This is a genomic window from Adhaeribacter soli, from assembly GCF_008727925.1.
Lineage (GTDB): Bacteria > Bacteroidota > Bacteroidia > Cytophagales > Hymenobacteraceae > Adhaeribacter_A > Adhaeribacter_A soli.
Genome location: NZ_VTWT01000003.1, coordinates 57,672 through 115,342 on the forward strand (window position 1 = coordinate 57,672; position 57,671 = coordinate 115,342).

Annotated in this window: 50 protein-coding genes (1 of these 50 only partly in view); 10 read left to right on the forward strand and 40 right to left on the reverse strand. The window is 46.3% G+C overall.

What is annotated here, in order from left to right; translation table 11 throughout:
• The 14 genes from F0P94_RS06490 to chrA form a co-directional block, all read right to left on the reverse strand.
• Positions 1-17 carry the beginning of a hypothetical protein gene (locus F0P94_RS06490; protein ID WP_150903023.1) on the reverse strand. 469 nt of this gene lie to the left of the window's left edge, so only the first 17 of its 486 coding nucleotides appear in the window; it begins with the start codon at positions 15-17; the stop codon falls past the left edge of the window.
• A 195-nt stretch (positions 18-212) separates the two neighbouring features.
• Positions 213-950 (reverse strand): hypothetical protein, encoded by a 738-nt coding sequence (locus F0P94_RS06495; RefSeq protein ID WP_150903024.1) that lies wholly within the window; start codon positions 948-950, stop codon positions 213-215.
• A 140-nt stretch (positions 951-1,090) separates the two neighbouring features.
• A complete protein-coding gene (locus tag F0P94_RS06500; protein WP_150903026.1) occupies positions 1,091-1,534 on the reverse strand; it encodes a VOC family protein in 444 nt (147 codons plus the stop codon).
• Between the two features lie 68 nt (positions 1,535-1,602).
• Positions 1,603-1,749 (reverse strand): hypothetical protein, encoded by a 147-nt coding sequence (locus F0P94_RS19615; RefSeq protein WP_191906945.1) that lies wholly within the window; start codon positions 1,747-1,749, stop codon positions 1,603-1,605.
• Positions 1,736-2,320: a zeta toxin family protein gene (locus F0P94_RS06505; RefSeq protein WP_150903028.1), complete on the reverse strand. Its 585-nt coding sequence runs from the start codon at positions 2,318-2,320 to the stop codon at positions 1,736-1,738. The genes F0P94_RS19615 and F0P94_RS06505 overlap by 14 nt, the downstream gene beginning before the upstream one ends.
• A 197-nt stretch (positions 2,321-2,517) precedes the next feature.
• Positions 2,518-3,456 (reverse strand): TerC family protein, encoded by a 939-nt coding sequence (locus tag F0P94_RS06510; RefSeq protein ID WP_150903030.1) that lies wholly within the window; start codon positions 3,454-3,456, stop codon positions 2,518-2,520.
• Between the two features lie 200 nt (positions 3,457-3,656).
• The gene (locus tag F0P94_RS06515) at positions 3,657-3,857 is read right to left on the reverse strand and encodes a hypothetical protein (RefSeq protein ID WP_150903031.1); all 201 of its coding nucleotides are present in this window, start codon (positions 3,855-3,857) and stop codon (positions 3,657-3,659) included.
• A gap of 85 nt (positions 3,858-3,942) precedes the next feature.
• A complete protein-coding gene (locus F0P94_RS06520) occupies positions 3,943-5,739 on the reverse strand; it encodes an ABC transporter ATP-binding protein (protein WP_150903033.1) in 1,797 nt (598 codons plus the stop codon).
• A 117-nt stretch (positions 5,740-5,856) separates the two neighbouring features.
• Entirely contained in the window at positions 5,857-6,267 is a 411-nt protein-coding gene (locus tag F0P94_RS06525) for a hypothetical protein (protein ID WP_150903035.1), read from the reverse strand.
• Between the two features lie 418 nt (positions 6,268-6,685).
• Positions 6,686-7,303, reverse strand: a complete 618-nt coding sequence (locus F0P94_RS06530; protein ID WP_150903036.1) for a lipoprotein signal peptidase — start codon at positions 7,301-7,303, stop codon at positions 6,686-6,688.
• A gap of 156 nt (positions 7,304-7,459) precedes the next feature.
• A complete protein-coding gene (gene ileS / locus F0P94_RS06535) occupies positions 7,460-10,807 on the reverse strand; it encodes an isoleucine--tRNA ligase (RefSeq protein ID WP_150903038.1) in 3,348 nt (1,115 codons plus the stop codon).
• Positions 10,797-13,289, reverse strand: a complete 2,493-nt coding sequence (locus F0P94_RS06540) for an efflux RND transporter permease subunit (RefSeq protein ID WP_150903040.1) — start codon at positions 13,287-13,289, stop codon at positions 10,797-10,799. The genes ileS and F0P94_RS06540 overlap by 11 nt, the downstream gene beginning before the upstream one ends.
• Positions 13,290-14,074: 785 nt before the next feature.
• A complete protein-coding gene (locus F0P94_RS06545) occupies positions 14,075-15,574 on the reverse strand; it encodes a glycine--tRNA ligase (protein WP_150903042.1) in 1,500 nt (499 codons plus the stop codon).
• Between the two features lie 286 nt (positions 15,575-15,860).
• A complete protein-coding gene (chrA, locus tag F0P94_RS06550; RefSeq protein ID WP_225307137.1) occupies positions 15,861-17,051 on the reverse strand; it encodes a chromate efflux transporter in 1,191 nt (396 codons plus the stop codon).
• Between the two features lie 170 nt (positions 17,052-17,221).
• Here chrA and F0P94_RS06555 point away from each other — a divergent pair, with 170 nt between their 5' ends.
• Positions 17,222-18,625, forward strand: coding sequence for an inorganic phosphate transporter (locus tag F0P94_RS06555; RefSeq protein WP_150903046.1), 1,404 nt, complete (start codon positions 17,222-17,224; stop codon positions 18,623-18,625).
• Between the two features lie 713 nt (positions 18,626-19,338).
• Here the strand turns inward: F0P94_RS06555 and F0P94_RS06560 are convergent.
• The 11 genes from F0P94_RS06560 to F0P94_RS06610 all read right to left on the reverse strand — a co-directional run bounded on the left by F0P94_RS06560 (position 19,339) and on the right by F0P94_RS06610 (position 30,905).
• Entirely contained in the window at positions 19,339-19,794 is a 456-nt protein-coding gene (locus F0P94_RS06560) for a hypothetical protein (protein ID WP_150903047.1), read from the reverse strand.
• Between the two features lie 530 nt (positions 19,795-20,324).
• Positions 20,325-21,929, reverse strand: a complete 1,605-nt coding sequence (locus F0P94_RS06565) for an Ig-like domain-containing domain (protein ID WP_150903049.1) — start codon at positions 21,927-21,929, stop codon at positions 20,325-20,327.
• Positions 21,913-22,158, reverse strand: a complete 246-nt coding sequence (locus tag F0P94_RS06570) for a hypothetical protein (protein WP_150903051.1) — start codon at positions 22,156-22,158, stop codon at positions 21,913-21,915. The genes F0P94_RS06565 and F0P94_RS06570 overlap by 17 nt, the downstream gene beginning before the upstream one ends.
• A gap of 3 nt (positions 22,159-22,161) precedes the next feature.
• Complete coding sequence (locus F0P94_RS06575; protein ID WP_150903052.1) at positions 22,162-23,049, reverse strand: class I SAM-dependent methyltransferase; 888 nt, start codon at positions 23,047-23,049, stop codon at positions 22,162-22,164.
• Positions 23,050-24,912 (reverse strand): tRNA uridine-5-carboxymethylaminomethyl(34) synthesis enzyme MnmG, encoded by a 1,863-nt coding sequence (gene mnmG, locus F0P94_RS06580; RefSeq protein ID WP_150903054.1) that lies wholly within the window; start codon positions 24,910-24,912, stop codon positions 23,050-23,052.
• Between the two features lie 47 nt (positions 24,913-24,959).
• Entirely contained in the window at positions 24,960-25,391 is a 432-nt protein-coding gene (gene ybeY / locus F0P94_RS06585) for an rRNA maturation RNase YbeY (RefSeq protein WP_150903056.1), read from the reverse strand.
• Entirely contained in the window at positions 25,384-25,791 is a 408-nt protein-coding gene (locus tag F0P94_RS06590) for an ATP-binding protein (protein ID WP_150903058.1), read from the reverse strand. Before F0P94_RS06590 ends, ybeY begins: the two co-directional genes overlap by 8 nt.
• 43 nt (positions 25,792-25,834) lie before the next feature.
• A complete protein-coding gene (locus F0P94_RS06595; RefSeq protein ID WP_150903059.1) occupies positions 25,835-29,155 on the reverse strand; it encodes a DUF4175 family protein in 3,321 nt (1,106 codons plus the stop codon).
• Positions 29,156-29,298: 143 nt separating this feature from the next.
• Positions 29,299-30,063, reverse strand: coding sequence for an exodeoxyribonuclease III (locus F0P94_RS06600; protein WP_150903061.1), 765 nt, complete (start codon positions 30,061-30,063; stop codon positions 29,299-29,301).
• Complete coding sequence (locus F0P94_RS06605) at positions 30,064-30,417, reverse strand: hypothetical protein (protein ID WP_150903063.1); 354 nt, start codon at positions 30,415-30,417, stop codon at positions 30,064-30,066.
• Between the two features lie 137 nt (positions 30,418-30,554).
• Positions 30,555-30,905: a carboxymuconolactone decarboxylase family protein gene (locus tag F0P94_RS06610; protein WP_150903065.1), complete on the reverse strand. Its 351-nt coding sequence runs from the start codon at positions 30,903-30,905 to the stop codon at positions 30,555-30,557.
• A 103-nt stretch (positions 30,906-31,008) separates the two neighbouring features.
• Here F0P94_RS06610 and F0P94_RS06615 point away from each other — a divergent pair, with 103 nt between their 5' ends.
• Positions 31,009-31,698, forward strand: a complete 690-nt coding sequence (locus tag F0P94_RS06615; RefSeq protein WP_225307138.1) for a ComF family protein — start codon at positions 31,009-31,011, stop codon at positions 31,696-31,698.
• A gap of 68 nt (positions 31,699-31,766) precedes the next feature.
• Here the strand turns inward: F0P94_RS06615 and gldJ are convergent, their stop codons facing one another.
• Positions 31,767-32,948, reverse strand: a complete 1,182-nt coding sequence (gldJ, locus tag F0P94_RS06620) for a gliding motility lipoprotein GldJ (protein WP_150903067.1) — start codon at positions 32,946-32,948, stop codon at positions 31,767-31,769.
• A 66-nt stretch (positions 32,949-33,014) separates the two neighbouring features.
• Positions 33,015-34,001 (reverse strand): PorP/SprF family type IX secretion system membrane protein, encoded by a 987-nt coding sequence (locus F0P94_RS06625; protein ID WP_191906946.1) that lies wholly within the window; start codon positions 33,999-34,001, stop codon positions 33,015-33,017.
• A 261-nt stretch (positions 34,002-34,262) separates the two neighbouring features.
• Here F0P94_RS06625 and F0P94_RS06630 point away from each other — a divergent pair, with 261 nt between their 5' ends.
• Together F0P94_RS06630 and F0P94_RS06635 are read left to right on the forward strand one after the other, a co-directional pair.
• A complete protein-coding gene (locus F0P94_RS06630; RefSeq protein ID WP_150903071.1) occupies positions 34,263-37,241 on the forward strand; it encodes an AsmA family protein in 2,979 nt (992 codons plus the stop codon).
• A 799-nt stretch (positions 37,242-38,040) separates the two neighbouring features.
• Positions 38,041-38,856, forward strand: coding sequence for a DUF4382 domain-containing protein (locus F0P94_RS06635; RefSeq protein WP_150903072.1), 816 nt, complete (start codon positions 38,041-38,043; stop codon positions 38,854-38,856).
• A 115-nt stretch (positions 38,857-38,971) separates the two neighbouring features.
• On the opposite strand, the gene F0P94_RS06640 is transcribed toward F0P94_RS06635, so the two are convergent.
• The 4 genes from F0P94_RS06640 to F0P94_RS06655 all read right to left on the reverse strand — a co-directional run bounded on the left by F0P94_RS06640 (position 38,972) and on the right by F0P94_RS06655 (position 40,930).
• The gene (locus tag F0P94_RS06640) at positions 38,972-39,445 is read right to left on the reverse strand and encodes a DinB family protein (protein ID WP_150903074.1); all 474 of its coding nucleotides are present in this window, start codon (positions 39,443-39,445) and stop codon (positions 38,972-38,974) included.
• A gap of 5 nt (positions 39,446-39,450) precedes the next feature.
• Positions 39,451-39,840 (reverse strand): DUF6970 domain-containing protein, encoded by a 390-nt coding sequence (locus F0P94_RS06645; RefSeq protein ID WP_225307139.1) that lies wholly within the window; start codon positions 39,838-39,840, stop codon positions 39,451-39,453.
• Between the two features lie 43 nt (positions 39,841-39,883).
• Positions 39,884-40,285, reverse strand: a complete 402-nt coding sequence (locus F0P94_RS06650) for a diacylglycerol kinase family protein (RefSeq protein ID WP_150903076.1) — start codon at positions 40,283-40,285, stop codon at positions 39,884-39,886.
• A gap of 72 nt (positions 40,286-40,357) precedes the next feature.
• The gene (locus tag F0P94_RS06655) at positions 40,358-40,930 is read right to left on the reverse strand and encodes a CDP-alcohol phosphatidyltransferase family protein (protein ID WP_150903078.1); all 573 of its coding nucleotides are present in this window, start codon (positions 40,928-40,930) and stop codon (positions 40,358-40,360) included.
• Positions 40,931-41,225: 295 nt separating this feature from the next.
• Here F0P94_RS06655 and F0P94_RS06660 point away from each other — a divergent pair, with 295 nt between their 5' ends.
• Entirely contained in the window at positions 41,226-41,543 is a 318-nt protein-coding gene (locus tag F0P94_RS06660) for a hypothetical protein (RefSeq protein WP_150903080.1), read from the forward strand.
• A 106-nt stretch (positions 41,544-41,649) separates the two neighbouring features.
• On the opposite strand, the gene F0P94_RS06665 is transcribed toward F0P94_RS06660, so the two are convergent.
• From F0P94_RS06665 to F0P94_RS06695, 7 genes are all read right to left on the reverse strand, one after another.
• On the reverse strand, positions 41,650-43,452 hold the full coding sequence (locus F0P94_RS06665; protein ID WP_150903082.1) for an ELWxxDGT repeat protein: 1,803 nt from the start codon (positions 43,450-43,452) through the stop codon (positions 41,650-41,652).
• A 156-nt stretch (positions 43,453-43,608) separates the two neighbouring features.
• Positions 43,609-45,003, reverse strand: a complete 1,395-nt coding sequence (fumC, locus tag F0P94_RS06670; RefSeq protein WP_150903084.1) for a class II fumarate hydratase — start codon at positions 45,001-45,003, stop codon at positions 43,609-43,611.
• 202 nt (positions 45,004-45,205) lie between these two features.
• Positions 45,206-46,054 (reverse strand): outer membrane beta-barrel protein, encoded by an 849-nt coding sequence (locus F0P94_RS06675; protein ID WP_150903085.1) that lies wholly within the window; start codon positions 46,052-46,054, stop codon positions 45,206-45,208.
• Positions 46,055-46,197: 143 nt separating this feature from the next.
• Complete coding sequence (locus F0P94_RS06680; protein ID WP_150903087.1) at positions 46,198-47,124, reverse strand: hypothetical protein; 927 nt, start codon at positions 47,122-47,124, stop codon at positions 46,198-46,200.
• Positions 47,121-47,477 carry a carboxypeptidase-like regulatory domain-containing protein gene (locus F0P94_RS06685; protein ID WP_150903089.1) on the reverse strand — a complete coding sequence of 119 codons (357 nt, stop codon included), beginning with the start codon at positions 47,475-47,477 and terminating at the stop codon, positions 47,121-47,123. The genes F0P94_RS06680 and F0P94_RS06685 overlap by 4 nt, the downstream gene beginning before the upstream one ends.
• 158 nt (positions 47,478-47,635) lie before the next feature.
• Complete coding sequence (locus F0P94_RS06690; protein ID WP_150903091.1) at positions 47,636-48,172, reverse strand: hypothetical protein; 537 nt, start codon at positions 48,170-48,172, stop codon at positions 47,636-47,638.
• A 567-nt stretch (positions 48,173-48,739) separates the two neighbouring features.
• Entirely contained in the window at positions 48,740-49,831 is a 1,092-nt protein-coding gene (locus tag F0P94_RS06695; protein WP_150903093.1) for a hypothetical protein, read from the reverse strand.
• A 617-nt stretch (positions 49,832-50,448) separates the two neighbouring features.
• On the opposite strand from F0P94_RS06695, the gene radA reads away from it, so the two are divergent.
• From radA to F0P94_RS06720, 5 genes are all read left to right on the forward strand, one after another.
• A complete protein-coding gene (gene radA / locus F0P94_RS06700) occupies positions 50,449-51,828 on the forward strand; it encodes a DNA repair protein RadA (protein ID WP_150903095.1) in 1,380 nt (459 codons plus the stop codon).
• 250 nt (positions 51,829-52,078) lie between these two features.
• Complete coding sequence (locus F0P94_RS06705) at positions 52,079-53,509, forward strand: TlpA family protein disulfide reductase (RefSeq protein WP_150903097.1); 1,431 nt, start codon at positions 52,079-52,081, stop codon at positions 53,507-53,509.
• 539 nt (positions 53,510-54,048) lie between these two features.
• Complete coding sequence (locus tag F0P94_RS06710; protein WP_150903099.1) at positions 54,049-55,071, forward strand: SPASM domain-containing protein; 1,023 nt, start codon at positions 54,049-54,051, stop codon at positions 55,069-55,071.
• Between the two features lie 183 nt (positions 55,072-55,254).
• Positions 55,255-55,491, forward strand: a complete 237-nt coding sequence (locus F0P94_RS06715) for a putative signal transducing protein (protein ID WP_150903100.1) — start codon at positions 55,255-55,257, stop codon at positions 55,489-55,491.
• A 134-nt stretch (positions 55,492-55,625) separates the two neighbouring features.
• A complete protein-coding gene (locus tag F0P94_RS06720) occupies positions 55,626-56,627 on the forward strand; it encodes a mechanosensitive ion channel family protein (protein WP_150903102.1) in 1,002 nt (333 codons plus the stop codon).
• Positions 56,628-56,809: 182 nt separating this feature from the next.
• Here the strand turns inward: F0P94_RS06720 and F0P94_RS06725 are convergent, their stop codons facing one another.
• Both F0P94_RS06725 and F0P94_RS06730 read right to left on the reverse strand, forming a co-directional pair.
• Positions 56,810-57,145, reverse strand: a complete 336-nt coding sequence (locus F0P94_RS06725) for a hypothetical protein (protein ID WP_150903104.1) — start codon at positions 57,143-57,145, stop codon at positions 56,810-56,812.
• 171 nt (positions 57,146-57,316) lie between these two features.
• A complete protein-coding gene (locus tag F0P94_RS06730) occupies positions 57,317-57,490 on the reverse strand; it encodes a FeoB-associated Cys-rich membrane protein (protein WP_150903106.1) in 174 nt (57 codons plus the stop codon).
• Positions 57,491-57,671: the final 181 nt, after the last annotated feature.

Here is a 57,671-nt window from a genome sequence, read left to right on the forward strand (position 1 = left end):
AGGAATATTTTCTTCATTTTCTTTTATGCTTGTTGCCAACTATGTACAACAATAAAAACGCTACCCTTTCAGGACCAAAAACTGCAGAAGCATTCTGCTCTCACAGAAACTGGCAACTTCTTTCCTCCGAGCTGGCTTTTGAAATGCTATGATTTTGGAGGGAAAAAGTGGTTTATGACCCTGATATAATCAAGAGGTATAAAGGAATTTATCTATTCTCTTGTTAAGATTTCTTGCTTTATCCCATTTATGTAAGGACAGCTATAATTTATTAAAAGGTTATCCCCATTTCTCCATTTTATCCAACCAGTCTTTATTTTATGTTTTGGTTTTTCTGGATCTTCATTTAAATAAACTATTAGAAAAATTTCAACCCAATCTCCACTCACCGACCTTATTCGGAAACATTCTGGTCCTGAGTATTTTATTGATTTTGACTGTTCAGTAGGTTGACGCCTAATGGGTTGATTTGAAGCAGGAAGCCTGGAAATTGAGCGTTGTCGTTTTAGATGATCTTCCCAACTTAAATATTTAGTAAACTTGCTTTTTCTAAGCCAATAAGTTTGGCCATTTTGATTATTAACTATTACTTCATACCATCCCTTTGTCTGTTGCTTGAAACGAAGTTCCAAGGAAAAACCAGATTGTTCTGGCTTTAGCCATTGAGATTCATTCCATTCCCCTTGTTCATTTAGGGACAATATGCCCCACCAAATCCTTTTTGGCTCCTGGTGGTTGGTTACTCCTACTGTTGTCGGCAATATATCTCCAAGAATTTTAATTGTTTTCGTTGCCTTTATATCGGTTGTGTCAGGATAAAATTCTAAAATACGTCCATTTTCGCAATCAATAGAAACAAGCCCCTTACCTAAAGGTGTTTGTCCAAATAAATCCAGAGTGGCTAAGAAGAATAAGTTCGCTAGTAATAGTTTCAAATGACTTTTGCTCATAGCTGCTTTAGATATGTACTGCTATTTATTCAAATACAACAAGACGGACATACACAATTTAACAAAAGTAAATTGAAAAAGCATTAAAAACGCTATCCTTTCAGCCCCAAAAACTCCCAATTAAGCTTTTTCTGTATCCTTCAAAGTTGTTGCGCCAAACCGATCAGAATTCCTTCGTTGCTGCGAATGTAGCAGAGCCGGTAGGTGTTTTCGTACTGCACAATTTCGCCAACGAGCTGCGCGCCGTGTTTCAGGAGCCTGGCAACCAGCTCGTCGAGGTCCTGAACGGTAAACATAACCCGCAGATAACCCAAGGCATTTACCGGCGCCGTGCGGTGGTCGGCAATAACAGCCGGGTTTACAAACCGCGAAAGCTCCAGGCGGCTGTGGCCATCGGGCGTAACCATCATCGCAATTTCAACTTTCTGGTCGCCAAGCCCGGTAACCCGGCCCGCCCATTCGCCTTCTATGGTGGCGCGCCCTTGCAGCGTCAGGCCTATTTCCGTGAAAAATGCGATAGCGTTATCTAAGGATTCTACCACGATGCCCACATTGTCCATCCGAAGTAATTTATTTTCAGGCATTGCTTTGTATGGTTTGGTTTAGTTGAAAACGCTATGGTTTTGGAGGGGAAAAGTGGTTTTAATGGCCTTTACGGCTTTATTTTAACGATCTTGTCTTCTTTTAGAATAACAAGCTCGCTGTTCATTTTCCTTTTAAACTCGATAAGCTTCTCATAAACCTTGTCCATTCCTTCCAGGATCTTGGTCTGGTTAGAGGTTCTTTTATTTTTCGCCATTGTTGTAGCTTTTTAATTTGCTGAATTTGATTTCATTTAAGATGCTTATCTCGGTCGCCAGTGTCTTTTCGGCAATGAGGTCAGGTTTGCCTTCGGAATTATCAAAAATCATCACCTCGTCTGCAATTGCTATATAGATCTCAAATAAGTTTTTAATACCGTTTAAGTATCTACGTTTAATTACGTGCGTTTCGATATTGTGCCCGCCTTCTAAAACCCGGGTTCTTACGCGTTCAATGGCTAGGTCAACATTTTGCAGCCAGAAGAACAATAAAGTAACAGTATACCCTTGCTGCTGTGCCTGAAGGACTTTATGCTTGTAGCTTTTGGTGGCTAAAGTAGTTTCGAAAGCGAAGTTTACATTATTATCAAGCAGTTTATTTATCCGGTGAAGCATAATTCGCCCTGCTTCAAATGAAACCGTTTCTGGCTGGAAAGGCGATAAACCTTTGGCAATTTCGTCGGCGTTTACAAATTCTTTACAATTCAGAATTTCAGGCAAAATGGTAAAAGAGGCCGTAGTTTTCCCGGCTCCATTACAACCTGCTATTATGTAAAGATTCTTCTCCATTTCTTAAAGATACGCAATTACAGAATTTTACTCATTAGAAAACGCTATCCTTTCCGCCCCAAAACTCACTTCTATTAAAACAATCTAACCCCTCAACCGCTTCCGGGTATTCTTCAAATCGCCTTCGGGAATGGTCTGAATTAGGGCGCGGGTGTAATCGTTTTGGGGTTGGTTGAAAGACTTAAAGGAAATTATGATTATCCCTCCCGTTCACCGGCTTTATTTTCTCTTCTGGTTTTAATAAAAGATAATACCACGCTAACAATCAAAATCAACGCGATGACAAGCAGGGAAATAAAGGTAGGAATCTTGAAAACATCAACTAAGGTCATTTTTAAGCCTACAAATATGAGTATGACGGCAAGTCCGTAAGATAGATAAACAAAGCGATCTACTACATGGGCAAGGGCAAAATACATAGAACGAAGCCCCAGAATGGCAAAAACGTTCGACGTATATACGATGAATTGATCCTGGGTGATGGCAAGTATAGCCGGAATACTATCTACTGCAAAGATCAGGTCGGTGGTTTCGATCAGAATAAGCACCAGGAACAGCGGGGTTGCGTATTTCTTGCCGCCCAGCTTTACAAAGAATTTATCCCCGTGCAATTGGTCTGTAACTGGCATTATTTTTCGGAAGAACTTTATAACCGGGTTTTTCTCCGGCTCTATCTTGGCATCCTTCTCGGTAAACATTTTATAACCGGTATAGATCAGGAAAATGCCGAAAATGTAAATGCTCCAGTGAAATTTCTGGATCAGGGCAACGCCAGCAAAAATAAAGATCACGCGCATTACCAGCGCCCCGAGAATACCCCAGAACAGGATTTTATGCTGGTAGATAGCCGGTATCTGGAAGTAGCCGAAAACCAACACAAACACGAATATATTGTCTATACTTAGTGATTTCTCGATCAGGTAACCCGTTAGAAATTCTATTGCTTTGGGTTCACCAAACCAGTAATAAATAAGGCAGTTAAAAACCAGGGCAAGGCTGATCCAGACGCCAGTCCAGGTAAGTGCTTCTTTCACAGATACCACATGCGCCTTCCGGTTAAATACGCCCAGGTCAAGAGCAAGCATCAGCAGTACAAATACATTAAACCCTATCCAGAATGTAGCATTAACTTCCATAAGTATTCTCTTTTAGTAATTAACAAACCAAAGTGTGTAGCAAGCTTATTCTGAAAAAGGATATCCCAGATGCGCTAACTATAATAGGTGAATAAGTCCCTTTAGCTGGTTTCAGTATTACGGATTAACGGATTTTCTAACTATTTACCAAAGCATAGAACTAAAGCTTTAGAAAAACGCTATCCTTTCAGCTCCAAAAACTACAAATCTTGTAGATAGAGTATTTCTCCTGGCTTTGCCTCTTTTATCTTATTGATAATTCCTATACCGTGTTCCTCCGATCGACAGGGAATAATAATTTTATTGGGAGAGCTCTTAATATCATTAACCACCGCAAGATTCCCCGCCATCATTTTCATAATTTTCAGGGTTCCGATTATTTTTGGACGAATTAATCTCATGGATATTAAGATTAAGATATTGAGATTCAAAAGAAAGAAAACGCTATCCTTTTTGCACCAAAAACGCCTCTCCTTTTAAAAGAACTTAAGCCTTTAGCCGCTTCCTGATATCTTCCACATCGCCTTTGGGAATGGCCTGGATCAGAGCGCGGGTATAATCGTTCTGGGGTTGGTTGAAGATCTGCTCCGGCGTACCGCTTTCAATAATGCGGCCCTGGTTCATTACAAAAATGCGGTCGCTCATATACTTGGCCACCGAAAGGTCGTGCGTGATGAACAGGTAGGTTATGCCCATTTCGCGCTTCAGTTTGTTCAGCAAATTCAGCACCTGCGCCTGCACCGAAACATCCAGCGCCGAAACCGATTCGTCGCAGATAATGCATTTTGGGCTGAGCGCCAACGCCCGGGCAATGCTGATGCGCTGCCGCTGTCCTCCGGAAAATTCGTGTGGATAACGATCGAAATGCGCGGCGGTAAGTCCAACGGTCTCAAGCAGTTCGTTTACTTTCTCGCGCCGTTCCTTCCCGTTTTTCAGGATGTTGTGCACCTTCATCGGCTCCATAATGGTTTCGCCCACGGTCAGCATCGGGTTAAGGCTCGCGTACGGATCCTGGAAAACCATCTGGAAATTTTTCCGGCTCTTGCGCAGCGCTTCCTGACTTAAACCGGCAATATCTACGTCGTTAAAAATAATGCGGCCCGAAGTAGGTTCTACTAGGCGTAAAAGCGTGCGCCCCAAGGTAGTTTTTCCACACCCCGATTCGCCTACCAAACCCACCGTTTCGCCGGGGAATATCTCGAAATTGACGCCGTCTACGGCCCGCACGTATTCTTTTACCTTCCCAAAGAAGTTCTTTTTAATCGGAAAATGTACTCGCAGGTCATCTACTTTAACCAACGGATTGGTGCTTTGCTGCATTGCCTGTTTCCGCTTCAGCTCGGCCATTGTATCGAGGTAATTGTTTACCACGACCGGCAAAGAAGTATCTTCCACAAAGGGTTTTTCCACAATTTCACCGCTCGGCAAAACCTCCATAAAATCGGAAACGGTAGGCAAAACGGCTTGAAAAGTGTTGATTTTCGGCCGGCAAGCCAGCAGTGCTTTGGTGTACGGGTGCTGCGGTTTGGTAAAAATATCAAGCACGGTTCCCTGCTCCACCAGGTTGCCTTTGTACATCACCAGCACGCGGTCAGCGATTTCGGCCACTACGCCCAAGTCGTGGGTAATGAAAATGATGGAAGTGCCTTTGCGTTCGCGCAGTTCGTTCAGCAGTTCCAGGATGTGCTTCTGCACGGTAACGTCCAGCGCCGTAGTCGGTTCGTCGGCAATGAGTACGGAAGGTTCGCAGGCCATCGCCATGGCAATCATCACGCGCTGTTTTTGTCCGCCGGAAATTTCGTGTGGATAAGCCTTCAGCATTTTCTCCGGCCGCGGCAACTGCACCTGTTGAAAAAGCGCCAAGGTTCTGGCTTCGGCTTCTTTACGGCTCAGGTTTTCGTGTAACTGCAATACTTCCATCACCTGCCGTCCACAAGTATAAACAGGGTTCAGCGAGGTCATTGGCTCCTGAAAGATCATCGAAATTTCCGAACCGCGCAGCTTTTCCATCTGCTTTTCCGGTAGCTTCAGCAGATCCACTTCCCCAAACTTCTTCGACTGCAGTATAGCCGAACCACCCGTAATTTTCCCCGGCGGATCGTTGATCAATTGCATCAAAGAAAGCGACGTCACCGATTTCCCCGAACCAGATTCACCCACAATTGCCACTGTTTCGCCGGCCATCAGGTCGAAGGAAATATTGTTCACCGCTTTTACAAAACCGTGCTGCGATCGGAATTGGGTTTCGAGGTTTCGGACGCTTAAAAGTGGCTTAAAGGACACGGAATAAGGTATTATTGTATGTGGAAAAACTCAGGGCTAAATTATTATCTATTACTTAATCTTCTTCTATTCCAAGGTCTGTCAGGGGACAGACCTTGGAATAGAAAAACTCAGGGCTTATTCTTCTTCAAGCTTGCGCAGTAGTATTTTAAAATCCTGCCGCTCGTACAGTAATTCAATCTCATTGTTCTCCATATGCCGGAGCTTAAACGTAAGCGGTTTGTAATTACCGGCATCTATCCACACCGATTTGCCATCTTTGGCAACCTTGTAACTGGCCCAGCCATAATACGTGCTGTCGCCGGTTCCTTTGCGATTTACGGTCAGTTCGCCGCCGGTAAAATCGAGTTTATTGCCAACCGTTAAATGTGGCAGCAATTGGCTCACGCTGTCTTTATCCACATCCATTTTCGGCTTGCTTACCTCAGCAATTTCCCACCGGCCTTCTAAATTAACTTTTTCGCGGTTACAGGCAAAGGTGAAAGTGGCTATAAAAAGGATGAGGATTAGATAGGCTTGGTTGCGCATTGGCTGAGGTTTTGAAATTTAATATATCTGATCATTTTGAGCGAAGCCGAGGGAACTTATTAGGCTTATTTATAAATAACGGTTTTATAAGTTCCCTCGGCTTCGCTCAAAATGACGCAATTTTTTGTCATTTCGACCAGCGGGAGAAATCTCCGGAATAAGGTAGAAAGCCAGATTTAGAAGCTACTCCCAACTTGATGAGATTTAGCTACGATGAACCTACGGTTTCTCCTGACGTCGAGATGGCGCAAAAAAACGCTATGTTTTCCTATGGAAAAAGTCGCAAAATGCGTGCGGCCAGGTCGCGACCTGTCCCTACGTAATCCCAAAAATTAACGAATCCATAAATCTGACGAATCCGAATTCAGACAAACAATCCTGAAAATCCATTAATCGTGAAAATCGTGTTCAGACAAAATTACGCGGCTGGTTTCTCCGTATGGATGATCTCTACTTTCTTTTCATGGTCGAAGAACTTGTTCTGATTGAACAGGATCAGAAGAACCCCAATGAAAATGGCTGAATCTGCTACGTTGAAGATCGGCCATAGCGACATGGGTTTTCCACCGAGGATCGGAATCCAGTGCGGCAGGATGCCTTCCCAGATATCCACAAAGAACATATCTACTACCTGTCCATGAAACCAAGGCGAATGTGAGCCATACGGCGCATTGTCGAACCAAACCCCGTAGAAGATACTGTCAATTAAGTTACCAATGGCTCCGCCTAAAATCAACGAGATGCACCAAATAAAGCCGGAATGGGCACGGGTTTTCACCAGGTGGTACAGGTAATACCCGATCCCGAACATGGCCACCAAACGAAAAGTCGTCAGGATGATCTTGCCGTAATCGGAACCTAATTCCACGCCAAAAGCCATGCCCGGATTTAATGTGTAATGCAGTTTCAGCCAGTCGCCGATCAGTTTTATCTCGCCGGGCAAACCCATTTCCATGTTGAAATGCACAATGAACTTCACTGCTTGGTCGACAATAATAACTGCCAGGGCAGCCAGGTAATATTTCCAGTATTTCATAATTTCTATTTTTTGTCTGAACTGTGATCTTTATGATTTAATGAGTTGTGGATATATGCGGAAATTCAACGTTCTGAATTTATCCGTAGTGTGGGGTTTAAACCCTACGTACCTAGATCATCACAATCATAAAAATCACAAAAATCATAGTTCAGACTATTTCGCTACCGCTAACCCCAGTTTCAGCAACATGCCGTCGAGGTCAATTTCAGTAGCATTTTCGATTCCGGTTCTCACTTCAAAATTAACGGCCTGGGTTTCTTCGCAGATATAGTTCCTGAAGTATTCCACTGCCGCTTTTACATCAGTATTGTCCGTTTCGAGCTGTAGGTTAATTTTATCCTGCACTTCCAGACCGGCATCTTTCCGTAAGTTCTGAATCCGGTTTACCAGATCGCGGGCAATTCCTTCCTGCTTTAGTTCTTCGGTAATGGTAGTATCGAGCGCTACGGTTACTTTTCCTTCGGAAGCTACGAGCCAGCCCGGAATATCTTCGGAAGAGATCTCCACGTCTTCCGGCGAAATAATTACCGGCTGTTCTTCGCCCAGATCAAAGGCAAAACCGTTTTCACGTTCTAAGGCAGCAATGTCTTCCTGGCTCATGCCCTGAATTGCGGCTGCTACTACTTTCAATTTCGGACCAAAGATCTGGCCTAAGCGCTTAAAGTTCGGTTTGATCTTTTTCACTAGTACGCCGGAAGCATCGTCCATAAACTCGATATTCTTGATGTTTACTTCCGTCTGGATCAGGTCGGCTACAGCGGCAATTTGCTCACGCATTTTGTCGGTAAGTACCGGCATCATGATGCGGCTCAGCGGCTGGCGTACTTTAATGGTATGCTTTTTCCGAAGCGAGTGTACCAGCGAAGAAATGGTTTGCGCCAAAGCCATCCGTTCTTCCAAATCGGCATCGATCAGGTTTTCCACAACTTTCGGGTAGCGTTCCAGGTGCACCGATTGCGAGGCACTCTTACCAGAAACCTTGTTCAGATCCAGGAAAAGCTGATCCATGTAGAACGGTGCGATTGGTGAAGCAATTTTAGCCACAGTTTCCAGACAGGTGTAAAGGGTCTGGTAAGCGGCCATTTTATCTTCGTTGTATTCGCCTTTCCAGAAACGTTTGCGGTTCAGGCGCACATACCAGTTACTCAGGTCATCGGTTACGAAATCCTGAATGGCGCGGGCCGCTTTGGTAGGGTCGTAATCGTTGAAGTAGTTTTCCACAACTTTTACGAGCGAATTCAGCTTCGAAATGATCCAGCGATCGCTTTCGGTTCGGCGTTCTACCGGTACTTCGGCTTCGGCAAACGTGAAGTTATCAAGGTTGGCATACAGCGCGAAGAAGGAATACGTGTTCTGCAACGTGCCGAAGAAACGGCGCTGCACTTCGGTTACGCCATCGGTGTTGAATTTCAGGTTATCCCAAGGCGGCGCATTCACGATCATGTACCAACGCGTAGCATCCGGACCAAATTTTCCAATGGTTTCGAACGGATCTACGGCATTGCCCAAGCGTTTGCTCATCTTGTTGCCGTTCTTATCGAGCACCAGGCCGTTGGCAATTACGTTTTTGAAAGCCACGCTGTCTTCGAGCATTACGGCCAGCGCGTGCAGGGTAAAGAACCAACCACGGGTCTGATCCACGCCTTCGGCAATGAAATCGGCCGGGAAGTTCTTCTGGAATTGCTCCTTATTCTCGATCGGGTAATGCCACTGGGCATACGGCATCGCACCGGAATCGAACCACACGTCGATGAGGTCGGTTTCGCGGTACATTGGTTTGCCGTGCTTGCTTTTCAGGATGATATTATCCACAAACGGACGGTGCAGGTCGTAGGTCTCTGGCAGCGGCGCATCCATTAAACCGGCCTCTACGGCGCGGTCAATTTCTTCGGACAGTTGCTCGATGGAGCCAATGCAGATCTCTTCAGTACCATCTTCGGTACGCCAGATCGGGAGTGGCGTGCCCCAGTAGCGCGAACGCGACAAATTCCAGTCTACCAGGTTTTCGAGCCAGTTACCGAAACGGCCGGAGCCGGTACTTTCCGGTTTCCAGTTGATGGTTTCGTTCAGCTCAATTAAGCGTTGCTTAACGGCCGTTGTCTTGATAAACCAGCTATCCAGCGGGTAATACAGGATCGGCTTATCGGTGCGCCAGCAATGTGGATACGTGTGCTCGTATTTCTCTACTTTGAAAGCTTTATTTTCTTCCTTCAGTTTGATAGCGATCTGAACGTCAACGGTTTTGTAATCCGCGTGGCTTTCATCCTGACCGTCGTAGTTCTTCACGTACTTACCCGCAAAGTCGGTAACTTCCGGCACGAAACGGCCTTGTCTATCCACAAGCGGAACGGCTTTTCCCATATCATCCACTACCGTAATAGCCGGAATATTCTGCTGGGCTGCCGTTCTAAAGTCGTCGGCACCAAAGGTTGGCGCAATGTGGACAATGCCGGTACCATCTTCGGTAGTAACGAAATCACCGATGATCACGCGGAAGGCCGGGGTATCGGGTTGCACGTACGGCATGAGCTGTTCATACTCGATTCCGTTCAGATCTGCGCCGGTATATTCAGCTACTATCTCAAAAGGAATCTGCTTGTCGCCGGGCTTGTAATCTTCGAAACTTAAACCCTTACTTTTTTCGGAGAAAAACCTACCGATCAAGTCTTTCGCCAGAATTACCTGAACCGGTAAATGTGTATAAAGGTTAAAGGTTTTTACCTGCACATATTTAATTCCTTTGCCAACCGCTAAGGCAGAGTTGGAAGGAAGTGTCCAGGGCGTAGTGGTCCAGGCTAAAAAGTAAACTTCTCCCCCGTTCGCTGCTGTGAATAACTTCTCCGAAACATCGTTGCGCTTCGCTTTGAACTGAGCTACAATGGTGGTGTCTTTTACGTCTTTGTAGGTTCCAGGCTGGTTTAATTCGTGGGAGCTTAAGCCCGTGCCAGCAGCCGGGGAAAACGGCTGAATGGTGTAGCCTTTATAAAGATAACCTTTGTCGTAGAGTTTTTTGAGCAGCGCCCATACGCTTTCGATGTAGTCGTTTTCGAAGGTGATGTACGGATTATCGAGGTCCACCCAGTAACCCATTTTCTCGGTCAGGTCGTCCCACTGCGATTTAAAGCGCATTACCGTTTCGCGGCAACGAGCATTGTATTCTTCTACCGAAATTTTCTTACCGATGTCTTCCTTGGTGATTCCGAGTTCTTTTTCCACCTGAAGTTCTACCGGCAGCCCGTGCGTATCCCAGCCGCCCTTGCGGTTTACCTGGAAACCCTGCAGCGTTTTGTAGCGGCAGAAAATATCTTTCACGGCGCGGGCCATTACGTGGTGAATGCCGGGCGTGCCGTTAGCCGAAGGCGGACCTTCGTAGAACACGAAAGTCGGCTGGCCTTCGCGGGTTTCCACCGATTGTTCGAAGATCCGGTTCTCTTTCCAGTACTTCAGGATGTCTTCGCCCACGCGGGCGTAGTCGAGGTTTTTGTATTCGTTATACTTCACGGCTATTACTTACAGGCTCTAATTCTTGTTTAATTTCCAGCATATCCAGGTCCACGTCGGCATCGTTTTCTTCGCTGTATTCGTCGTAATCCTGGATCGGGGCATTCGGTTCGTAGGTGTATCGTCCTTTATCGAAGCTTACCAACAGGGCCGGCAGCACGATCAGGTTCGTAAATAAGGCAATGAGCAGAGTTAAACTCATTAATATTCCCAAAGCCTTCGTTCCGCCAAACTCCGAAAATGCGAAGATAACGAAACCAAAGAACAATGTAACGGTGGTGTAGATCATACTTGTACCGGCTTCGCCAATGGCTGAAATAATGGCTTCGCGCACGTTGAACCCATTGGCGGCCAGATCCAGGCGGTACTTAGCCAGAAAATGCACCGTATTATCTACCGTTATCCCCAGGGCAATGGTAAAAATGAGGGCGGTGCTTGGCTTGAGTGGAATTCCTAAAAAGCCCATTAAGCCGGCTACCATAATAAGCGGAATGATGTTGGGAATTAGGGTGATGATAACGGCGCTGGAGCTTCGGAACAGGAAAATGATGATGATCGTAACCATGATAAATGCCTGAATTAAGCTTTCGCCGAGGCTATCGATCAGGTATTCATTTCCTTTTATGAACAATAACGTGGTGCCTGTTAAACTTACAGACTGCTTATTATCAGCGCCTTCCCGCTGGAAATTCATGGTATTACCCTCCTCGGTTGCCTTTACGTTTTCCCCACCCCAGATCTTACGTATCTCCGGTTTTATTTTGTTGATAAGTAGCGTATCGAGTTCCCGGGAACCTACGTCAGCCACGCGCAGGGAAATGCGGGTGCGCTGGCCGGTGGAATCTACGAAGCTTCGCAACAGGCGCTTGTTTTCGCCGCCACCTTGCTTGGCCAGGTAACTGAAAATAAAATTCCGTTCGGTATTATCAGGCAGGCGAAAGGAACTTGGGTCGCCGTTATAAAAGGCTTGGGTGGCAGTTTTCACCAGGCCTGCCACGGAAATTGGCGCTGAAAGTATGGGCTGGGTCCGGAGGAAATTTTCGAGCTGGTCGATCTTTTTCAGGTTGTTCAGCTTCATCACGCCCTGCTTTACGCCGGTATCGATCACGATCTCTAATGGCATTACCCCGTTAAAATGACGTTCGAAAAATTTCAGGTCGGCGTTTACACTGCTTTCTTTCGGCAGATCGTCTACCATATACGATACGGTTTTGATCTTGAAAATTCCCCAGATCGATAAAGCCGAGATTAGGATGGTGAAAAAGTAGATCAGGTAGCGCTTTTGCAAAACAATGAATTCGAAGAACTCCAGCAGTTTGGTCAGCGGTTTCGCATCAAGGTGCCGCAACTGTTTTTCGGTTGGCGGCGGCAAATACGAGAACACCACCGGAATCAGGATCACGCACACCAGGTAGGTTACAAACGTGTTGATACCGGCCACTACCCCGAATTCAAATAGGATCGCGATGTCGGTAAACATGAAAACGATGAAGCCGATAGCGGTGGTGGCATTGTTGATAAACGTTACCAGACCGAGCTTGCTCAGTACCCGCGCCATGGCCAGCATTTTGTTGCCGTGCTTGCGGTAATCGAGGTGGTAATGCGCTAAGAGATAGGTACAATTCGGAATCCCGATAACGACAATAATAGACGGAATTAAGCCGGTTAGCAGCGAAATTTTATAGCCTAAAAGCGCAATTGTTCCCAGGGTCCAGATCACGACTACGCTGATTACCAACAGTGGAAAAATAACCGCCGACCAGCTCCGGAACGTCAGGAAAAGTGTAACTGCGGTAACCAGCATGGCCAGGGCCAGGAACAATTTCATTTCGCCGGCTACTTTGGTAGTCATTACGGCGCGCACGAACGGCAGGCCGGCGTAGTGCATTTTGATGCCGGTTTTCCGGCCGAAAGCTTCGGTGTGCTGGGTAATGTGGTCCATCACTTCCACCCTTTTGGCCGAATTGAGGAATTTCGGATCTACGGTTATAGCCAGCAGCGTGGCGCCGGTGGTTTCGTTAATAATTAAGCCTTCGTAGAATTTCTGGTCTTTAACGGTTTGCAGTAACGCGTGCAGTTCTTTCTGGCTTTGGGGAAAAGGCTCAAAAATTTTCTTCGGAGCAAAGGTCCTTTCGGTGGTATCTTTCTGAATACTCACCAGGCCCGGCAGAGAAATAACCGCTTTTACGCCTTCTACGTGGCTAACTGCATCGGAAAGTTTTTTGAGTTCGCGGAAATTCTGGAGTTGAAAAACGGCGCTGTCGTGCATGCCCACTACCAGCACATTGCCATCCTCGCCAAAGGTTTGTTTGAACCGCTGGAAGTAAACCATGTCGGTATCGTCTTTGGAAACGACGTTGGCAAAATCGTAAGACATTTCTACGTCTTTCGCTTTCCAGGCCATAAAGGCCGTGGTTACCGCCAGGGCAAGGATCAGTGCGATCCGGTTCTTAAGAATAAAAAGGGCAATGTTCTTCCACATGGGTTGCTACAATTGAGCAAAGGTAAGGGGAATGGATTAGAAATTTTTTATTCTTTTTTGGGAAATTGAGGGGATATTTTTCTCTTTTTTGAGTTTTTTGGGGTGGAAGCATAATGATTTATTTCGTCATCTCGACGCTAGGAGAGATCTCATCTGGTTGGTAGTAATGTTTGCTATAGAGTTTTTAAGTTACAAAGCTTACCGTTCTTATAGCAAGCTTTTTGCTTTAATCAATAACTTTTCACTTTCATAGTTTACTTTTCCCTCAAGCCGGGTGGCTTCGTTTCTATTCCAAAGCCGTGGATTCACCTGCCCTTCCGGGCTGCCTCCTACGTCGGCACCGGTTAATCCAAAGTCTTTGGAACAGAAACTGGGATCAGTTTGCCTCCGATTAAACTATATTTTTCTTATCGACTAACGTGGTTTCAGGGGCGCTGCGCTGGCGATATTGGGAAATCCGATAACGTGAAATCATGATAATCCTTTAATCCTTAAAATCGTGTTCAGACATAAACGTGAATCGATAATGTGAAAAGGCACCCACAAGGGATGCCCCTACATTTTAATCCTGATTTTTAATTCTGAAAATTTTATAATTCTGAAAATTCAGATTCAAACGATTGAAAATCATGCACTTCTAAAAAATCCAGAAAATCTTGTTCAGACAAAAACGCTACCTTTACCACGTGAAAAACCATCCTCTTACAAAAAAAAAGCACCGAACCAAAGACCGGTGCTACTGAAAAAGAAGTCCTCCCCTGAATTAGGGGAGGATTTAGGTGGGGTTACAGCTGCTCGAAAATCCGCTTCATGCTCACGGCATCGCCGATGTACTGGCGAAGCTCGGAAATGTTCATGCGTTTTTGTTCGCGAGAGTCGCGTTCACGGACGGTTACGGTGTTGTCTTCCATGGTCTGGTAATCTACGGCAATACAGAACGGCGTTCCGATCAGGTCCTGGCGGGTGTAGCGTTTACCGATGGCGTCGCGTTCTTCGTAGATCATGTTGAAATCGTATTTCAGGTCGTCGAAAATTTCCATGGCTTTTTCCGGCAGACCGTCTTTGCGGACGAGCGGGAAAATGGCGGCTTTTACCGGGGCAATGGCTGGGTGGAATTTCAGGAAAGTACGGGTTTTGGTTTGCTCGTTTTCCGTAATTTCTTCTTCCTGGTAAGCATTGCAGAGCGTCATCAGGAACAGACGGTCGGCGCCTACGGAGGTTTCTACTACGTAAGGAATGTAGTTGCCGTACGGTTTGCCTTCTTCGTTCAGGTCGTTGTCGAAGTACTGCATTTTTTTGCGGCTCAGTTCCTGATGTTGTTTCAGGTCGAAATCAGTACGGGAGTGGATGCCTTCTACTTCTTTGAAACCAAACGGGAATTCGAACTCGATATCTACGGCGGCGTTGGCGTAATGGGCAAGTTTTTCGTGGTCGTGGAAACGGAGTTTTTCAGAAGGAACGCCTACCACTTCGTGCCATTTCTTGCGGCTTTCGCGCCATTTGTTGTACCATTCCATTTCGGTGCCAGGGCGCACGAAGAACTGCATTTCCATTTGTTCGAATTCGCGCATCCGGAAAATGAACTGGCGGGCTACAATTTCGTTCCGGAAGGCTTTACCAATTTGCGCAATACCGAACGGAATTTTCATGCGACCCGTTTTCTGCACGTTCAGGAAGTTCACAAAAATGCCCTGCGCGGTTTCCGGACGTAAGTAAATCGTAGTGCTGTCTTCGGCTACGGAACCAACCTGGGTAGAGAACATTAGATTGAACTGACGTACTTCTGTCCAGTTGCTGGTGCCCGAGATCGGGCATTTAATACCTTCGGCAATAATTAACTCCTGTACGCCGGTCAGGTCTTCCTTTTCCAGCAGGTGGCCCATGAGTTTTAATAACGCGTCGGCTTTTTCTTTGTCGCCGGCTTTTTCGTATTCCGCAGCTTTGTCTTCAATCAAAACGTCGGCGCGGTAGCGTTTTTTCGAATCTTTGTTGTCGATCATCGGATCGTTGAAAGAATCGATGTGGCCGGAAGCTTTCCAAGTATCGGGCTGCATGAAAATGGCCGAATCAATGCCCACAATATTCTGATGCAGCTGGGTCATGGATTTCCACCAAACCTGCTTCAGGTTATTCTTTAATTCCACGCCCATCTGGCCGTAGTCGTAAACCGCCTGCAGGCCGTCGTAGATTTCGGAGCTCGGAAACACAAAACCGTATTCCTTGGCGTGCGAAATAATATCTTTTAACTGGGTATTTTCGAGGGTATTTTTTTCTTCTTTTGCCATGGGTGCAAATATAGCTATAGCTTTGAAATTTCGGGCAAAGGGCATTTTTAGTTTTACCCGGTTTTTAGTAGCGTTTTGGGTTTTCAGCTTATCGGAAGGCTTATGATTTTACAGCATTAAAGGTCTTAATCGAAGGTGGGTATCTCCAAGTTTCTTTGGGTTCGTGCTGTGGAAAAACTTCTGCTACTTTTTAACAAAATACCTTTAGAGAAAGTACAGGAGCATTTTTTATATGCTTTCTACGTCAGTCAGGCTTCCTTTTTCAACAGTTAAACGAATTCAGATTTCAGGAAAATAAATGCCACAAAAAGCCCGCCAACCCGGAACCGAGAATTACCAGTACTACCGTTCCTTTGCCTTTAACTGTGTATAGCAAAAGCCAGGAACCGGCAAAAATCAGGACAGCCTGCCAACTGGTGATCGTGGTACGGAAAAGCTCCAGGGCTGTTACGGCTATCAGGCCTACCACGCCGGCAGTCATGCCGTCCAGGAAATGGTGGGTGCCTTTATTCTGAATAATGCGCTCCAGATAATTATGCCCGATCAGGGTAAAAGAAAAGGCCGGCAGGAAAACCCCGATCGTCATTAAGATGGCGCCGAGCCAGCCTCCGGCCAGAAAGCCCACAAACGTGGAAAAAATAATGAGCGGCGCCGGCAAAATACCGGAAAGCGCAATGCCGTCCAGAAACTGTTCGTTCGAAAGCCAGCCGTTTCGTTCTACTGCATCTTCCTGCACAAACGGAATGGCCGTGTACGCGCCGCCAAAAGTGAGCAGTCCGGCTTTCAGGCCGCTGCCTAATAATTTAGCAGCTTCGGTTTTAACCGGACGGCTGATTTGCCGGTTTGCAGGAACGTTATCCGCTTTCTTCAGACTCCGGTTAGTTTGCGAAAAGGTATAGATCGAAAATGCTATTAAAATGGCTCCCAAAAGTATGGCTAAAATTCGCTTCCCTTTCGCGGCCAAAACATACAGCAGGCTGGCCACCGGCAGCACCAGGTAAAAAGGGGCCTTTAACAAACTGGCAAAAGCCGATAGTATTGCTATTGCTAATAGCGCTTTGTTAGAGAGCGCATGTTTCCCGATCCGGTGTACGGCAAAGAAAATGAGCGCAATTACGGCCGCCTGAAATCCTTTAAATACGGCGTTAAAGGTTGGGTCTGAAATTCCGAACTGCAGGTAGATCCAGGAAAAAAGGAGCATGAGCAGGAAACCGGGAAGCATAAAGCCCAGGCCGGCCAGAAAACCTCCCCACCTGCCGCCGGCCACCATGCCAAAAAATACGCAAAGTTCGTGCGCTTCCGGTCCGGGCAAGGCCTGGTAAATGGCCAACGTACGGTTAAAGTGTTCGCCGGTAACCCATTTTTCCTGTTCTACCAGTTCTTCTCTTATCATGGCAATTTGCGCTACCGGTCCGCCCCAGGCTAAAAAACCAAATTTTAAAAAGCGTAGAAAGATCTTTAAGTAACTTTGCTTCAAATTGTTACTTTCCGGGTTATTTACCATAAACTAATTTTATAAAATACGTTTATAAACGCAATTCCGGATTTCCGTTTACTTTGCACTACTTTCTTAACAATTCCTTAACATTGACACCGGGTAATAGGCTTAATTTTGCACGATTTTTTTAATTTTTACTAAAAACTTTTATGTTTGGACTAGATCCACAACTGTTATTTCTGCTCATTCTGTGCTTGCTCGCCGCCTGTGCATTTGAGTTCGTGAACGGCTTTCACGATACCGCGAACGCCGTGGCCACGGTAATTTACACCAACACGCTCCGGCCCTGGATTGCCGTAATATGGTCGGCATTCTGGAATTTCATCGGCGTTTTTGCCGGCGGTATCGGGGTGGCTATGGGTATTGTTTACCTCTTACCTATCGAGGCTCTCATTGACCAGGACGTCTACCACGGCATTGCCATGATCGGGGCTTTGCTTTTAAGCGCCATTATCTGGAACCTGGGAACCTGGTATTATGGTTTGCCTTCTTCCAGCTCGCATACGCTTATCGGCGCCATTCTGGGCGTTGGCATCGCTTTTTCGGCCTTGCCCGAAACCGGTGGCGCGGCCGTGAACTGGGGCGAAGCCGGCAAAACCGGAATGTCGCTGATCGTTTCGCCTTTACTGGGTTTCACGCTTACCGTAATGCTTATGTTTATTCTGAAGCGTTTCGTGAAAAGCAAAACGATCTTTAAAGAGCCGCACAAACGCAAACCACCTCCCCTCTGGATCCGCTTAATTCTGATCTTTACCTGTACGGCGGTTAGCTTTTTCCACGGTTCGAACGATGGTCAGAAAGGCGTTGGTTTAATAATGCTGATCCTGATCGGAATTGTGCCGGTTTATTTTGCTTTAGACCATACCAAAGATCCTTTCGAAATTCAAAACTCACTGGCCCGCACCGAGCAGGTTATGAACCGCATAGATGTTTCCGTATTATCTAAAACCGATACTGAAACCGTAAGCCGGATCAAAGCTGAAGCGGCTGATATGCGCCGGATCTTCCAGAGCGCGGAAACGCTGCACCAGTTGGAAGACAAAAGCAAATTCCAGCTCCGGAAAGATATTCTGTTGCTTAATAAAGATACCGAAGCTTTGTTGAAAAGCCCGGATGTTTCGTTGAGCCAGAACGACCGCGACGAAATTCATTCCAGCATTGCCACGATGCGTAGCTATACCGATTATGCCCCGGACTGGGTAGTCATGATCGTAGCGCTTTCGCTGGGCGTTGGTACCATGATCGGGTGGAAAAGAATTGTAAAAACCATTGGTGAAAAGATCGGTAAAGAGCATTTAACGTACGCGCAAGGTGCTTCTGCCGAATTAATGGCTGCCGGTGTAATCGGTTTCTCCACATTCGTTTTCAAGCTTCCGGTAAGTACTACCCACATTTTATCGTCGGGTATTGCAGGTTCTATGGTAGCTAACCGCGGCATTAAAAACCTGAATGCCGGAACGATCCGAAACATTGCGCTGGCTTGGGTGCTTACCCTGCCGGTTTCCATGTTTCTATCCGGTTCACTGTTCCTGCTTTTCCGCTGGATGCTCTAAACCTTTAAATAAGCTGACTCACAAAAAAAGCCCCGTATTGCTACGGGGCTTTTTTATTGGGTTTTTAATTGTATTTAGGTTCTTTTTTTAAAATTCCGCTTTCATTTAAAGGTTTAAATCCTGATTTTACAGTAGTTTCCGCCCCTTCCCGGTCATCTCGACGCCAGGAGAGATCCCATCAAGTTGGTAGTACCTTTTATTCTGGCTTTACTACCTCATTCCGGTCATCTCTCTTGGCGTCGAGATGACCGGATTATTGTTTCGTACTAAGTTAGCCTCCAAAGGATGGACTTTTTTCCATAGCCGTACCTAAACCGTAGTTTCAGAATAGTTATGAGTCAGGTTTAGGTACAATGCCGGCAACTTAAGCATTTCTATTAATTAGTATCGCTGTTTCGGACATCTATGTCCGAAACGAAATCTGATGCTGACATCCTTGCCCGCGTGTATGGATACGGGGACAAGGATGTCCCCGGCAGTTTACTTTCAGACATAGATGTCTGAAAGAGCAATAATTCCTTAAGTTGACGGTATTGGGTTTAGGTGTCCCCTTGCGGTAGAAATTGCCCGTTCCTTTTCGGTGCGCTGTTCCTACTGTTCTGCGGGATGATCTATTCATACTCCAAATAAACTGACTCACAAAAAAGCCCCGTACTGCTACGGGGCTTTTTATTGGTTTTTAGTACTGTTTTGGCAGCGTTTTTACCATTTCATTAAGAAGGCCATTTAACTTCCAGGTCGTCGTTAATGAATACGCCGAAATTAATGCTCACCAGCGCGTTTTTATCGAAGTACATGTCGATCATCTCCTTCTCGTAAGAAACGCGCGTCTCGCCCGTCTCAAGCGTCTCCCGCTCCGGATTTACGATGCCCTTGCTCTTCATCATCTCCTCGATCTCTTTCTGGGTCATGCCGAAGATCTTCTGGCCGAAGAGTTTTACTTCCGGATCGGCGGTTTCAATGCAGCTCAGGCGGTAATCATCTTCGTGGTCGAAATAAAAGGAATAACCTTCTTCCCAGTAATTCCAGACCTTATGCTCAAATTCGTCTTCTTCGTCCGATTCTTCTATTTCTTCCGGTTCGCCCAAGGCCGCTTCTACGTCTTCCATGGTTAAACCGAACTTTATCTGTCCGATTCCTTCCCCTAATTTAATTTCGTTGTCCTGCATAGTGTTTTCGTTAGGTTTTAATCGTGTTTGTCTGAAAGCAATATTAAGCAATTATCGGCTCTTCTTTTCAGCGTCTTTTTTCTTGTCCTTCCTGAAAGCTGATTTTTTAAATTTTTTTCCGCTTCGCGGTTTTCTTCACATTTCCACACACCCTAAAAATAAAATTAAAAAAAATTTAAAGTTTAAATATTTTATTCTCTTTGTTAGGCCTGTTCATAAGTGTATAAGTCGGTTTTTTTATGCTGAAAGTTTATTTCTTGTGCATTTGTTCAGGTTTCATACACAGTTTTCCCCGACGCTGTTGATTTTTCTTTTTTGAATTTCAATTCTTTAGGTCGGTTTTCCACTTTTCTTTATAACTCGTGCTTTTTCTTCTGCACTTCGTGGATAAGCTAAATTCCGTTGTTGGTTTTGAACCGGTTCCCACAATTGGCGGTGCGTTTTTCGTGTCCGGAGCTGAAATTTCAAAAGCTGCCAAAACTTTTGAACGGGAATTCAGAATTTTCCCCCAGTTTTCCACCGTTCAAATGTTAAAAAACCAGCATCAAGTCTGAAATTTCCCAATTCGAACGCACGCTTATCGTTTTTGGATATAAATAGATCTTTTCGGGCATAGTTTTCAACTTTTTATCCCCGGTTTGCCATTTTCCGTCGTTATTTTCGTCAATTTTTACCCGGAGCTGGTAATTTCCGGGATGCTGGTTTTCCATCCGGAAGGTTTTAGGATTGGTTAACCTACGGATCACTTTTCCTTTTTCGTTCAGTACTTCGAGCCAGTAACTTTTGTAATTGGTCTTAATGCTTCCTGAGAAACCTCCTGTTGCCGCTTTATTATTTATGCCGAAGCTTAGGACCTGGCTCCGAAAATGAGTGCCATTTATGGCCGCAAACTGGGTGGTATCCGGGATCAGTTCTACCGTTTTCTTAGCCTTGGTTGTATAATACAGCTTCAGGTTGGTATTGTTTTCGGTTAAGGTGTAGTCTTTTGGATAAGCCGGTGTAATACTTCGCACGGTGTCTTCCCGAATTGTGAAAGGCTGATTACCTGTTATTGTTATAGGTACCGGAAAAATAAGCTCTATTTCGTTACGGGTATTGGTAGGAAGATCGGTGCGGGTACTGGTGAAGGTCAATACCTCCGGAATGGCCTTTTTACCCGTCAGGGCGAACTTTACCGTATCTACGCCTGCATTGTTGCTGCTATCGGTAGAAAGGGCCAGCAAACGCTGTGGCAACGTTCCGTTTTGCGGATACACCACAATTCGTTTACCGTCTTCGCTTGGCTTCACCAGTAATTTTTCCTCTCTTGGAGCAGCGCCTAAGGTCTGGAATTTCAGGATGCTTATGCCTTCGTTATACACTAGGGTATTCTGATCGAGGTTATTTTCTACCGATACTACAAACGGCTTCCGGAAATCCATGACGATCGTTTTCAGGATAACCGAATCGGTTCTTCCTTGTACCTGCAGGGATTGAGCCAGGTAACCGATCTTCTCTTTTTCCTGGTCGTAGAACTCGTTGTTGTTTCTGTCGCCTAAGGCGAAGATCTGGTAATTGCCGGCTTTGATGTTGCGTAAGGCAAAAGAGCCGTCGGCGCCGGTTTTGGTGAAATAAAACGGTTTGTGGTCTCGGATATTATTGGTATCGCTTTCCGGGTATAAACCTACGGTAATGTTGTTTTCGGGAGCGGAGGTTATGTAGTCTATTACTTTTCCGGCCACATACGCGGTATCGATGAAATTGCCGGTACTAAAAGATATCCGCACATTTTCCGCTGTGTTGCCTTCGGTAATGTCGCCTATCCCCTGCCGGAAGTCAAGTAGGTAGGTGGTATTTTCCTCCAGATCTTTGTCGAAGATCAGGTTGATGGTTTTGCGGTCGTTCCGTACGGTGTAAGTATTGCCGGTATTTGGCGAAATAATAAGCTCCTTATTCAGGTCTTTAGGTTGAACATCTTCGTTGAAAATTAGTGAAATGGTTTTGCCTTTGAAATTGGTGCTGCCATTGGCCGGACTGGTTTCTTTCAGTACGGGTTTGGTTTCGTCCCGGGGGCCTCCTTCCGGCGCGTTTACGGCGGCACAGCCGCTTATGGTAAGGATAGAAGCTACGGCAAAAAATCTATTTAGAACGGACATTGTAGATCAGGATTGTAGTTAAAACAATTAAGAGGCAGGAAACAAAAACCTTGCGTTCGGTTTTGTTTCGCTGCCTCTTTGTTTCGGGGTCTAATTTAAGTTCCGGAGTAGCGGTTGCTAATACGGCTGAATTTACTTTTTGGGTACTATCTATTTGAGCCTTAAGGGTTTGTGTTTCCAAAGCCAGCGATAAACCTACTAAAAGCACCAGCCTTTTACTCCAGGTCATACGTTATTTTTTTCGTGCAATATAAATAAGGCTGGAGTAATCTTTATTGTTTTTGCTCGCATATTTATTCGACTTGTAACCGGTTAATACGCTGCTCAGCATTTTGCTTTTGCCGGCTTTGTATTTTTCGCTCAGCATACTCACGTAATAGGCATCGTATTTCATCGGTTTCACGTCCTGCAGTTCCAGTTTATGCTTTTTCATAAAGCGTTTCATGGTTGCCTGGTTGAAGTGGTACAGGTGGCGCGGAACGTCGTAAGCTGCCCAGTTTTCCTTGTACTTTTGGGCATCAAGGGAATCGGCATTCGGAACGGCTACCACGATTACGCCGTTAGGCTTCAGCAATGAAAGCAGTTTCTGGAAGGTTTCGTTAAGCGTATGAACGTGCTCCAGAACGTGCCATAAGGTAATCACCTCAAAGCTTTGCGGCGTGAATTTATCGAGCGATACTTTTTCGACCGGTTTTCCTAACGTTTCAGCCGCTTGTTGGTTAGCCAGTCCGTTTGGCTCGAAGCCTTCTACCTCCCACCCGTCTTTCTGGCAAGCCGCCAGAAAGTAGCCGGTACCGCAACCATAATCCAGCATTTTGCCTTTCGGCGACAGGTTGTTTACCAACTCCACCTTATCTTTTACGGCAATGGACCGAACGATCTGGTAGGCTTTATTGATAATGCCTTTGTTGGTATTGCTGTGCGAAATATATTCTTCCGATTCGTAGTACTTGCCAATACTTTCCGGATCGGGCCGGGGATTGGTGAATTTAAAGCCACAGTTTTCACAGGAAACAATTACGAAGCTTTCCTGGGAAACCGATTTATCCTGGACTACTAAAAAATTCTTATGTTCTGTTTTCCCGCAAACCGGGCAATTTTCGAGGCGTTCGTAGGCCATTTATTTTCCGAGGTATACCATTAAGATCGAAATATCGGCCGGAGATACACCGCTGATGCGCGATGCCTGGCCAATAGTTTCCGGGTTTATTTTAAGTAATTTCTGACGGGCTTCGTGCGAAAGGGCCGGAATCTTATTGTAATCGAGGCGTTCCTTGATCACGTAGTTTTCCAGTTCTTTCATGCGGGCTGCTTGTTGGTTTTCTTTTTCGATGTAGCTTTCGTACTTGATCCCAATACTGGCCTGCTCGCAATATTCCTGATCGTACTGTTCCAAGAAAGCGGCAAGTTCCTGATCGGCTTTGGCTAAATATTCAAGTTCGATATTTGGCCTCCTTAATAGGTTGGTTGCTTTTGCTTTCTCAGAGATCGGGGCTGATTCCAAAGCCAGTAAAGTAGTATTCACTATCTCCGGCTCCATGCTTTTTTTGTTCAGGTAAGTCGTGATTTCGGCTGCTGCTTTTATCTTCTCCTCTACTTTTCGCAAACGGCTTTCATCAGCTAGGCCCAGGTCGTAGCCAAGTTTGGTTAGGCGGATGTCGGCGTTATCCTGACGAAGCAGGATGCGGTGCTCGGCCCGGGAGGTGAACATGCGGTAAGGTTCATCAGTACCTTTGTTTACCAAATCATCGATCAGTACGCCAATGTATGCTTCTGAACGTTTCAGAATTAAAGCTTCTTTTCCCCGGGTTTTTTGGTGGGCGTTTATACCGGCCATTAATCCCTGGCAAGCCGCTTCTTCGTAACCGGTGGTGCCGTTTATTTGTCCGGCAAAGTACAGGTTCTCGATCAGCTTGGTTTCAAGAGTATGGTTTAGCTGGGTTGGCGGGAAGAAATCGTATTCAATGGCGTAACCCGGGCGGAACATTTTGGCGTTCTCGAAACCTACGATCTTCCTCAAAGCTTGGTACTGTACTTCTTCCGGCAGTGAGCTCGAGAAACCGTTTACGTAAATTTCCACCGTGCTCCACCCTTCCGGTTCTACAAAGATCTGGTGACGGTCTTTATCGGCGAAACGGTTGATCTTGTCTTCGATGGATGGGCAATAGCGCGGACCCAAGCCCTGAATTCTTCCCTGGAACATCGGCGATTTTTCAAAGCCGGTTTTCAGGATCTCGTGTACTTCGGAATTGGTATAGGTAATGTAGCAGCTCCGTTGTTTGGTTAAAGGCTCGGTGTCGGTATAGGAGAATTTAGAAGGCTTCTCATCGCCGAACTGCTCTTCCATTTTGGTGTAATCCAAGGAACGACCGTCTACCCGTGGCGGGGTTCCGGTTTTCATGCGGCCGCTTTCAAAACCTAATTGCACTAGTTGCTCCGTAATTCCCTTGGCCGATTTCTCGGCAGCGCGGCCCCCGCCCAGTTGCTTCTCCCCTATGTGGATGATGCCGTTCAGGAATGTCCCGTTTGTGAGAATAACTGCCTTAGCCCGAATCTCGATTCCTAAACTGGTTTTTACGCCGCAAACCTTATCGTTTTCTACGATAATGCCGGAAACCATGTCCTGCCAGAAATCGATATTCAGATTGTTTTCTAAAGCGGTTCGCCATTCTTCCGAAAAACGCATCCGGTCGCTTTGGGCGCGTGGACTCCACATGGCCGGGCCTTTCGAGCGGTTCAGCATGCGGAATTGGATCATGGTTTTATCCGTGATAATCCCGCTCATGCCGCCTAAGGCATCTACTTCGCGTACGATCTGGCCTTTAGCCACCCCTCCCATTGCCGGGTTGCAAGACATTTGCGCAATGGTGTTCATGTTCATGGTTACTAATAAAACCTTCGAACCCATTGTGGCTACTGTATGAGCAGCTTCGCATCCTGCATGGCCGGCGCCAACTACAATAATATCGTATTCTGTAAACATCAAACTAAATTACTAAAGTGTTTCACGTGAAACATTTTTAAGCTCCCTTAAAAACTCCGCAAAGATAAGCATTTGTCTTCTTCTGCCCGCATAGCAACTTTTAATTCCGGCGTAGAATCATCGAAACCAAGCAGGTGAAGGATACCATGGATCATTACCCGGTGAAGTTCATCTTCGAAAGCAATTCCCAAGTCAGCAGCATTATCTTTTACGCGTTCCACGCTAACAAAAATATCACCCTCAATAGTGCCATCATCGTCAGCATTATCGAAGGTGATAATATCGGTTAAGGTATCGTGGTCGAGGTACTCTACATTGATCTGGTGCAGGTAATTGTCGGAGCAGAAAATATAGGTAAGCGCACCAAGGTTTTTTTTATAGTTGTGGATAACTTGTTTTATCCACGCGGAAACCTGTTGATAATTCGTTAATTCGAAGTGGATATCTTCGGTTTCAACATCAATAGTTTCCTCAGTCATTTTTAATGAAAAACGTTAATTGTACGTTCCTGCCGTTATTTGTGAACTTCACTTCGTCGCAAAGATTACGCATTAAAAAGATACCGCGGCCTCCGGGATTTTCTAAGTTTTCAACAGATGTAGGATCCGGTAAAGACTCCGTGTCGAAGCCGCTTCCTTCATCTTCCACTTCGAATTTTAAATGGTCTTCGGCCACTTGTAAAGACAGGTACACATTCTTGTCTTTGTCGAATTTATTGCCGTGCCGGATAGCGTTATTTACAGATTCCGTTACGGCTACCATAATATTGCCGTAGATGTCGTCTTCGATCTGGAACTTATCCTTGGAATTGTCGATGAAGCTTTCCACGATCCGGATGTTCTCGATAATGGAAGGAATCTGAATTTTAACTTGATTCATAGTTATAAGTGAATGTACTAATTGAAAGCAGTTTTAATTAAAATTAATTACGACCCAATTTCTGAAAATATTCGTTCACTTCCTGCTTGTAATAAGGAGAAAATGCAGGCGAAACAGTTTTCAGCAATTCAGTTTGTTTTTGTTTCATTTTTAAATACTTCTCGAAAGAAGGTGGAACCGGGGTTTGTTTTTCCGCCGCCGTCTGGGCTTCCCGTTTGTTGTCGAGCTCCCGTTCTTTGGCGGCTTTCTCCGCTTCCAGCAAGCGCGTCAGGATTTCCCGCTGCCGCATGATGGTTTGTTCTGTAAGTCGTTTATTAACGAGATCGGTTTCGGATTGTTCCATCATTTTCGCCAGATCGCCCAATTTTCCGTTCCCTTCTTTCTGGCCTTTCTCCTGCCCCTGCTTCTGCAATTCTTTTAAGGCCTGCCGAAGCGCTTCCTGTTGAGCTGCCAATTTAGCTAATTCTTCGGACATGCCTTTACCGGACTGCTGACCTTTTTTCAATTCTTCCATTTTTTGGTTCAGCGCCTGCTGCATCTGGGCCATATTTCCGCTCTTCGGCTTCTTGCCGCCGGGCTTGCTGCAGGTCTGGTCGCCTTTAATTTGCTGGGCCATTTGCTGCTGCATCTGCTTTAAGGCATCGTTCAGCATCAGGGCAAGGTTGTTTATGGAAGTCATGGCCATTTGCTGGTGGCCGGTAGCTTTGCCCACGTTGCGGTCTTTAATCTCCTGCAAACTGGAATTAATGTGCTGGTTCATATTGCCCACTTCGCGGGTAACGAACGACTGGATCTGGAATACGCGTTTGGCAAGCGCATAAAGGCTGTCCTGGATCATTTTGGCATCGTCCTTCAGCTTTAACTGCTGCTGGCCAAGGGCCACAAAGCGCGGATCGGATTGGTTTACGGTGCGGAACGATTTCATCAGGTCTTCCTGATCGAAGGAAAGCTTTAGGAGGTTTTCCAGAATGGCGCGCAGGTCATCGAGGTTTTCCTGAGCTTCTTCCATGTCGGAATTCTTTTGGCTCTGCTCCATTTTCTTGGAAAGCTTTTCCATTTTCTGGGCAGCGCTTTTCTGGGATTTCCCGGCTTTTTTGTTCTGATCCTTCGATAAAGATTCCTTGGAATCCTTCATATCCTTTTCAATGTCCTGCTGATCAGAATCGGACTGGTCCATTTGGTTCTGGTTGTCGAGTTCTTTATCCAGCTTTTGCAGGTCGTCTATTTCTTTCTTCAGGTTCTCGAATTCCTGGTTCAGTTTCTCCTGCTCTTTCTGCAGTTGTTCGTTATTGGCTTTCTTGTCTTCGGTTTTATTAGCCAGTTGCTCCTGCTCCTTGGCCATTTTGTCGAGCTGCTTCATGGTGCTTTCCAGTTTCTGCTCGAACTGCAGTTGCTTGAAAAGCTCCAGAGCACGTTCCAGTTCTTTCTCTAAGGTATTCTCCTTATTGTTGAGTTTGTCGAGTAATTTCTGAAGTTCCGGGTCGTTTTGGCGTTTTTCCTGCAGCAGTTTTTCAAGCTGTTCGTAGAGCTTTTTGGTTTCCGGATCCAATAGTTCGTTCATGAGTTTCTGGAGCTCCTGACTTTTTTGGGCCAATTCCATACTCTTTTCATCGAAACGGTTTTCCTGCTGGGTAAGCTGCTCGTGCATTTGCTTTAGGGCCTGCAGGTCGCTTTCCAGTTGTTTTTTCTTGTCTACCAGTTCCTGCAGCTGTTTTTTATCCTGCCAGGTAAGTTCTTTCTTCAGCTTGAATTTGTCTTCGGTCTTGTTCAGTTCTTCTTTCTGCTTCAGCGTTTTTTCCAGGGTCTGGCTTAACTGGCTTTGCACCGATTTCGCACTGGAAGCAATTTCATCCTTCATATCCTGGCGGCTTGGCAGCTTGAATTCCTGCACGCGCGTTTTGGCCGATTTGCTGCCCCGTATGCCGTCGTTGTCCCAAACCTGCACAAAGTACTCTAATTGGTCGCCGGGCTGCAGCTGCAGGTTCGTAATGTCCCATTTGTGGTAGTACGTCTGGCTCACCTGCCCGCGGTCGAAATGGATCGGAATGGCTTTGAATTGCGATGCTCTGGCTGGATTATGCGGATTGGTAACCCGGTAGTTCAGGGCAAGGCGCGTTAAGCCGTAATCGTCAGAAATGCTACCGCCCACTACTAAAAACTGGTAAAGCGTGGTGTCGTTGAAATTCTCTAAGGATATATCCGGCACGCGGTCCGGAATGGTGGTTAACTGGTAGCTGATCTCGTCTTTATTGCGGCCGAACTGGTTCAATAGCTGCACCTGATACGCCTGGCTTTGCATGATCTTTCTGGAAACCTGGAACCGGTTCCCATTCGCTTCGGCCGTTAATTCCTGGGTCGGGTTCTGGAAAGCTAAGGTCAGGTTTTTGGTTTCGGCTGCATCGAAGTTCCACTGCAGCACGCTGCCTTCCGGAACGGTTAAGTTGCCGGAGTTATCCACGGTTTCGGCTTTCTTGCGGAGGTATTCCGGGTAGTTAATAACCACCGAGAAGTTCTTCAGATTTGGCCGCGCAAGTAGCTCTAATTCATAATTATCAGAGTAAAAGCCGGAGCCGGATAACTGGAAATCCACCGGCTTCTGCAGGTTCCGGAATTCGAACACGTATTCATTAGCGCTAACCTTCCGAAGGAGCTGTTCCCGGCCGTTATACACAATCGAAACCTGGTTCGGCAGGGTCTTGCCCTTCACTCCTACTTTGAGCTGATAATCTTCGTTTTTATAGGCTTTCAGTTCATCATTTTTGATCTCGAATTCGAAGGGCGCCGGTGGCGCATAGAATTGCTTGAAGTTAATAATGCGTTCGGTTCCCTGTACAAAGATGCTCGGGTAGATCATCAGAATACCAAACACAATGGCCATCGGTACGAGCACGTATTTCAGCAAAGGACGATTTTCGCTTAGCTTAATGCTTTCTTTGAACTGAACGCCGGTAAACTGGGAAGCTTTCTGGTTTAAACTGGCCGCAATAAGGTCGTTGGTACGGCTCAGGTCGCGGAGCTGGATGGTATTAAGCAGTTTGTCGCGGATCTCCGGATAGAAGCCGCCGATCTTACGGGCCGCTTCTTCGTCGGAAAGCACTTTGCGCAAATTGGCAATAGCCAGTGCCGGCACCCAGAGCCAGCGCCAGGCCGCATAAACCGTTATGCCAATGAAAGAGAAAAGTAAAAACGCCCGGACGTACTGTGGAAAATACAGGAAATATTCGAGCAGGTTATACAGCAGGAAAAAGGTAGACAGCAGGCCAACCGAAAAAATTACCCCCTTTATCAACAGATTCAGGTAAAATTTCTTCTTGAATTCCTGCAGCTGGGCCAGCAGGTGGTTTAAACTTTCTTCAGGTTGCATAACTATCGTCGGTCAGAAATTAATTCGTATCATTTCTTTTTGAGTGTCAGGGAATTGCGACTTTTTAAAAGTGCGGCCTAAAGCCAATTTCCCACACCGTTATTAACGGCTTTTTTGCCGTAAAAGTATAGCGTTGTTAAGCCTTAGTGCGCTACTTCCACCATTACCGGGCAATGGTCCGAATGTTTGGCTTCGCTTAAAATGGCGGCGCGTTTCAGTTTTGGTTTCAGGTTTTCGGTGGCCAGCAGGTAATCGATGCGCCAGCCCAGGTTCTTGTTTCGGGCACCGGCCCGGTAGCTCCACCAGGTATAATTGTGCGGCTCCGGGTTAAAATGCCGGAAGGTATCGGTAAAGCCGCGGTCTAAAAATTGCGTGAACCATTCCCGTTCTTCCGGTAAAAAGCCCGAGCTCTTAGCGTTCGACTTCGGATTATGGATATCGATGGCCTGGTGGCAGATATTGTAATCGCCGCAAATGATCAGACCCGGTAATTCAGCTTTCAGTTTTTCGGCGTAATGGTTGAAATCTGCCAGCCACTGCATTTTAAAATCCTGGCGGGTATCGCCGCTGGAGCCCGATGGCATGTATACGTTCAAAACCGAAAATTCATCGAAATCGATCCGTAAAACCCGGCCTTCGTTGTCGTACACTTCCATACCGCAACCAACTTCCACATTTTTCGGCTGGGTTTTCGAAAGAATAGCCACGCCACTGTAGCCTTTCTTTACCGCAGGGTGCCAGTAAACCTGGTAGCCCAGGTCGTAGAAAAGCTGTTTGTCTATTTTGTCTTCACAGCATTTAATTTCCTGCAGGCAAACCACATCGGCGTTCGTAGCCTGCAGCCATTCCAGAAATCCTTTGCTCAGCGCGGAGCGGATCCCGTTAACGTTGTAACTGATTATCTTCATTTATAACTGATCGAAATATTCTAAAATATGCCATTTAAGCATGCGCTCCTGGGCTTTCAGGTGCCCGGCCGGCAAAGGCTTCACCGAGCGGTAATGCGGCCAGCCTTCGGCATCGGTATGCGTTAATTCGTAAAAACCCGAAAGGCTGAAAACCTTGCAGGTAGCTATGTGCATAAGGTCCTGTTTTTGTTCTTTGGTGAACTCGGTTATCCCCTGCCCCAGTTCCTGGATGCCAATGAGGAAAAGTATCGCGTTCAGGTCGGGACGTTTGCCGAATTTTTTCTGCAGATCGAGCCGCAAATCGGTCCAGCGTACATCCAGATCCAGTTCATTTTCAGCTTCGTAGTAAGCCATGGTTCGTTTTATTTAGTGTGGAGAGGTGGAAATCTTAAAGCCTCTTTTTAAAGCCGGAAACTTCCGGAGCCTGGGTTTTCCGCCTGAAAATCATACTGATTTCAGGCGGAAAACTAATTTTAAAGGCTTCTGTTTGGTTAATGCTTTTCCACCGTTTTTAATTCCTCCCAGTATTCTACTGCTCTCCGGAAATGCGGAATTACAATAGAGCCACCAATTAGATTGGCAATGGCAAATACCTCGTAAACTTCTTCATCCGTGAGGCCGCATTCCATGCATTTGCCTAAATGGTATTTCACGCAATCGTCGCAACGCAAAACCAGTGAGCACGCCAGACCCAGCATTTCCTTGGTCTTTACATCCACGGCGCCTTCGGCGTAAGCGTTTGTATCTAAGTTGAAAAATCGTTTAATAACTTTATTGTCGGCTGCCATGATTTTTTCGTTCATTTTCTGCCGGTAGTCGTTAAATTCCTGAACCTTGCTCATAAAAAATGTTAATAATAAATAAAAGCGAATGCTATTTCGCTAACTAATAAAGATACGGTAAAAAAATAGTTTTTAGAAACTTAAATGCTTAAGGAAGAACGGTATGAAAGCTTTTTCTGATCTGTTGGCGCTGGTTTATCCCGAAATCTGCTACGCCTGTAACGAAACCCTGGCTGATGGAGAATCCATGGTCTGTACCTCCTGCCGCGCGAAGCTTCCTTATACCAATTCCCACCTGCTACCTACCGAACACAATCCTTTGAATAATCGTTTTCTGGGAAGAATTAATGTAGAAAACGCCTTATCGTTCCTCACCTTTGTGCGGGCCGGCCGGGTACAGAACCTTTTGCATAACCTGAAATACAAAAACGTATCGGAGATTGGGGATTTGTTGGGGAAATGGTATGGTTATGAACTTGAAAAGGCTGGTTATAAAGATAAATTCGATTTGATCCTGGGCGTGCCGCTGCATACCCGGAAACAAAAACAAAGAGGCTACAACCAGGCCGATAAATTCGCTCAGGGCCTGAGTGAAGCGCTTCAGGTTCCGTGGAGCGACCAGGTTATTGCCCGTATTGCGGCTAGTACCACTCAAACCCGGAAAAGCCGTTTAGCTCGCTGGGAAAACGTTGAAAAAATATTTGAAGTAAAACAGCCCGAAAAGGTAAGAGAAAAACGGATCCTGCTGGTAGATGATGTGCTTACGACCGGAGCCACTTTAGAAGCCTGCGGCCATGAATTGCTTAATAGTGGTTGTAAAAGTATTACGGTCGCCACCATTGCAGCTGCCTGATAGGGATTAATTGAAAACAAAAAAGCCCTGTATTGCTACAGGGCTTTTTTTATAATACTTGGTAATGCTTATCTGTTAGAACCAGCGTTGATCATGGCGCAACGGAAACCGATTGTTGCAGTAGCGGAGTCCTGAGCCAGGAAGCGGCGGGTACCAGGAGATAACCAGTAAGCAACATCTTTCCAGGAACCACCTTTGTAAACGCGAACTTTATCGGTGATCAGGGACTGGAAGCCTTTTGCGTCGTAACCGGTTTCTTCATCCAGAAAACCGTTCCGGCGGAAAGGGTTAAGGTCTTCCACATCCTGGAATGAACCAGGACGGTAAATGTCCTGCACCCACTCATTCACGTTACCAGCCATGTTGTACAGACCGTAATCGTTTGGCGGATAATTGTAGATATATTCTGTGATCATCGCACCATCGTTCAGGGCACCGGCAATACCGGCGTAGTCACCACGGCCGCGCTTGAAGTTAGCCAGGAACTGACCCATGTTCTTGCCGTAAGGGTTACGCACCTGGTGGCCATCCCAAGGATAGATACGCTTGTTCATCTGGTTTTCGTCGTCGGTTAACTGCGTACCGATCAAAGCCTGGGCAGCATATTCCCACTCAGCTTCTGTCGGGAGACGGTAGTTCGGAAGCACAACGCCAGACTCCAATGGAATGCGGCCTGTTCCTTCCGGAATCTCTACACCAGCTTCTTTGGCTAAGTTCTGGTTAACTTTCTGGGTTCTCCAGGTACAGTAATCGTTGGCCTGCTCCCAGCTTACACCCACAACCGGGAAGAAACGGAAACCAGGGTAACGCAGGTAATGGTCTACGTAAGGGTCGTTGAAGGAAAGCTGACGAGCCCAAACGGTAGTGTCCGGCAAAGCAGACTTATAGAATTCTTCCGAAGAGTCCTTCTTAATATAGAACAAATATTCTAACCAGTGGATGTTGGCAACTTCAGCCTCGTCCATATAGAAGGAAGCTACCGTTACCGTTCTTTCCAGGTTATCGCGGGTCATCGCCAAATCTTCTTCCGTAGAACCCAGCGTGGTACGGCCGCCTTCTATGAAGATCAGACCCGGACCCTCCGGCTGCCCGGAATAATCGGCTACTTTAAATCCATCGTCCTGGTTAAACGCAATACCGGTAGTGGTACTAGCATCACCTGGATTGGTGCTGGTCGGGTTGCCTTTGTTGCAGGACGACAACAGTACTAAGCCGGTCGCTGCATAGGTTAGATACTTGAAAAGATTCATAAAATTAAATGTACCTGATAATGTATGGGTTTTCTAACAGAGATTAATTTGCAATGATACTAAAAATCAGAACGCCGGGCAAGCAATTTCGAGGGAATTTTTGTTCCGGGCCCTATTCTTAAAGATTTTGGTATAATCTACCAGGTGAAAGGCCAGAGAAACTTCGTGAGCGCCTCCGGTTGAGGCACTTAAACCGCTTAATCCCAAGTCATAACTATAGGCCATCCGGAAGGCATTTAACTGAATTCCGCCAATAAAAACCAGCGATTGTTCCGTCTTGGTTCCCCCTACCGGAACACCCCGGTACAGAATACCAACGGTTACCGGCGTATATAAAGTATACAGGCCCACATCTGTTCTCGAAAAAGGTCCGTGTTTTATGTAAGTTGCTGTAGGCGTGAAACTTAATTCGTAAAATTTGTTTTCTGAATAATGGGTATAGGCATAGAATTTGTAACCGGTGTTCAGAATTACTTTTAACGGCAGCCGGCTTTCGGTGGTATTTCCTAGGTCCGGTTGGTTCAGGTGGTTAGCGCTGATGCTTAGCCAGAGCTGGTCGGAATATAAAATGCCGCCGGTGCCCAAAGTTATGTAACGGACCGGATCGAAATTGTTAGTTTCAGCTGAAACTTCGTTTTGCAGGCCGTCGTCGGTAAACTGGTCGCCGAAAGTTAAATTGGTAAAATCTACTTTTTGCGAGCCGTAGCCGGCCTGTAAACCCGCGCTTACCGCCAGGTTCTTGGAAATTCTGGTACGATAACTGTAAATGCCGTTAAATCCGAACTGGGTAAATCCGGCGCTTCCGGACTGGTCCAGGAGCATTTGCACCCCCACGCTGCTTTTGCTTTCGCCCAGCCGAATGTCGCCGGAAAGGTAATTTGTAACGAAAGCGCCGCTAAGCGAAGGCCATTGGTTGCGGTAAGCGGCACTGGCACTTGCTTCGGCCGTAAGCCCTGCAAAAGCCGGGTTTAAGAGCAGGCGGGTGGCATATTGTTGGGAAAAGTGGGCATCCTGGGCAAAAACTTCACTGCCTAAGGCAAGAAAGCAACCCATTAAAAATTTTACTTTTCCCGACCACCGCATACTAAAACCAGCTTTCAAACAGTATATTAATGAGTTAAAAAAGTAAAATCAGCGTTATGGCTTTAGCCAGCAACCGGAAAACAATATCAAAACGAAGCGAAAAAGTACTTTCGTATGAAATTGCAGCATACAAATTTACTTTTTTTCGTAAGGGCTTCCGGCAACTTGCCGGGAAAATTTTTTAAGTAAATTCACGCTTTCATAAGGATAGCAAAAACAGTATATAAAAAAATGAAAAAAGTATTCATCGGCTTTGCCGTCTTCCTCGTCATTCTTATAGCCGCGGCCGCTTTGGTGCCCGTGCTTTTTAAGGATAAAATTAAGGAACTGGTAGATAAGGAAATTGCCAAGAACGTAGATGCCAAAGTGCTTTACGCCGCCAACGATGTGGACGTAAGTATCTTTTCCACTTTCCCGAACCTGGGCCTGGGCATCGATAACCTGACCGTGATCGGGGTAGATTCTTTTCAGCGCGATACGCTGGCTTCCCTGCCGAAATTCCGCATGGGCCTCGACCTGATGAGCGTAATTTCGGGAGACAAAATGAAAATTAAATCCATTACGCTTACCGAGCCCCGCCTGAAATTAAAAGTGTTGAAAAGTGGAAAAGCGAACTGGGATATTTACAAAGCAATTCCCGAAGAAGGCGCCCCGGATACCACCCAGACCAACTTTAAGATGGGGATAAACAAGTGGGAGATCAAGAACGGCCACATCGTGTATGAGGACCTGACGATCCCGTTTGGTGTGCTGGCCAAGAATGTGAACCACACTGGTAGCGGCGACTTCGAGCAGAACGTTTTCGACATGGTTTCCCACACCACTTCTGATGCTTTCACCATGACTTACGATGGTATAAACTACATCGAGAACAAGCGTCTGGAAGGCGATATGACCATGGCGATGGACCTGGATAAATTCCAGTTCACGTTTAAAGACAATAAATTCAAACTGAACGATTTTGCCTTTGATTTTGCCGGTTCCATTTTAATGCCGGCCGAAGACATCGACATGGACCTGACCTTTAAAGCGCTGGATACCGATTTTAAAACGATCCTCTCTTTAGTGCCGGGCATGTACACCGAATCTTTCAAGGATGTGAAAACCGATGGCAAGCTGGCTTTTGACGGCTACGTAAAAGGCCGCTTCAACGAAACTTCCCTCCCGGGCTTCGGCACGAACCTGAAAGTTACCAATGCCATGTTTAAGTATCCGGATCTGCCTCAGGCGGCTACCAATATTAACGTAGATATGTCCGTGGATAATAAGGATGGCAATATCGACCATACCAACGTGGAAGTGCGTCAGTTTCACTTAGATCTGGGTAAAAACCCGGTAGATGCCAAAGCGATTATCAACGGCCTGAACCCGATGAAACTGGACGGTAACCTGAAAGCCAACATCGACCTGAATGAAATTACCAAAGTTTTCCCGGTAGAAGGCATGACCTTGCGCGGCTTGCTGAAAGTGGATGCCAACGCCAAGGGTACCTACTCCGAAAAACAGATGCCGGTGGTGAAAGCCAACCTGAACCTGACGAACGGCTACGTGAAATCGAAAGACTTCCCCGCTCCTATCGAAAACCTGAACGCGTTGGTAAACGTGCTGAACGCCACCGGCAATACCGAAGACACTGATATCCGGATCGAGAATTTCCGGATGATGCTGGAAGGCGAGCCGCTGGCCGGCCGCGTGTACGTGAAAGGCATTGACAAACCGGCTTTCGACGCCGATGTAAACGGAACGATAGACCTGACCAAGATCACGAAGATCTTCCCGCTGGAAGGCATGAAGCTGGCTGGCCGCATTCAGGGTGCTATTAAAACCAAAGGTAACATGGCCGACATCGAAGCCGGTAAGTACGCCAACATCACTTCCAGCGGTACGGTGAATGTGAATAACCTGAACTTCGTAAGCCAGGATCTGCCTCAGGGTATGAAGATTACGAATGCCAAAGCTACTTTCAACAACGAGAAAATAAACCTGCAGAACATGAGCGGCTACCTGGGTAAAAGCGACATTCAGGTAGATGGCACGATCTCGAATTACATGGGTTATCTATTTGCCGAAAACCAGCCGTTGCGCGGTACCATGTCCTTAAATTCGAACCGTTTCGATGTGAATGAATGGATGGTTGATAATTATACCGGCCAGCCGGTAGCCCAGCAGCCGCAAACGCAACAGGCGCAAGGCGTAGTGGAAGTTCCGGCCAACATCGACTTTACGCTGAATGCCAACGTGAAGCAGGTGCTTTATGACAACCTGGATCTGCAGAATATGAAAGGTACCGTGCTTATTAAAGACAAGACCGCGAAACTGCAGAACCTGGCCTTTAATACGCTGGGCGGCGCTTTCGTTACCAGCGGTACTTACAACACCCAGAGCCTGCAGCACCCGAAATTCACCTTCGACCTGGATATCAAGAACCTGGAATTCAAAGAAGCTTTCAAGGCTTTTAATACCGTTCAGAAAATTGCCCCGATTGCCAAAGTGCTGGACGGTAAGTTCTCTACCAACTTTGCTTTTGCCGGCGAAATGGGTCAGGACATGATGCCGGTAATGGGAACGCTAAGCGGTAAAGGAGTAATTGAAGTGGTAAAAGCCGCCGTGAAAAACGTGAAGGTAGTACAAAGCATCAGCAACGTTACCCAGTTCAAAGAGATTGAAAACCTAATCATTGAGCATAAAGATATTGCAGCCGAGATCCTGAACGGTAACCTGGTGGTGAAGCCCTTTGATATTACCGCCGGCAAAATGAAAATGACCGTTGGCGGTACCAATAACCTGAGCGGCCTTATCGATTATGGCGTAGCGCTGGACGTGCCTACCGGTCAGGTGGGAGCTGCCTTAAACAACAAGCTCGCCTCTTTTGCCGGTATGAAAGATTACAAAGCCTCCGACCGCGTAACGCTGAACCTGAAAGTAGGCGGCACGGCAGAGGATCCGAAAGTAAGCTTAGCCGGTGGCGCTGCTAAAGGCGCTGCCAAAGAGATGGTAACCAACGTGGTAAAAGCTCGCTTGGATGTGGAAAAAGACAAGCTAGCCGAAAAACGGAAAGTAGCCGAAGACAGTGTCCGCAACGAGCTGAACCGCCGCAAGCAGGAAGCCGAAGAAAAGGCTCGTTTGGAAATGGAGAAAAAGCGGAAAGAAGCTGAGCAACAGCTTCAGAATAAGGCTAAAGACCAATTGAAAGGCATATTCAAAAAATAACGCCAACAGTAGTTTTCCACCCGGAAACGCTACGGTTTTAACCTGAAAAGCAAAAGCCTTATCCACATCGGATAAGGCTTTTTTATTGGCTCAGGATCAGGATTCTCAGGACTATAGTCTGAATATAGGTTTTGAGGGTTGCTACTCAAATAGTACAGGTGGTCAAATGTGGAGTTTATTCTAAGTAGGATTATTAAACAACTACAGGTAAAACCTTCGCCTACGGCAGGCACCGAATCTTCTGAACCCGTCATCTCGACGTCAGGAGAGATCTCATCAAGATGGTAGTACCTTTTATTCTGGCTATTCTACTTTATTCCGGAGATCTCTCCTGACGTCGAGATGACGCAATAATAATTGTGTGTCCTAGTTATAGCCTTTTTTAAGCGGAGAATGTGGTGGTTTTGCCTCGGGTGGAACACTCCAACAAATTGTCGAAAAGAATACAGGAGTAAGCTATTAATGAATTCAGCCAGGTGATAAAAGGCAGAAAGCTATTTACGAAAAACACTATTCTTAAAAGGAAGTAGCTTTTCCATTCCCTTTTTAAGGAATGCTGGACAGGATCATTACACTGATAACAAAATCACTCCTTTTCTGCTCTTTCTCTGTTAAGAAAAAATCCTATAATCCTTTAAAGAAAGATTAAGCTAAAATCACTTTTAAAGTTTTCCGGAAAGGTTTTTGCAAGCCGCCATTTAGCTATGCGAAAAATAAAATGCTAAAAGAGCGTAATCTTTTTTCTGAATTTCCGTATAGCTGTTAATTTTTATTCACCCTAATTCTTAACTACCCAAAAATGAAAACAAGCAGATTCGTGCTTCCGGCCATGTTGTTGGGATTAACGCTGGGCTTAGGCGCCTGCAGCAAAGACGATGATAAAACAACCACCGGCACCGGTACCTCCCGCATGGAAGTCCGCCTGACCGATGCGCCCGGCGATTATAAAGAAGTGAATATCGATATCCGTTCGGTGCAGGTACACAAAGATGCCAGCGACAACGGCACTACTGGTTGGGTAACCCTGGATAATATTAAACCGGGCATCTACAACTTGCTTGATTTTTCGAACGGAAAAGATACCCTTTTAGCAGCTTCCAACCTGCCGGTAGGCCATATCTCCCAGATCCGTTTGGTATTAGGCAATGATAACTCCCTGGTGCTGAAAGACGGTACTACCAAAGCCTTAAAAACCCCTAGTGGACAGACTTCCGGCTTAAAAGTACAGATCCATGCCGATCTGAAAGAAGATGTAACCTATGTAGTTTTGCTCGACTTCGATGCGGCTAAATCTATTGTGGCCAGAGGTAACGGCGAATACAACCTGAAACCAGTAATCCGCGCCATTACCCAAGCGGTTGGCGGTGGTATAAAAGGAACTGTAACGCCAGCCGAAGCCGGCAACGAGATCCACGCTATTGAAACCGCCCCGGGTGCGAATGCTAAAATCGATACTTTTGGCGGCTTTACTAACAGCAACGGCGCCTATATGATAAAAGGGTTGACCGGCGGTACTTACAAGGTCGATTTTTATGCACCAAATAAGAAGAAAACTGTAAATACTGTGGTAGTTACCAACGATAAACTTACCACCTTAGATATGAAAATGGACTAAGAAAACGATAGGTTTATCCACAAAAAAGTGCCGCCCTGATACTCTCACCAGGGCGGCACTTTTTATTTAAAATTATACGAACCTACGAATCCCGAAAATTCGAACATTCGATCCTTTAAACCGGTTGTCCGGTCTTGATGCGCACGTAGGTAATATAATCGGTATTAATGGGCTCGAAGCCGTTGTTGCGTAGTTCTTTGGCTACCTGAGCCCGGTGGTAGGTACAGTGGTTGAAAACGTGCGTAAAGATGTCGCAAACCCGGTTGGTGTACGCCATGCCCTGGGAGTTGGTGTATTTTATTTCCCGGTTAAATTCTTCCAGATCGGCATCCTTTAAGAGGTCGTAAAGCCTTGGTGAAGTTTCTTCGTGTAGCTTTCTTAACTCCTTCAGGCTGTGCTCCTGCCAAACCGTTACCGGACAAACCGTATCCGTCATCCGGGAGATCCAGATGTATTGCGCATTTAGCACGTGGCTGAACAGTTTTAAAGCTCCGGCCGGCGCTTCGCCGGGAAGGTTTTCTAAATGCGTCAGGAGCCGGTCGTTGGCCCAGATATTATATTCCGCGTATTTTTTTAACGTACTCCACATAGCTTCTATTTTCTTAAGTCTTCCCAGACCAGCTTTTCCTGGGTTCTGGTTTCAAAAAAGTCGGGGCATTTGCCATCGCCGCGACCGGTTATACCGCCATCCGGCTCACAAAGTTGCTCTCCCTGCGCATTCAGCACTTTGCCCGGAATATCGCAACAGCGGCCGCTTACATAATAAACCGGCTGATCCTGATATTGATACCGGAAGATCTTTACCGGCGGGTTTGTTGGCGCTTCATTTTTAAATTCCACGATCAGCTCGTTCAGCCATTCCGGGTTCGTTTCCGAAACGCCGGCGCTGCTGCTCTGCACCGCCACGGGTTTCTGACAAGCGCCCAGAAACGTTAAGCTTATTACAGAAAAAAGTACCAGGGTGTTTTTGTATGCAAGCATCATAAGCGGGTGCAAAAGTATGAAAGCCGGGAGATTTTCAAATTGTTCAGGAAAGATTTTTTAACCACTCCGCTACTACCGGAAGCGCTGCCACGTAAGGCCAGAAAATTAAAATGCCAATAGCCAGCGCCGTAAAGGCAGCCATCAGCACTGCCCCGGCTGCCAGGTCTTTGGCCTGCCCCGCCAACTCGTGGTAATCAGGCGAAACCAGGTCCGTAAGTTTTTCCAGAGCAGTATTAAAAATCTCGGCCATCCACACCAGCCCGATTGCCAGTATAATCCAGCACCATTCCGAAGGTTTAATGTGGAAAAACCAGCCCAGGAAAATTGCTTCAATGGCTGCCAGTACGTGGAGCTTCATGTTCGGCTCGTAGCGGAAAGCGGCTCCCATACCCCTCAGGGCATAACCAAAACTGTTTAAACGTTTCTTAATGTACTTCCGGGGCATCAGGCTTTAGGTTGGTTATTAGTGTAATTGAAGTTGAATTAACACATTTATTTCAGCATTGAGAACGGTAGCTTACTTTCTTTTGTCTCCACTTTTCCACACCCAAAGCATACCCTTTACATCTTCTTTAGGCACCGGTAATCTGAGTACCAGCATAATTTCCTCTGCCAGCGAAAGCATACCAACCACCATTGCCGGATAAAACAACCAGGAAGCAAACCGGTAAAAGAACAGCGCCAGCACGAACATGCCCAGCAACAGAAAAGCCATTTTAGAAAGGTACGTATGAAAGCTCGTCAGTTTCCGGTATTTTACCAGCGCGCACAAAACTTGTAGCAAATAAAGGCCAAGCAGCACCAGAAACCAAACCACATACTCCTGCAAAACTTCCGGCCGGAAACGGAATAATCCCGCCACCATTAATACTTGCGTGAGCAGGTCGCCTACCGAATCCAAGCTGCTGCCCAATCCGGAAGTTTGTTTTAACCGGCGCGCTACCGGTCCATCTATGAAGTCGGAGAAAAGGCTAAGAAGCAGCAGGTACTTAAACCAGTTTTCCTGCATCAGTACCAGCGCTAGCAAAAGAAACGGTACGGCTATGATCCGGTAAAGGGAAATCCAGTCGGCTGTGCTGAGCTTATTCATTTGCAGCAGATACGTATTAAATTATGGAAGTGATGAAAGCTATTGTTTGTGCTTGGTCAAGTTCCTTCCTCTGCTGTTGCAAATAGGGTTGACCGTTTTCATAATTAGCTGATGTTTTAAAGATTAGGTTTAGTTTAAATCCATAAGCTAAATACAATTTTGAATATATTGCATTACCAGCTCCAGAAAGACTATGCTTTATTTTAATCTGCTTCTATATTTCGTTTTGACTTTCCTGAATAGCTCTTCGCCGGTTAAAATTAAAACTGGAAGGTACAGCGCAAGTTCCGGAACAATGATGGAAAAAGTTAGCTGGTATCTGAAAGGGAAAAGGCATATCGGCGTAAGTTCTTCCTTAATGCTTCAGGATAACGGTACATTTAATTTTTCCACGTGTGGCTGCTCTTCCAAAGGAAACTGGGTTCAGAAAACCGATACCCTTTATCTGGCCGAAACGATAGCTGAATTTAAATTCGCCAATCAAACTGGTACGGCTGAAGCTACAGCCAAGAAGTGCCTTAAGAGCAACTATCGTATTGATAAGGAACGGTTGTTCCGGATAACCTATGATGAAGGGGACTGGATTGAATGCCTGAAGCCTGAACAGAACTAATTAGCTTATCTGTTCCAATAAGGCCGGTAAACAATACAACTTATAAATAAAAAGGCAGCCCCGAAATCCGAAGCTGCTTTTCTTTTTAATTAAGCAGGCTATAAAATCACTGTTTTACAAAGGTTTTCTGATAGGCTGTTCCACGCTGGTTATCAGTTACAACCAGGTAATAGATACCGGGCGCCAATAGTTGAACGTCTATTGCCTTCTCAGACAGATTACTTTTTAAAACAGTTTGACCCGTAGCATTAATGATGGTTGCCGTCAGGTGTTTTGTTGTACTGGATTCCGGTAAGTTAAGGTGAAGTTTTTCGGTTACAGGATTCGGGTAAATTGTAATTGCCTGGTCGTTAACCGGTTTGCCTGTGCTGCTTACGGTTCCGCCAATTTTGTATAATTCAAAACCGGCATTTGTGTAATTAGCGCTAAAGTAAAGATTATTATTGGCTACCTTCATAACTCCCGGACGGCCTCCAAAAGAGGTTGGCGCTAAGGGGCTCATCGTTACGGTAGCATTGGCAGGACTTACAATGCGGGTGCCGGCTGTTGTTCCATCTGTTTCGAAAAGCTGAAAATCGGTCTGGCTCTGGCGGGCGGTAAAATATAGCTTATTGTTGAAGTAATTCAGGTTCTGTACAATGGCACCATTGGTTCCGGGGTTTATGTCTTTAACCAGTTGGGTACCTGGACCTGTTCCGTCCGAAACCCAAAGCTCTACCCCATTGGTAGCCGTAATAGCAGAAAAAAAGAGCTTATTGCCTGCTACCGTAATATTCTCTATTCCGCTGGTGCTGCTGCCCGGGTTAATGTCTTTGATCATGTACGTTCCGGCCGCCGTTCCATCAGTTACGTACAACTCCCGATTACCCTGCGTAGCACTTCCTTCAAAATAAAGCTTGCCGTTCCAGGGTGTCCAATTCTCTTTTGCTCCCAGCACATCCAGGGGAGTAATCACAACGGTGCCGGCTGCGATTCCATCGGAAGACATTAACACCCTATAGGTAGATGTGTAGGTTAGAGAAAGAAACAGAAGTTTATTATTGAAAATATGGAAGTGAGAGGGCCAGCCACTACTTGAACCGGGAGCCAGATCTTTAAAAAGCTGGGTGCCTGCCACAGTTCCATCCGTAACCCAAAGCTCAACATCATCCGTCTGAAACGGAGCCGAGGTATGAAAGGTAAAGTAGAGTTTATTATTGAATACGATCATGTCGTAATCAATTAAGGTATTATTGTTGTTCGCCGTTGGCGGCGTTAGCATTATAGTACCGGCAGTGGTGCCATCCGTAACCCATAATTGTCTTTTCAGGGTAGCATCGTAGCCATAAAAGTAGAATTTGTTCTGGTAGGCAATGCCCTTCACGCTGGCTTCCTGCCCTCCTGCTCCGGGATTTATATCCTTGATCATTTTCGTGCCGGCAGACGTGCCATCTGTAACCCAGTATTCATCTCCATTTACCCCGTTGTCGGCCCGGAAGTACAGTTTATTTCCGGCAATAAAGAAAGAATGCATGCTGCTGCTGCCGTTACCAGGTTTAATATCGGCAAGCATCTGGGTTCCGGCCGCGGTTCCGTCGGTATACCATAATTCTCTGCCTGCCGAAGTGGAAGCACTGAAATAAAGTTTTCCGTTAAAAACGATTATCGGGACCACGAGAGCATGGGAAGCGCCCGGATTAACGTCTTTTACCATCATGGTACCGGCAGTAGTGCCGTCGGTTACCCAAAGCTCCTCGCCATTAATTCCATCATCAGCACTGAAATAGGTTTTGCCATTATATTCTATAAATGAACCTGGGTCAGAATCTGAAAAAAAACTTGTCGTATTGATGTCTTTTACCAGAACCGGCATTTGGGCCATGGCCGGGAAAACAATGCAGGTCATTAAGCCTAGTAGTAGTTTTTTCATACAAATGGTTCGTTAGAAGATAAAAAACTATTTTAACCTGCTTAAGTACACGATTATTTGTTACAAATACAACATAAAACAAAAGCAGCTCCGGAACCCGGAGCTGCTTTTCCAAATAAAGGTAAGTCTTGTGTCTTAAGTCTTGCTACTTATGTCTTACTTCAAAGACCCGATCATATCTTCCGGCTTCACCCACTCAGTGAATTGCTCATCGGTCAGTAAACCAAGTTCCAAAGCGGCCTGACGCAAGGTAGTGCCTTCTTTGTGCGCTTTCTTTGCAATTTTAGCGGCATTGTCGTAACCAACGTGTGGGTTCAGAGCCGTTACCAGCATCAAAGAGTTTTCCAGCTGACGTTTGATCACTTCGTAGTTCGGCTCGATACCAACCGCACAATGCTTATCGAAAGAGTCACAGGCGTCGCCTAACAATCGGGCGCTCATCAGCAGGTTGAAGATCATTACCGGTTTGAACACGTTTAGCTCGAAATGGCCGTTCATGCCGCCTACCGAAACGGCTACGTCGTTACCCATTACCTGGGCACAAACCATGGTCATGGCTTCGGCCTGGGTTGGGTTTACTTTGCCCGGCATAATAGAAGAACCCGGTTCGTTTTCCGGAATAATGATCTCGCCAATACCCGAACGCGGACCGGAAGCCAGCAAACGGATATCGTTAGCAATTTTCATTAAGCTAACCGCCAGTTGTTTTAAAGCGCCATGGGTTTCTACAATGGCGTCGTGGGCGGCTAAGCTTTCGAATTTGTTTTCGGCCGTGCGCATTGGCAAACCGGAGAATTCAGAAATCTTCTTCGCTACCAGTACATCGTAGCCTTTCGGCGTGTTCAGGCCGGTACCTACCGCCGAGCCACCTAAAGCCAATTCGCTTAAGTGGTCTAAGGTGTTTTTAATGGCCTTCATAGCGTGATCCAGCTGGCTTACATAACCGGAAAGCTCCTGACCGAGGGTAAGCGGCGTGGCATCCATTAAGTGCGTACGGCCGATCTTTACCACGTTCATGTACTCCTGGCTTTTGGCGTGCAGCGTGTCGCGCAGCTTTTTCACCATTGGCAAAGTGGTTTCAGTTACGGCTTTGTAAGCCGCAATGTGCATCGCCGTCGGGAAGGTATCGTTCGAGGATTGTGACTTATTTACGTCGTCGTTCGGGTGGATCTTTTTCTTCTCGTCCATCAGGTCGCCGCCCAGCAGTACGTGCGCGCGGTTTGCCACCACTTCGTTCACGTTCATGTTGCTTTGCGTGCCCGAACCGGTTTGCCAAACCACCAACGGGAACTCATCGTCCAGGTAACCGGCCGAAATTTCGTCGCAAACCTTACCGATGATCTCGGCTTTTTCCATCGGCAATACGCCTAATTCCGCGTTGGCAAACGCCGCGGCTTTTTTCAGAATGGCAAAAGCCGAAATAACTTCTTTGGGCATCAGCTGACCGCCGATGGTGAAATTGTCTTTAGAACGTTGGGTCTGTGCGCCCCAGTAACGATGCGCTGGAACCTCAACCGGCCCCATGGTGTCTTTTTCGATCCGGATACTCATAATTTTAATGTGCTAATTTATGAATGTGCTAATGTGATAATGTTCTGGTGAAAATCCGGTTGGTAAAAGGGTAGGATTTTCGGGCGTAAAACTAAACAATTATTTAGAAAACGGCGGAAAAAGCAAAAGCTTCGCCCCGTTCTGAAGCAAAGCTTTTATTATTTTTTCACGTGGAAAAGCGGTAGGGTTTGGGTAGGAAAAGTTAAAAATTATATTTTAAGCCGATATTCAGACCTACTGTGCTGAAATTAAATGGGTGTTTAACATTTACCCAATCAACCTCTTTTATTGTTGTGTTTGTAAATGAGTTTTCAAGAGAAATCTCCTTTTGTTCTGCTGGGTACAAATCGTCATGTCCATTATGAATTTGCTTTGTTAGCTGGTACTTATTAGGTGCATACGATAAGTTGCTCATTTTTATTTCAGAAAATACAGCGTACTTATCGTTAATTTTATAGTCAAGCCCCAAAGCCCCCTGTACGCCAAATCCCCAGCCGCCTTTGTACTCCGCTTCTTGAATTACTTCATTCCAATTGTCTGAAAGATAATCGTTTATAAAAATGGTTCCAGTACCCGTTGCAATCCCGAATTTGCCATGCAAGTTCAGGTGCTCGGAAAGTTTGGTTATCATTACAAATGAAGGCTGGAATATTATCATTCGTGCATGCATTTCTGTTTTGTTAATAAAGGGGCTGATCGAATCTTGGCTAGCGTTTCGTTGAAACGATGTATTGTTTTTTCCACCAGCTAGATAATTAACCTCTACTTCGACACCCAATTGCTCAGAAAACATAAAGCCAAATGCTATATTGCCGGTAAACCCTTTACCGAAATTTACTCGCACCCGTTCTATTTTTTCTGTGCTCTGAATCAAATTATTATCTTGGTTTATTGTGCTTGTTATTAATGTTTTTTGGCCGAACTGCGATCCAATTCCCAGATTATACCCACCCCCAATTTTTACATAATTACTTTGAGCGAAGGCGGAAACAGAATAGAAAGAAGCAGCAGCGACCAAAGCCACGGCGGGAAATAATTTAGAAAAATTCATGAGTGTAGTTTAAGCAATAACTGGATTATGGGCTAAAGTCGTAACAAAAACCTGGAAAAACAACCTGAAGATGTTACATTAAAGAAGATGGTTTCGGGGCTTTACCGAATGCTATCCTTTAAACCAGAAAAATAAAACTTCTGCTATAGCTCCTCTAAGCGGGCAGCGTATAAAAAGTCGCGGCCTTGCCTGCTCACGTCTCGGTAAATAAAATAAACCCGCCCGTTATAAACTCTTATTTTCCGCGCAAAGGAGAAAGCAATTTTATAAGCCGGGCCGGTGCTGCCGGTAGTAAAATCGATTTCCTCCAGCAGGGCAATTCCGTTCTTATCGAATCTGCCGTATGCCCGTTGCAGCACCGGATCAATAATTACCTCCTGCCCCCAGTCCTTTCGTTGTGGATAAGTAATGGGAATTGTTCTGGTAAGCGTATCCCGCTGGTAAAAGCTGATGTTTCCCTGCAAATGGTTGAAAATAGCAACTTCTTTCCCGATCTTAAACAAGGGCGCATAGGGTGGTTGGTAAAGTACTTTCCGGGCAAATTCCTGTTTTCGGGCCGCACTCTGAGCGGTACGGTCCAGTTCGGCCACAGCCCGTCTTTTCCGGTATCGGGCCTCATCCTGCTGCATAGCCGTTATTACCGGGTCCTGAATTTGGCTAAGCAGCTTTGACCTATTAGTTACTTTATTCACATAGAAAAAGGCTTTGCTGCCGCCGGAAACTAATGGCCGCTCCAGGTAAAAATCGTTGCCGTTGGCAGCGGCACAGGGCTTTATTAGTGTGGAAAACGCGTTAATAGATTGAAGCGGAAAGAGGCCCAGGCTTAAGGAGTCCGGTTGCAACTGGTAGGCATCCGTTTCGGTGAGTACATGCAGGTTATCCACACAGTCGCGGTAAAGGCTTTGGGCGTGAAAAGGCAGTTTAAAAGCGATCAGCACCGAATCCGAACTTTCCTGCAGCACTTTTAAAACCGGCATTTTCGTACCGGCTTGCCAGCCCAGCACGAACATTTTATCTCCCAATAACTCATAATCCAGCACCGAACCCGAGCTCACCTTTTCCGGCTTCAATTTTTAACCGTGGCAATTTCAACTTCTTCCAGCAGGAGCGCTTTAGGCTTTAGTTGTACCTCCACATAAGTCTGGCCGGGTTTCAATTTTACCTGAACCGGCTGATAAGCTACGTGCGTGAACACAAGCGTAACTTCTGCCGGAACAGTAGGGAATTGCAGAGAAAAAGTGCCGTCTTTCGCCGATGTTGTGCCGGATTTGGTACCCGCAACCTTTACGCTTACTTCTGCCAGATTTTGCCCCGTTTCCTGGTCGGTAACCTTACCATTTACCTGCAGCGCGTTCTGCTGAGCAAAAGCCGTTAAGCTGTGCAGGAACAGGATGGTAAAAAGAACCCGGAAGCAGTGGCGCATCGTGCAGCTAAATTAAACAGAAGCTGCAATTTACACGAAAACACGGGATCGTAAAATTACTGTTGAGCAGGAGCGCATTAACCTTTATTTCCCGCAAGAAAGCAAACAAAAAGCCCCATCATTGATGGGGCTTTTGCAGGTTTATAAACCGTAAAATCTTACAACATATTCATCAGTAGCAATACCAGACCAATTACTAACAAGATTAAACCGATCACATAAAGTACCGGTAGAAGCAAGCCCAGGATAATAAATATCAGACCCAGGATGATAAGCAGCTTTACATTGCTGTCGATAGCCGTTCTGTTTTCTTCCTTGATCGACTTCTTAAGTTGTTTAAGGTTTTTGCGAAGCTGCTTCAGGTTTTCTTTGCTAGCTTTTTCGTTTTGGCTGGTATTTTCAGCTAACTGGTTGCGGGTTGTAGAAAGCGACTTGGCCAGGGCGGCAGCGGCAGTTTTATGTTCCGGCGCAATTTCAGCCGGGGCAGTTGCATCATCGGAAGCAGTTAAAACCGGATCGGCTGCAGCAGCGGTTTCAGCAACTTCAGGTGCAGAAGCCATTTCAGCAGGCTTTGCCTTAGTTTCGTGGTAGCTGCCGGAAGCCGGCGCAAACGTGTAAAGATTGCTGGAGCAGGAGCTTAAAAGTGCCAGGGAAAGTGAGGCGACAGCCAGTTTCAGGCGGAAAAGTTTGTTCATATTTTATTTAAGTAGAATTGTTTACGTACTGTTTTTAACCCCTATACTCTATTCAGGCGCTCCGGTTTCCGGAATTTATTCAGCGATTAGAAATCGTAGGCAAGATTAAGAAATTCAGCTCATGTCTGCCAAAAACTTCCGGGAATTTTCTTTGTCTCATTACAAAATAAAGATGTCATGTAGCGAGACCAAATCCATCAGGCTAGAGAAATGTAGGTCATTCCGAGCGAAGCCGAGGAAACTTATACATACTACTATGGCATTTGAGTGTAGCAACGAAATGCCTTTCTTTCGTGATTGGTATGCGATAGTTTCCTCAGAGCGCCGCTCACAAGTTTCGCTTCTCCTCGCGCTCACTTGTGTTCGGGATGACGCGATGAAGTAGCTTCGCCGGAAGGCTATGGCATCAGGAAGTAGGTATCAGGACACAAGTATCGAGACAGAAATGTTGGGAAACTTCGCCGTTTTAGCTGCTTAAGAAAAAAGCCTCTATGAATTTTCCAAATAGCTCTAACCGCTCTTTCCTTTTTTTAGGCTATAGTATCTAAGGAAAAAAGTACGAAAAGCTTATTCGCCGAATACCGGAATGCGCGTTTGGGTAACCTTCTGGATCTTTTTCACCCGGCGGGTTTCATAAACCTCCTCAGGCGCTACGGCCACGATCCGCACGTTCACGTCCAGGCCGGTAACGGTATTTTTGTTTTCCACACCCAGGTACAACATCCCGTCCGAAGTTTTAGGAGTCTGGGCTGCTGTAATCTTTCCGTAATCGCTTACCACCGCATTTCCCTGTGCAAAACTGAAGGGCTTTCTTACTCCATCTTTCTCAAAACCAGGCACTGCCGTTTTGTTCATGAATAAGTAATCCACATACCCGCTCGATTTTACCTGAGGTAATTGCGGCAGCAAACCCATGCCGAAAGCCGCCACCGGACTCAGTCCGCCCAATACAACCGCGCCGCCTTTCGAGATCGTTTTGGTCATTTCTTCCAGTTCTTTCACGCTCTCCTGCCCCACCCCGATCCAGTAAACCCAGTGCTTGGTTTTTGCCGGCAGCTTAAACGGAACCGTTACCCGGCTCGGGTTGCCGATGCTGGCCTGGGAGAACACCCGGAACGTTTTATCCACCACCACTTGCGGCTGCAATCCCGTTTTCACCAGCACCTTTTCATTCACATAAGTAAAGGTAGTATCCGGTTTCATTTGCCAGGTCACGTTGGTATTGAATTCCTTCGGCTGCCCCGCCCCCGGAATGCGCTGCAGCGTAAATTTGCAGGAACTCGGCTCCTCCTCTTCCGACTGAATCGTAAACTCATATACCGTTTTCTTCGATACCGGCAGCTTCAGCTTTCTTAGTTTGGTCAGGTTGTGCGTCGAATAAATAACCGAACCCGAACCGTATTCTTTTACCTCCAGAAAGTACGTTGCCCGGTTTTCCGTCTTCAGGTCAATTAATACCTCATCGCCCTTCTGAAAGCCATAATAAAATACCGGCCACTTAAAGGCTTCATTCGGATGCGTTTTTGCCCAGTTTTCCGCTTCCGCTGTACCCGGAACCTTTACCACCAGATCAGCCACCGGCACCGGCTCGTGCTGTGAAAAAACCGGACCCGAAATGAGTAAAAAGCACCAGAAAATATGTTTAAAAATAGGCTTCAAAACAGTATCAGAAATGAGTAAAAAGTATAACGACCCTTTGTGCCACAAAGATACAATTTCAGAATTTGAATCAGGATTTACAGGATTAACAAAATTTTCAGGATTTCCCGGCGGAATCTAAATACCAGGAAGGGCTTTCGGTATGTGGAAAACTGAGGTTGCAAAAGAACAACCACCCCCAACCCCTCCTTTGTAAGGCGGGGAGCTTTACCGTTAGCTGAAGCAGGCGGCAATGAAATTGTCTGAACTGTGATTTTTTTTGATTGCTTTGATTCCTGTGATTTTCTTTAGTAGAGCTTTCACGCATATCGCCAGCGCAGCGCCCCTGAAAACCACGTTAGCAAAAAACTAAACTAAAAGAAAGCCAGCCACGAAGGAAAGCTGACACCAGTTTCTAAGGAGAAAGACTTTGGATTCACCGGTGCCGAGGCACGAGGCAGCCCGGAAGGGCAGGTGAATCCACGGCTTTCGAGTTAGAAACGAAGCCACCCGGCTTGAGGGGGAAAGCTAACCAAAAGCTGAAAAGCCACTGATGAAGCAGCAAACAACAATCAAAGCACAAAACCCAAACAAAAAATCAAATAAAAACAAACCCTCATATATCCTTACATTTGTAAATGGCAAAAATAAAAACCTCCTACTTCTGCCAGAACTGTGGCGCCCAATCGGCTAAATGGATCGGCCGGTGCCCGGCTTGCGGCGAGTGGAACACCTACGTAGAAGAAGTAATTCAGCGCGAAGAAGCAAACACCGTAGCCGCCTGGAAACCCGTTTCCACCTCCCGGCAGGTAGCCAGCAAACCCAAACCGCTTTCCGAGATCAGCTTCGAGGCCGAATCGCGGATCGTAACCAACGACCAGGAACTGAACCGGGTGTTGGGCGGCGGCATCGTGCCCGGCTCCCTGATCCTGATCGGCGGCGAACCCGGCATCGGGAAATCGACTTTGATGCTGCAGATTGCCATGTCGCTGAAAAACCAGCGCGTGCTTTACGTTTCCGGAGAAGAAAGCGAACTCCAGATTAAAATGCGGGCCGAGCGTTTAGGTACGAACCACAACAATTGCTTCATCTTAACCGAAACCGGCACCCAGAATATCTTCAAACAAATAGAGCAACTGCAACCAGAACTGTTGGTGGTCGATTCTATTCAAACCCTGCATTCAGCTTTTATCGAAAGCGGCGCCGGCAGCATTTCGCAGGTGCGCGAGTGTACCGCCGAACTGCTGAAATACGCCAAGGAAAGCGGCACCCCGGTTTTCCTCATCGGACATATCACCAAAGAAGGAAACCTGGCCGGCCCGAAGATTCTGGAGCACATGGTAGATACCGTATTGCAGTTCGAAGGCGACCGCCACATGACCTACCGCATTCTCCGCACCACCAAAAATCGTTTCGGCTCCACTTCCGAACTCGGTATTTACGAAATGCAGGGCTCCGGCTTGCGGCAGGTAAACAACCCTTCCGAAATCCTGATCTCGCAGCGCGAAGAACATTTGAGCGGCATTTCCATTGGGGCTACCCTGGAAGGAAACCGTCCTTTACTAATCGAAGTGCAAAGCTTGGTAAGCCCGGCCACGTATGGCACGCCGCAGCGCTCCAGTACCGGCTACGATGCCAAACGCCTGAACATGCTCTTAGCCGTTCTGGAAAAACGCGGCGGCTTTAAACTGGGCACGCAAGACGTGTTCCTCAACATTGCCGGCGGCCTGAAAGTAGAAGACCCGGCCATCGATTTAGCTGTTTGCGCTTCCATCCTTTCTTCTTTCGATGATCTGGCCATACCAAGTACTACCTGCTTTGCCGCCGAAGTTGGACTTAGCGGCGAGATCCGCGCGGTGAACCGGATCGAGAACCGGATCAGCGAAGCAGAGAAACTGGGCTTTAAAGAAATTTATATTTCGAAGTTCAACGTGAAAGGGCTCGATCTGAAAGGCCGGGGTATTAAGATTCACACAGTTAGTAAGCTGGAAGAAGTGCTGAGCGGGTTGTTTGGCTAAGGTAAGTTTCTTTTTACAATACAATAAGTTCCTTCTATTCTGCCGGAAAAGGACTTGCTACTTAAAATAATTAAAAAAGTTACGCCGTTTGGGACCTTTTTTTAGTTTTTTTTGTCTGCAGGTAGTAATTTAGGTACGGAATAGTGGCAGAAGCCGCTAATTATCTGAAACATAAAGCCGTTTGGCAGGTTTCTTTTCCGGCCTGAACAGGATCGCTCTTTTGTAGTTAATTAAAATCAATATCTCCCGTATGAAGAAATTTATACTCCTTACCTTTTTCGCCGCTTCCTGCTACCAGGCTTCCGCGCAGCAAACAGTTTCCATTTCCGGTAAAGTATCCAATCCGCAGAGCGACAGCGTGCTGCTGGCCATTCCGGAAAACGTTTTCGATTCCAGAGAACATGCCACTTACGCTATTCTGAACGATAAAAAGGAATTCAGCCTGAATGTACAATTAAAGCACCCGGTACTGGCCGACCTGGTGAACGGCGATGAAGTAATTACGCTTTTCCTGCAGCCCGGCGATAACCTGAACGTAAAGTTTAACGCCGACGACATTGTAAAAACGATCAAGTTCCAGGGACAGGGTGCCGCCGAAAATACCTACTTGCGCGAGCAGGAAAAGAAGTTCGAACTGAACGAAGATTACCAGGTACTGCCGGAAAATATCAAATCGCGCGAAGATCAGTTCTCTAAATTCCTCGATTACCGCAAAGAAGACCAGCTGAATTTCCTGAAGAAGTACGTTGCCAAAAGCCCGCTTTCCGAAGAATTCCAGAAATATGCCAAAGCGCAAATTGAATTTACCTGGGCCAACGACCGCCTGACTTATGCCGACCTCCGCGAGCAGATTGTGCATACCGAGCGCCGCCTGGTGCTTACGCCCGGCTACTACAATTTCCTGAAAACCCTCGACCTGAACAATCCTGCCGCTTACATCAGCCCGGTTTACAACGAATTCGCCATGAACTACGTGGAATTCCTGGCCGCCGAAGCAAAAGTGAAAAAGACCGACCAGGAATACTACTACACCTGCTTTGAACTGGCTAAAACCAAAATGACCGGCCGCGCCCTGAACCTGGTGCAAGCCCGCATTATTTACCAGTCCTGCAAAAACGGTCACCTCGGTTTCACCGACCGCATGTTAGCCGATTTCAGCAAAACCAACACCGACCAGCAATTAGCCACCATTCTGCAGCAAACCTACGATGCCCATAAAGCCTATGCCATGGGTGCCCTGGCTCCGGAATTCGAACTGACCAACGTGAAAGGCGAAACCGTACGCTTAAGCGACTACAAAGGCAAACTGGTTTACCTCAGCTTCTGGCAAACCGAATGTGGCCTGTGCCTCATGGATATGCCTTATGCCCAGGAATTAGCCAAAACCATGACCGGTAAAGACATCGTTTTCCTGAACGTGAACATGGACAAAGACGAAAAAGCCTGGCGCAACATGGTTACCAAAAAGAACCTTTTAGGCGTGCACGTGTACGGCAAAACCCCAGCCGCCGACCTGATGAAATTATATAACCTGAAGGAAACCCCATCTTACTTCCTGATCGCCGAAGACGGTACTTTCCTGAGCACCAAACCAAAACGCCCAAGCAGCCACGGCGCCACCGAAGAAATCGCCCAGGCCTTCGGCAAAGCCGCCAACATTACCGCTGCTTTGAAGAAATAGTTTAATGGTTAAATAGTTAAATTGTTGGATCATTAAGAACACAAAAGCCTGCCGTATATGGTAGGCTTTTGTGCTTTTAAAAACATCTGGAGATAATAGCCGGTTGCTCTGTTGGGAAAAAAACAACCACCCCCGAACCCCTCCTTGAAAAAAGGAGGGGAGCTGCAGTCAACTAAATTTATTATGTAGTGTTTTGTAGCAGGCGGCAGAAAATGCTATCCTTTCAGGCGCAAAAAGTTAAAATGAAGCAGGAAAGAAAAAAAAGCTCCCCTCCTTTTTTCAAGGAGGGGCCGGGGGTGGTTGTGTCTGCTGAAAGAACGAAAGTTTGCTATGAAAGAAAACATTACTTCAGCCCTGATAAAAATCCCTTCCTGCCTCGGTTAAGTTCTTATTGCAACCTTCGAACTAAAAGCCAGGCTATACCATGAACGAAAGAGCCCCTTCCCAGTTATTCTAAAAAACCGAATCATTAGCTAGGGTATTCAATCAAAAATTTCTTTTCCCGCTACTTCCGCGTACATTTACGTACAAAGCTCCCGATGAACCCGAAGATCAAAGACGGCCTGAATTTCCTTTCCAAACTAACCCTGAAGCGTTCAGTAAACGCCGCGCAGGTAGTGGGAAGTTATGTGCTATCCAAGATCACCGGCAAAGCCCGGCATTGGGGAACGCCGCTAAGCATTTCCTTCGAGCCTACTACCAGCTGTAATTTGCGCTGCCCGGAATGCCCGAGCGGTTTGCGTTCCTTTACCCGCCCCACCGGCATGCTGCAGGATGACCTCTTCAAAAAAACGATAGACGAACTGCACCAAAAACTGCTTTACTTGATCTTCTACTTTCAAGGCGAACCTTACCTGCATCCGCGCTTTTTAGAGCTGGCCAAGTACGCTTCTTCGAAAGGCATTTACACCGCCACTTCTACCAACGCGCATTATTTAAACGACGCCAACGCCCGCAAAACGGTAGAATCAGGCTTGGACCGGATCATCATTTCCATAGACGGCACTACGCAGGAAGTGTATCAGAACTACCGCGTAGGCGGCAAGCTGGACAAAGTACTGGAAGGAACGCGCAACCTGGTGAAGTGGAAGAAAGAGCTGAAGTCCCAGACGCCCTTCATTATTTTCCAGTTCCTGGTAGTAAAACCGAACGAGCACCAGATAGAGGAAGTGAAGCAACTGGGCAAAGAAATTGGCGTAGACGACGTGTGGCTGAAAACGGCCCAGATCTACGAATACGAAAACGGCTCGCCGCTTATTCCCACCATCGATTATTATTCGCGGTACCAGAACAATGGCAATGGCACGTATTCGTTAAAGAATAAGCTGATAGACCATTGCTGGAAAATGTGGCACAGTTGCGTCATTACCTGGGACGGCCTGGTAGTGCCCTGCTGTTTCGATAAAGACGCCGAATACCGGCAGGGCGACCTGAAAACCGAAACCTTCAAACAGCTCTGGCACGGCGAAAAATACCGGCAGTTCCGCAGTACCTTGCTCAAAGGCCGTTCCGAAATAGAAATGTGTAAGAACTGCACCGAAGGCACTAAAGTCTGGGGCTGAATTAATTGTTGATTGTTAATTGCTAATTGTTAATTGATTCAGCAATATGACCGGAAGCTTGTTTTGACTTTGGCTCTTCTTGTCGGGAGGCTGCCATTTTCTTAATATACCTTATCAGTTAACAATTTACCCATTCGAAATTAACAATTAACAATCAGCAATCAACAATTCAATAATTAAAGAATGCAAGTAGAACTCGTTACTGTTGCCAAGTTTTTTTCCCCTACCGAAGCGCACGTTTACCGGGCCAAGCTTGAATCGGAAGGAATTCCGGCCTTTGTGTTCGATGAAAACCTGGCTACTTTTTATCCTTTTGCTTCCAGCCTGACCGGCGGCGCCAAACTCAAAGTAAGGGCCGAAGACCTGGAACGGGCCCAGGAAATTCTGGCTGAAGGCCCGCGGCTGGCTTCCGAAGAATAAAAAAGTTTTCAAGTCCAAACGCTACCTTTAAGGCAGTAAAAAGTCGAAAACCAGCCCGTAACGGCAGGAAGCCCGGGAAGTATAAAACCTCTTTGGGTTCTGCCGTATAGGGAAGATAGTATTACTCCTTCGAAATGAATCAATTTAACGATGCCTTCTACCTGCTGACTGAGAAACTTCGGGCCTGGGGGCAGCACCTGATCGTGATGTTACCGAATCTGGTAATTGCCATCCTGGTGCTCATAATTACCTTCATTTTTGCCCGCTTATCGCGCAAAGCTGCCGAGAACCTGTTACCGCGCATCTCGCACAGCGTAGCCCTGAACAACCTGGCTGCCACCATGGTTTATGCCGGGGTGGTGCTCATGGGGCTTTTCTTTACCCTCGGCATCCTGAATTTAGATAAAACGGTAACCTCTTTACTGGCCGGGGTTGGTATTATTGGTCTTGCCCTGGGTTTTGCCTTTCAGGACATTGCCGCCAACTTTATTTCCGGGGTTATTATTGCCGTGCGCAAGCCCTTTGGCGTAGGCGATGTAATTGAAACAAATGAACATTTCGGCACCATCGAGCGCATAAACCTCCGTACCATCGATATCCGGCGGCAAACCGGCGAACTGGTGAAAGTGCCCAACCGGAAAGTTTTCGAAAGCCCTACCATTAACTTTACCTATTACGGTTTACGGCGCATAGACCTGAACCTTCGGGTTTCTTATAACGAAGACCTCGAGAAAGTGGTAGCCGTTACCCTGGAAGCCATGCAGGGCATTACCGGGCAGATAGAATCGAAGGAAGTGGAAGTGTATTTCGAGGAATTCGCCGAAAGCACGATCATTGTGCTGGTGCGCTTCTGGATCCATTATGCCCGTCAGACCGATTATGTAAACGCCCGGAGCGAAGCCATCATGAAGATCAAAAAAGCCTTCGACGTGCACCATATCCGCTTTCCGTACCCGGCCCGTGCCCTGCATTTCGACGGCAGCAAAGGGCAGCCGCTTTTCCCGTTCATTGCCGAAATGCCGCCGGTGCCACCTACCATCGAGCCCTTCCCTACGCCGCACACCGGACCGGGAGAAGCAAAACCATCCACTACCAAGACCTTCGAAGAAGAAACCGATAAACCCAACGGCGATTAAAGCAGGGATGTCCTTAAGTATGAGACTATTATAATTGCAGGTTCAACAGAAAAGCCAGCTACTTTCCGGCCTGCTTTCCATAGCGATTCTGAAATAAAAAACCGGTTCAGCAGGTAGCTGAACCGGTTTTTTATTTCCTGCTATTGCAAAATAGCACATTTACACATTAAATAATCAGCACATTACTTATCGGACTTGTCCAGATTTTTGCCGATGTCTTCAATCCTTCTCAGGAATTCATCCACCCCGCTATCGGCGTAAGGGCCATACGAATTCGCAATGGTGCCTTTCATGCCATCGTTGGTTTCAATGGCATACAGAATAGCCATGTCATCCGGGTTGGTTTCGCCCTCGAAGCGATAGAAGTCCACGATTTTCACCTCGTGCTCGCCGTAAGTTTTATCCGAACCAATAACGCATAAACGGCCATTATCGACTTTAAAATCGGTGGTATAACCGTCTTTGTTCAGGCGGTTTTCTACGTTCACCATAGATCTTTCTTCTTCTTTGTCTTGCATAGTTTTATGTATTTTAGTTTTTACAGCTCAGAATATAGTATGAAAGCTATACGTAAAAACCCACAGAAGTTGCCGGAACGGGAAGCAAAAAAATAAAAATTAAGCCGGCTTCAGGAAGAGAAATCGGTAAGGAAATACCGGAAAAAGCCGAGGAATTAACGGGAAAAGCAATTACTTACGATTCGCCGCTTTTATTTGCTTTTCGATCAGATCGGGGTTAAGGGTGGAGCAGCCGCCGCAACCTTTGGCGCAACCCGGCTCGTTGCTTTTCGCCTGCCGCCAGAACATACGCACCAGGTAAGCCACCGCCGCCAGAAAAATAAGAAGTATCAGAATCTCCTGCATCACAAATACTTAACGCCCACAAAGGTACGAAAAGTTTAGCAGAAGAAATTTAAACCGGAATAAGTTTCCAATAATCAGTTTATCACCATCTTTCACTTTATCTGAATCAGAATCAGGATTTTCAGGATTAAAGGATTTTCAGGACAATTGTCTGAACTATGATTTTTTTGATTTTATATGA

Coding starts and splice junctions, on each gene's coding strand:
- F0P94_RS06495 (WP_150903024.1), bottom strand. CDS start 950: ATGAGCAAAAGTCATTTGAAACTATTACTAGCGAACTTATTCTTCTTA.
- F0P94_RS06500 (WP_150903026.1), bottom strand. CDS start 1,534: ATGCCTGAAAATAAATTACTTCGGATGGACAATGTGGGCATCGTGGTA.
- F0P94_RS19615 (WP_191906945.1), bottom strand. CDS start 1,749: ATGGCGAAAAATAAAAGAACCTCTAACCAGACCAAGATCCTGGAAGGA.
- F0P94_RS06505 (WP_150903028.1), bottom strand. CDS start 2,320: ATGGAGAAGAATCTTTACATAATAGCAGGTTGTAATGGAGCCGGGAAA.
- F0P94_RS06510 (WP_150903030.1), bottom strand. CDS start 3,456: ATGGAAGTTAATGCTACATTCTGGATAGGGTTTAATGTATTTGTACTG.
- F0P94_RS06515 (WP_150903031.1), bottom strand. CDS start 3,857: ATGAGATTAATTCGTCCAAAAATAATCGGAACCCTGAAAATTATGAAA.
- F0P94_RS06525 (WP_150903035.1), bottom strand. CDS start 6,267: ATGCGCAACCAAGCCTATCTAATCCTCATCCTTTTTATAGCCACTTTC.
- F0P94_RS06530 (WP_150903036.1), bottom strand. CDS start 7,303: ATGAAATACTGGAAATATTACCTGGCTGCCCTGGCAGTTATTATTGTC.
- F0P94_RS06540 (WP_150903040.1), bottom strand. CDS start 13,289: ATGTGGAAGAACATTGCCCTTTTTATTCTTAAGAACCGGATCGCACTG.
- F0P94_RS06545 (WP_150903042.1), bottom strand. CDS start 15,574: ATGGCAAAAGAAGAAAAAAATACCCTCGAAAATACCCAGTTAAAAGAT.
- F0P94_RS06555 (WP_150903046.1), top strand. CDS start 17,222: ATGTTTGGACTAGATCCACAACTGTTATTTCTGCTCATTCTGTGCTTG.
- F0P94_RS06560 (WP_150903047.1), bottom strand. CDS start 19,794: ATGCAGGACAACGAAATTAAATTAGGGGAAGGAATCGGACAGATAAAG.
- F0P94_RS06565 (WP_150903049.1), bottom strand. CDS start 21,929: ATGTCCGTTCTAAATAGATTTTTTGCCGTAGCTTCTATCCTTACCATA.
- F0P94_RS06570 (WP_150903051.1), bottom strand. CDS start 22,158: ATGACCTGGAGTAAAAGGCTGGTGCTTTTAGTAGGTTTATCGCTGGCT.
- F0P94_RS06575 (WP_150903052.1), bottom strand. CDS start 23,049: ATGGCCTACGAACGCCTCGAAAATTGCCCGGTTTGCGGGAAAACAGAA.
- mnmG (WP_150903054.1), bottom strand. CDS start 24,912: ATGTTTACAGAATACGATATTATTGTAGTTGGCGCCGGCCATGCAGGA.
- ybeY (WP_150903056.1), bottom strand. CDS start 25,391: ATGACTGAGGAAACTATTGATGTTGAAACCGAAGATATCCACTTCGAA.
- F0P94_RS06590 (WP_150903058.1), bottom strand. CDS start 25,791: ATGAATCAAGTTAAAATTCAGATTCCTTCCATTATCGAGAACATCCGG.
- F0P94_RS06595 (WP_150903059.1), bottom strand. CDS start 29,155: ATGCAACCTGAAGAAAGTTTAAACCACCTGCTGGCCCAGCTGCAGGAA.
- F0P94_RS06600 (WP_150903061.1), bottom strand. CDS start 30,063: ATGAAGATAATCAGTTACAACGTTAACGGGATCCGCTCCGCGCTGAGC.
- F0P94_RS06605 (WP_150903063.1), bottom strand. CDS start 30,417: ATGGCTTACTACGAAGCTGAAAATGAACTGGATCTGGATGTACGCTGG.
- F0P94_RS06610 (WP_150903065.1), bottom strand. CDS start 30,905: ATGAGCAAGGTTCAGGAATTTAACGACTACCGGCAGAAAATGAACGAA.
- F0P94_RS06615 (WP_225307138.1), top strand. CDS start 31,009: ATGAAAGCTTTTTCTGATCTGTTGGCGCTGGTTTATCCCGAAATCTGC.
- gldJ (WP_150903067.1), bottom strand. CDS start 32,948: ATGAATCTTTTCAAGTATCTAACCTATGCAGCGACCGGCTTAGTACTG.
- F0P94_RS06625 (WP_191906946.1), bottom strand. CDS start 34,001: ATGGGTTGCTTTCTTGCCTTAGGCAGTGAAGTTTTTGCCCAGGATGCC.
- F0P94_RS06630 (WP_150903071.1), top strand. CDS start 34,263: ATGAAAAAAGTATTCATCGGCTTTGCCGTCTTCCTCGTCATTCTTATA.
- F0P94_RS06635 (WP_150903072.1), top strand. CDS start 38,041: ATGAAAACAAGCAGATTCGTGCTTCCGGCCATGTTGTTGGGATTAACG.
- F0P94_RS06640 (WP_150903074.1), bottom strand. CDS start 39,445: ATGTGGAGTACGTTAAAAAAATACGCGGAATATAATATCTGGGCCAAC.
- F0P94_RS06645 (WP_225307139.1), bottom strand. CDS start 39,840: ATGATGCTTGCATACAAAAACACCCTGGTACTTTTTTCTGTAATAAGC.
- F0P94_RS06650 (WP_150903076.1), bottom strand. CDS start 40,285: ATGCCCCGGAAGTACATTAAGAAACGTTTAAACAGTTTTGGTTATGCC.
- F0P94_RS06655 (WP_150903078.1), bottom strand. CDS start 40,930: ATGAATAAGCTCAGCACAGCCGACTGGATTTCCCTTTACCGGATCATA.
- F0P94_RS06660 (WP_150903080.1), top strand. CDS start 41,226: ATGATGGAAAAAGTTAGCTGGTATCTGAAAGGGAAAAGGCATATCGGC.
- F0P94_RS06665 (WP_150903082.1), bottom strand. CDS start 43,452: ATGAAAAAACTACTACTAGGCTTAATGACCTGCATTGTTTTCCCGGCC.
- fumC (WP_150903084.1), bottom strand. CDS start 45,003: ATGAGTATCCGGATCGAAAAAGACACCATGGGGCCGGTTGAGGTTCCA.
- F0P94_RS06675 (WP_150903085.1), bottom strand. CDS start 46,054: ATGAATTTTTCTAAATTATTTCCCGCCGTGGCTTTGGTCGCTGCTGCT.
- F0P94_RS06685 (WP_150903089.1), bottom strand. CDS start 47,477: ATGCGCCACTGCTTCCGGGTTCTTTTTACCATCCTGTTCCTGCACAGC.
- F0P94_RS06690 (WP_150903091.1), bottom strand. CDS start 48,172: ATGAACAAACTTTTCCGCCTGAAACTGGCTGTCGCCTCACTTTCCCTG.
- radA (WP_150903095.1), top strand. CDS start 50,449: ATGGCAAAAATAAAAACCTCCTACTTCTGCCAGAACTGTGGCGCCCAA.
- F0P94_RS06705 (WP_150903097.1), top strand. CDS start 52,079: ATGAAGAAATTTATACTCCTTACCTTTTTCGCCGCTTCCTGCTACCAG.
- F0P94_RS06710 (WP_150903099.1), top strand. CDS start 54,049: ATGAACCCGAAGATCAAAGACGGCCTGAATTTCCTTTCCAAACTAACC.
- F0P94_RS06715 (WP_150903100.1), top strand. CDS start 55,255: ATGCAAGTAGAACTCGTTACTGTTGCCAAGTTTTTTTCCCCTACCGAA.
- F0P94_RS06720 (WP_150903102.1), top strand. CDS start 55,626: ATGAATCAATTTAACGATGCCTTCTACCTGCTGACTGAGAAACTTCGG.
- F0P94_RS06725 (WP_150903104.1), bottom strand. CDS start 57,145: ATGCAAGACAAAGAAGAAGAAAGATCTATGGTGAACGTAGAAAACCGC.
- F0P94_RS06730 (WP_150903106.1), bottom strand. CDS start 57,490: ATGCAGGAGATTCTGATACTTCTTATTTTTCTGGCGGCGGTGGCTTAC.